This window comes from Streptomyces sp. RB17 (genome assembly GCF_009604455.1).
In the GTDB taxonomy this organism is placed as follows: Bacteria; Actinomycetota; Actinomycetes; order Streptomycetales; family Streptomycetaceae; genus Streptomyces.
Genome location: NZ_WEGL01000004.1, coordinates 1 through 57,671, shown reverse-complemented (window position 1 = coordinate 57,671; position 57,671 = coordinate 1). Strand labels below are relative to the sequence as shown.

47 protein-coding genes, 2 tRNA genes, 1 pseudogene and 1 riboswitch (1 of these 51 running past the window's edge) are annotated in these 57,671 nt (G+C 71.8%); of the genes and pseudogenes, 33 read left to right on the top strand and 17 right to left on the bottom strand.

Translation table 11 applies throughout. From position 1 onward, the window contains the following. From SRB17_RS18140 to SRB17_RS18090, 11 genes are all read left to right on the top strand, one after another. On the top strand, positions 1–563 hold the 3' portion of the coding sequence (locus SRB17_RS18140; RefSeq protein WP_153540049.1) for an AGE family epimerase/isomerase. It extends 1,276 nt beyond the left edge of the window; the window shows 563 of its 1,839 coding nt (coding positions 1,277–1,839); its start codon lies off the left edge, out of view; its stop codon occupies positions 561–563. Further along, positions 560–901, top strand: coding sequence for an STAS domain-containing protein (locus tag SRB17_RS18135; RefSeq protein WP_153540047.1), 342 nt, complete (start codon positions 560–562; stop codon positions 899–901). Before SRB17_RS18140 ends, SRB17_RS18135 begins: the two co-directional genes overlap by 4 nt. Further along, positions 898–3,042 (top strand): glycogen debranching protein GlgX, encoded by a 2,145-nt coding sequence (gene glgX, locus SRB17_RS18130; protein ID WP_153540045.1) that lies wholly within the window; start codon positions 898–900, stop codon positions 3,040–3,042. Before SRB17_RS18135 ends, glgX begins: the two co-directional genes overlap by 4 nt. Before the next feature lie 52 nt (positions 3,043–3,094). Next, complete coding sequence (locus tag SRB17_RS18125; protein WP_153540043.1) at positions 3,095–3,406, top strand: STAS domain-containing protein; 312 nt, start codon at positions 3,095–3,097, stop codon at positions 3,404–3,406. Between the two features lie 12 nt (positions 3,407–3,418). After that, a complete protein-coding gene (locus SRB17_RS18120) occupies positions 3,419–3,928 on the top strand; it encodes an ATP-binding protein (RefSeq protein ID WP_153540041.1) in 510 nt (169 codons plus the stop codon). 10 nt (positions 3,929–3,938) lie between these two features. Then, the gene (locus SRB17_RS18115) at positions 3,939–5,174 is read left to right on the top strand and encodes a PP2C family protein-serine/threonine phosphatase (RefSeq protein WP_153540039.1); all 1,236 of its coding nucleotides are present in this window, start codon (positions 3,939–3,941) and stop codon (positions 5,172–5,174) included. Positions 5,175–5,192: 18 nt separating this feature from the next. Next, complete coding sequence (locus tag SRB17_RS18110; RefSeq protein WP_153540037.1) at positions 5,193–5,987, top strand: MinD/ParA family ATP-binding protein; 795 nt, start codon at positions 5,193–5,195, stop codon at positions 5,985–5,987. An 82-nt stretch (positions 5,988–6,069) separates the two neighbouring features. Then, positions 6,070–8,112 carry an alpha-1,4-glucan--maltose-1-phosphate maltosyltransferase gene (locus SRB17_RS46380; protein WP_228396159.1) on the top strand — a complete coding sequence of 681 codons (2,043 nt, stop codon included), beginning with the start codon at positions 6,070–6,072 and terminating at the stop codon, positions 8,110–8,112. After that, positions 8,109–10,343 carry a 1,4-alpha-glucan branching protein GlgB gene (gene glgB, locus SRB17_RS18100; RefSeq protein ID WP_323375844.1) on the top strand — a complete coding sequence of 745 codons (2,235 nt, stop codon included), beginning with the start codon at positions 8,109–8,111 and terminating at the stop codon, positions 10,341–10,343. Before SRB17_RS46380 ends, glgB begins: the two co-directional genes overlap by 4 nt. Further along, positions 10,340–10,774, top strand: a complete 435-nt coding sequence (locus SRB17_RS18095; RefSeq protein ID WP_153540030.1) for a CoA-binding protein — start codon at positions 10,340–10,342, stop codon at positions 10,772–10,774. The genes glgB and SRB17_RS18095 overlap by 4 nt, the downstream gene beginning before the upstream one ends. 35 nt (positions 10,775–10,809) lie before the next feature. After that, entirely contained in the window at positions 10,810–11,727 is a 918-nt protein-coding gene (locus SRB17_RS18090) for an NAD(P)/FAD-dependent oxidoreductase (RefSeq protein WP_153540028.1), read from the top strand. A 12-nt stretch (positions 11,728–11,739) separates the two neighbouring features. On the opposite strand, the gene SRB17_RS18085 is transcribed toward SRB17_RS18090, so the two are convergent. The 5 genes from SRB17_RS18085 to SRB17_RS18065 all read right to left on the bottom strand — a co-directional run bounded on the left by SRB17_RS18085 (position 11,740) and on the right by SRB17_RS18065 (position 17,654). Further along, the gene (locus tag SRB17_RS18085) at positions 11,740–12,708 is read right to left on the bottom strand and encodes an aldo/keto reductase (RefSeq protein ID WP_153540026.1); all 969 of its coding nucleotides are present in this window, start codon (positions 12,706–12,708) and stop codon (positions 11,740–11,742) included. Then, positions 12,708–14,318 carry an MFS transporter gene (locus tag SRB17_RS18080; protein WP_153540024.1) on the bottom strand — a complete coding sequence of 537 codons (1,611 nt, stop codon included), beginning with the start codon at positions 14,316–14,318 and terminating at the stop codon, positions 12,708–12,710. The genes SRB17_RS18085 and SRB17_RS18080 overlap by 1 nt, the downstream gene beginning before the upstream one ends. Then, complete coding sequence (locus tag SRB17_RS18075; RefSeq protein WP_153540022.1) at positions 14,315–14,998, bottom strand: type 1 glutamine amidotransferase domain-containing protein; 684 nt, start codon at positions 14,996–14,998, stop codon at positions 14,315–14,317. The genes SRB17_RS18080 and SRB17_RS18075 overlap by 4 nt, the downstream gene beginning before the upstream one ends. Positions 14,999–15,020: 22 nt before the next feature. Beyond that, entirely contained in the window at positions 15,021–16,184 is a 1,164-nt protein-coding gene (locus SRB17_RS18070; RefSeq protein WP_153540020.1) for a ferritin-like domain-containing protein, read from the bottom strand. A gap of 72 nt (positions 16,185–16,256) precedes the next feature. After that, positions 16,257–17,654 carry an MFS transporter gene (locus tag SRB17_RS18065; protein ID WP_153540018.1) on the bottom strand — a complete coding sequence of 466 codons (1,398 nt, stop codon included), beginning with the start codon at positions 17,652–17,654 and terminating at the stop codon, positions 16,257–16,259. A 176-nt stretch (positions 17,655–17,830) separates the two neighbouring features. Between SRB17_RS18065 and SRB17_RS18060 the strand changes: the two genes are divergently transcribed. The 8 genes from SRB17_RS18060 (at position 17,831) to SRB17_RS18025 (ending at position 24,319) form a co-directional block, all read left to right on the top strand. Beyond that, positions 17,831–18,571, top strand: a complete 741-nt coding sequence (locus SRB17_RS18060) for a DJ-1/PfpI family protein (RefSeq protein ID WP_153540016.1) — start codon at positions 17,831–17,833, stop codon at positions 18,569–18,571. Beyond that, complete coding sequence (locus SRB17_RS18055; RefSeq protein ID WP_153540014.1) at positions 18,568–19,347, top strand: antibiotic biosynthesis monooxygenase; 780 nt, start codon at positions 18,568–18,570, stop codon at positions 19,345–19,347. The genes SRB17_RS18060 and SRB17_RS18055 overlap by 4 nt, the downstream gene beginning before the upstream one ends. 67 nt (positions 19,348–19,414) lie before the next feature. Beyond that, positions 19,415–20,923 (top strand): mycofactocin system GMC family oxidoreductase MftG, encoded by a 1,509-nt coding sequence (gene mftG / locus SRB17_RS18050; RefSeq protein ID WP_153540012.1) that lies wholly within the window; start codon positions 19,415–19,417, stop codon positions 20,921–20,923. Positions 20,924–21,030: 107 nt separating this feature from the next. Next, positions 21,031–21,456 carry an ester cyclase gene (locus SRB17_RS18045; RefSeq protein ID WP_194294052.1) on the top strand — a complete coding sequence of 142 codons (426 nt, stop codon included), beginning with the start codon at positions 21,031–21,033 and terminating at the stop codon, positions 21,454–21,456. A gap of 4 nt (positions 21,457–21,460) precedes the next feature. Then, entirely contained in the window at positions 21,461–22,066 is a 606-nt protein-coding gene (locus SRB17_RS18040) for a DJ-1/PfpI family protein (protein WP_323375843.1), read from the top strand. A 40-nt stretch (positions 22,067–22,106) separates the two neighbouring features. After that, positions 22,107–22,493, top strand: a complete 387-nt coding sequence (locus SRB17_RS18035) for a nuclear transport factor 2 family protein (RefSeq protein WP_153540008.1) — start codon at positions 22,107–22,109, stop codon at positions 22,491–22,493. A gap of 38 nt (positions 22,494–22,531) precedes the next feature. After that, on the top strand, positions 22,532–23,737 hold the full coding sequence (locus SRB17_RS18030; protein ID WP_153540006.1) for a low temperature requirement protein A: 1,206 nt from the start codon (positions 22,532–22,534) through the stop codon (positions 23,735–23,737). 159 nt (positions 23,738–23,896) lie between these two features. Further along, a complete protein-coding gene (locus tag SRB17_RS18025; RefSeq protein ID WP_153540004.1) occupies positions 23,897–24,319 on the top strand; it encodes a hypothetical protein in 423 nt (140 codons plus the stop codon). Positions 24,320–24,792: 473 nt separating this feature from the next. Here the strand turns inward: SRB17_RS18025 and glgA are convergent, their stop codons facing one another. Next, positions 24,793–25,971, bottom strand: a complete 1,179-nt coding sequence (gene glgA, locus SRB17_RS18020; RefSeq protein ID WP_323376036.1) for a glycogen synthase — start codon at positions 25,969–25,971, stop codon at positions 24,793–24,795. Positions 25,972–26,222: 251 nt separating this feature from the next. Here glgA and SRB17_RS18015 point away from each other — a divergent pair, with 251 nt between their 5' ends. From SRB17_RS18015 to SRB17_RS46375, 3 genes and pseudogenes are all read left to right on the top strand, one after another. Further along, a complete protein-coding gene (locus tag SRB17_RS18015; RefSeq protein ID WP_153540000.1) occupies positions 26,223–27,758 on the top strand; it encodes an amino acid permease in 1,536 nt (511 codons plus the stop codon). Positions 27,759–27,857: 99 nt separating this feature from the next. Next, positions 27,858–27,930: transfer RNA gene (locus SRB17_RS18010), tRNA-Lys, on the top strand. A 101-nt stretch (positions 27,931–28,031) separates the two neighbouring features. After that, positions 28,032–28,273, top strand: a pseudogene (locus SRB17_RS46375) (hypothetical protein); the annotation flags it as partial. Between the two features lie 96 nt (positions 28,274–28,369). Here the strand turns inward: SRB17_RS46375 and arsM are convergent. Beyond that, on the bottom strand, positions 28,370–29,128 hold the full coding sequence (gene arsM / locus SRB17_RS18000) for an arsenite methyltransferase (RefSeq protein WP_153539998.1): 759 nt from the start codon (positions 29,126–29,128) through the stop codon (positions 28,370–28,372). A 106-nt stretch (positions 29,129–29,234) separates the two neighbouring features. Here arsM and SRB17_RS17995 point away from each other — a divergent pair, with 106 nt between their 5' ends. The 3 genes from SRB17_RS17995 to SRB17_RS17985 are packed head-to-tail and all read left to right on the top strand — an operon-like array spanning position 29,235 to position 30,816. Continuing rightward, the gene (locus SRB17_RS17995; protein ID WP_153539996.1) at positions 29,235–29,612 is read left to right on the top strand and encodes an ArsR/SmtB family transcription factor; all 378 of its coding nucleotides are present in this window, start codon (positions 29,235–29,237) and stop codon (positions 29,610–29,612) included. Continuing rightward, positions 29,609–30,343 (top strand): MIP/aquaporin family protein, encoded by a 735-nt coding sequence (locus SRB17_RS17990; protein ID WP_323375842.1) that lies wholly within the window; start codon positions 29,609–29,611, stop codon positions 30,341–30,343. Before SRB17_RS17995 ends, SRB17_RS17990 begins: the two co-directional genes overlap by 4 nt. Before the next feature lie 29 nt (positions 30,344–30,372). Then, positions 30,373–30,816 (top strand): arsenate reductase ArsC, encoded by a 444-nt coding sequence (locus SRB17_RS17985; RefSeq protein ID WP_153539992.1) that lies wholly within the window; start codon positions 30,373–30,375, stop codon positions 30,814–30,816. 527 nt (positions 30,817–31,343) lie between these two features. Here the strand turns inward: SRB17_RS17985 and SRB17_RS17980 are convergent. Next, on the bottom strand, positions 31,344–31,976 hold the full coding sequence (locus SRB17_RS17980) for a GTP cyclohydrolase II (RefSeq protein ID WP_153539990.1): 633 nt from the start codon (positions 31,974–31,976) through the stop codon (positions 31,344–31,346). Between the two features lie 121 nt (positions 31,977–32,097). After that, positions 32,098–32,601, bottom strand: coding sequence for a MarR family winged helix-turn-helix transcriptional regulator (locus tag SRB17_RS17975; protein ID WP_153539988.1), 504 nt, complete (start codon positions 32,599–32,601; stop codon positions 32,098–32,100). Positions 32,602–32,672: 71 nt separating this feature from the next. On the opposite strand from SRB17_RS17975, the gene SRB17_RS17970 reads away from it, so the two are divergent. After that, positions 32,673–33,806, top strand: a complete 1,134-nt coding sequence (locus tag SRB17_RS17970; protein ID WP_153539986.1) for a dihydrofolate reductase family protein — start codon at positions 32,673–32,675, stop codon at positions 33,804–33,806. 81 nt (positions 33,807–33,887) lie between these two features. Here the strand turns inward: SRB17_RS17970 and SRB17_RS17965 are convergent. Continuing rightward, positions 33,888–33,961: transfer RNA gene (locus SRB17_RS17965), tRNA-Met, on the bottom strand. 299 nt (positions 33,962–34,260) lie between these two features. Then, positions 34,261–34,429: riboswitch (cyclic di-AMP (ydaO/yuaA leader) on the top strand. Between the two features lie 7 nt (positions 34,430–34,436). On the opposite strand from SRB17_RS17965, the gene SRB17_RS17960 reads away from it, so the two are divergent. Beyond that, on the top strand, positions 34,437–35,465 hold the full coding sequence (locus SRB17_RS17960) for a M23 family metallopeptidase (RefSeq protein WP_323375841.1): 1,029 nt from the start codon (positions 34,437–34,439) through the stop codon (positions 35,463–35,465). A 70-nt stretch (positions 35,466–35,535) separates the two neighbouring features. Then, positions 35,536–36,480: an aldo/keto reductase gene (locus tag SRB17_RS17955; protein WP_153539982.1), complete on the top strand. Its 945-nt coding sequence runs from the start codon at positions 35,536–35,538 to the stop codon at positions 36,478–36,480. A gap of 108 nt (positions 36,481–36,588) precedes the next feature. On the opposite strand, the gene SRB17_RS17950 is transcribed toward SRB17_RS17955, so the two are convergent. The 4 genes from SRB17_RS17950 to SRB17_RS17935 form a co-directional block, all read right to left on the bottom strand. Beyond that, on the bottom strand, positions 36,589–37,953 hold the full coding sequence (locus tag SRB17_RS17950) for a PrsW family intramembrane metalloprotease (protein WP_323375839.1): 1,365 nt from the start codon (positions 37,951–37,953) through the stop codon (positions 36,589–36,591). Positions 37,954–37,995: 42 nt separating this feature from the next. Continuing rightward, complete coding sequence (trmB, locus tag SRB17_RS17945) at positions 37,996–38,820, bottom strand: tRNA (guanosine(46)-N7)-methyltransferase TrmB (RefSeq protein ID WP_323375837.1); 825 nt, start codon at positions 38,818–38,820, stop codon at positions 37,996–37,998. A 56-nt stretch (positions 38,821–38,876) separates the two neighbouring features. Next, positions 38,877–40,094 (bottom strand): L-2-hydroxyglutarate oxidase, encoded by a 1,218-nt coding sequence (gene lhgO, locus SRB17_RS17940; RefSeq protein ID WP_323375836.1) that lies wholly within the window; start codon positions 40,092–40,094, stop codon positions 38,877–38,879. 73 nt (positions 40,095–40,167) lie between these two features. Next, the gene (locus tag SRB17_RS17935; RefSeq protein WP_153539980.1) at positions 40,168–41,592 is read right to left on the bottom strand and encodes an MFS transporter; all 1,425 of its coding nucleotides are present in this window, start codon (positions 41,590–41,592) and stop codon (positions 40,168–40,170) included. A gap of 667 nt (positions 41,593–42,259) precedes the next feature. On the opposite strand from SRB17_RS17935, the gene SRB17_RS17930 reads away from it, so the two are divergent. Then, entirely contained in the window at positions 42,260–44,335 is a 2,076-nt protein-coding gene (locus SRB17_RS17930; protein WP_153539978.1) for an asparagine synthase-related protein, read from the top strand. Between the two features lie 330 nt (positions 44,336–44,665). Next, positions 44,666–48,568 carry a BTAD domain-containing putative transcriptional regulator gene (locus SRB17_RS46370; protein ID WP_323375835.1) on the top strand — a complete coding sequence of 1,301 codons (3,903 nt, stop codon included), beginning with the start codon at positions 44,666–44,668 and terminating at the stop codon, positions 48,566–48,568. 52 nt (positions 48,569–48,620) lie between these two features. On the opposite strand, the gene SRB17_RS17915 is transcribed toward SRB17_RS46370, so the two are convergent. Both SRB17_RS17915 and SRB17_RS17910 read right to left on the bottom strand, forming a co-directional pair. Beyond that, positions 48,621–50,498 carry a sigma-70 family RNA polymerase sigma factor gene (locus SRB17_RS17915; protein ID WP_153539976.1) on the bottom strand — a complete coding sequence of 626 codons (1,878 nt, stop codon included), beginning with the start codon at positions 50,496–50,498 and terminating at the stop codon, positions 48,621–48,623. A gap of 261 nt (positions 50,499–50,759) precedes the next feature. Further along, a complete protein-coding gene (locus SRB17_RS17910) occupies positions 50,760–51,530 on the bottom strand; it encodes a TetR/AcrR family transcriptional regulator (RefSeq protein WP_153539974.1) in 771 nt (256 codons plus the stop codon). Between the two features lie 376 nt (positions 51,531–51,906). On the opposite strand from SRB17_RS17910, the gene SRB17_RS17905 reads away from it, so the two are divergent. Beyond that, on the top strand, positions 51,907–53,286 hold the full coding sequence (locus SRB17_RS17905; RefSeq protein WP_153539972.1) for an NAD(P)/FAD-dependent oxidoreductase: 1,380 nt from the start codon (positions 51,907–51,909) through the stop codon (positions 53,284–53,286). Between the two features lie 131 nt (positions 53,287–53,417). Beyond that, positions 53,418–55,064, top strand: a complete 1,647-nt coding sequence (locus tag SRB17_RS17900; protein ID WP_323375834.1) for an ATP-binding SpoIIE family protein phosphatase — start codon at positions 53,418–53,420, stop codon at positions 55,062–55,064. 129 nt (positions 55,065–55,193) lie between these two features. Here the strand turns inward: SRB17_RS17900 and SRB17_RS17895 are convergent, their stop codons facing one another. Beyond that, positions 55,194–56,477: an MFS transporter gene (locus SRB17_RS17895; RefSeq protein WP_323375832.1), complete on the bottom strand. Its 1,284-nt coding sequence runs from the start codon at positions 56,475–56,477 to the stop codon at positions 55,194–55,196. Positions 56,478–56,587: 110 nt separating this feature from the next. Here SRB17_RS17895 and SRB17_RS17890 point away from each other — a divergent pair, with 110 nt between their 5' ends. Continuing rightward, a complete protein-coding gene (locus SRB17_RS17890) occupies positions 56,588–57,139 on the top strand; it encodes a MarR family winged helix-turn-helix transcriptional regulator (protein WP_153539970.1) in 552 nt (183 codons plus the stop codon). The last annotated feature ends 532 nt before the right edge of the window (positions 57,140–57,671 follow it).

Here is a 57,671-nt window from a genome sequence, read left to right as displayed (position 1 = left end):
GGGTGGACGGCGAGGAGAGGCACCGGTTCACCTGGCACGACCGCAAGGCGTGGTGGCAGCAGGAGCAGGCGATCCTCGCCTACCTCATCCTGCACGGCATCACGGGCCGGGCGGACTTCCAGGGCGAGGCCCGGGACGCCCAGGCCTTCTACAACGCCTTCTTCCTCGACCACGACGAGGGCGCCGTCTACTTCAACGTGCTCGCGAACGGGCTGCCGTACCTGCTCGGGGTCGAGCGGCTCAAGGGCAGCCACTCGATGTCGATGTACCACTCGGCCGAGCTGTGCTACCTGGCGGCCGTCTACAACAACCTGCTGCTGGGGGGCAGCGCCATGGACTTCTGGTTCAAGCCGGACCCCGCCCTGGTCGAGGGCCGGGTGCTGCGCGTGGCGCCGGACCTGCTGCCGCGCGGATCCGTGCGCATCGAGTCCGTCGAGATCGATGGCGAGCCGCACACCGCCTTCGACGCCGAGGACCTGCTCGTGCACCTGCCCGAGACGTCCGGCCGGGTCAAGGTCAAGGTCCGGCTGGCCCCCGTGGCCCGTACGGAGGTGGCGGCATGACCGTCAAGCTCAGTTCCCGCACCGAGGGCGACACCGCGGTGGTCGTCCTCGAAGGAGAGATCAACTCCACCACGTCCGGCGGGCTCCAGGCCCAGCTGCTGCCGTTCGTCGGACAGGGCAGCCGGCTGCTGATCGACCTCAGCGGGGTCAGCTACGTCTCCAGCGCGGGTCTGCGCACCCTGCTGATCGTGCATCGCAGGGCCCAGCAGCTGCAGACCGCGGTGACCCTGGTCGGCCTGTCGGAGGAGGTCCGGTTCGTGATGTCCGCCACCGGGTTCCTGGACTTCTTCCAGATCGAGGAAGACCTGGACGCGGCACGGGAACGCACGAGCCGATGACCGTCCAGGAGACACGTGAGCGCGTCGACGCGTTCCCCACCCGCCGGATCGGCGGCTACCGGGTCCGGGCCGGACGGCCCTTCCCGTACGGCGCCCATCCGGTCCCGGGGGGAATCAACTTCTCCGTCTACTCCGACCGGGCCACCTCCATGCGGCTGGTCCTCTTCGAGGAGGGCGCCCGCCGCCCCACCGCCGAACTGGAGTTCCCACCGGAGTTCCGCATCGGCAGCGTGTACGCGATGACGGTCTTCGACCTCGACGCGGAGAACCTGGAGTACGGATTCCGCGCCGACGGCCCCTTCGACCCGGAGGCCGGCGACCGGTTCGACGCCGGCGCCGTGCTCAGCGACCCCTACGCCCGGCTGATCTCCGGCCGGGACGTATGGGGGCGCGAGCCGGACTGGGACGACGTCTACCCCTACCGGGCCAAGGTCCTCGACGAGGACTTCGACTGGGGCGACGACACCCCGCTCGGCATCCCCACCGCGGACCTGGTGATCTACGAGACCCACGTCCGCGGCTTCACCCGCCATCCCTCGTCCGGGGTGAGCGCCCCGGGCACCTACGCGGGCCTGCGGGAGAAGATCCCCTACCTGAAGGACCTCGGCGTCAACTGCGTCGAGCTGCTGCCGGTGTTCGAGTTCGACGAGCTGGACAACCCGCGTACCGATCCGGCCACCGGCGAACGGCTCCACAACTACTGGGGCTACAACACCGTCTCGTTCTTCGCGCCCAAGGCCGGCTACGCGGCCACGGGCCGGTTCGGGATGCAGGCCGACGAGTTCAAGACCCTCGTGAGGGAGCTGCACCGGGCCGGCATCGAGGTCGTGCTCGACGTGGTGTTCAACCACACCGCCGAGGGCAACGAGCACGGCCCGACCATCTCGTTCCGGGGCCTGGACAACGCCACCTACTACATGCTCACGCCCCGGGGCGAGTACTACAACTTCAGCGGGACCGGCAACACCGTCAACTGCAACCACCCGGTGGTCCGCGACTTCGTGCTGTCCTGTCTGCGCTACTGGGTGTCCGAGTACCACATCGACGGCTTCCGCTTCGATCTCGCGGCCATCCTCGACCGGGCGCCCGACGGCACCCCGCTGCCCAACCCGCCGCTGCTGGAACAGCTGGCCCACGACCCGATCCTGCGCCACACCAAGCTGATCGCCGAGGCCTGGGACGCGGCCGGCCTCTACCAGGTGGGCGCGTTCCCGAACTACGGCCGCTGGTCGGAGTGGAACGGCAAGTACCGGGACACGGTGCGCCGGTTCGTCAAGGGCGAGCCGGGCCTGGTCGGCGACCTGGCCACCCGCCTGGCCGGCTCCCCCGACCTGTACCGGGGCCGTACCGCCTCGGCGTCGGTCAACTTCATCACCGCACACGACGGATTCACCCTCAACGACCTGGTGTCGTACAACGACAAGCACAACGAGGCCAACGGCGAGGACAACCGCGACGGCGCCAACGACAACCACAGCTGGAACTGCGGCGAGGAGGGGCCGAGCGCCTCCGCGCACGTCCGCGGCCTCAGGATGCGGCAGATGAAGAACCTGCTGGGCATCCTGCTCACCAGCCAGGGCGTTCCGATGATCCTGGCCGGCGACGAGGTCGGGCGCACCCAGCTCGGCAACAACAACGGCTACTGCCAGGACAACGAGCTCTCCTGGTTCGACTGGGGGCTCGTCGAGGCCAACGCCGAACTGCTGGAGTTCAGCCGGCGCCTGATCGCCTTCCGGCACGCCCACCCGGTGCTGCGCTCGGCCGACCACCCCGTCGGCTCCGACCGGGTCGGCAGCGGCTATCCCGACATCAGCTGGCACGGCGTGCGGGCCTGGGAGCCGGACTGGTCGGCGCACAGCCGGGTGCTCGGCCTGATGCGGTGCGGACGGCACGCCAAGGGCGGCACGGTCGTCGACGACCACGTCTACGTCGCCGTCAACGCCCACTGGGAGCCGCACGACCTGGAGCTGCCCGGTCTGCCCCAGGGACAGGCCTGGCACCTGTTCGCCGACACCTCGCTCGCCGCGCCCGACGGCCTGGCCGAGGTGGGCGGCGAGAGCGAGCTGCACCATCCGGGCCGGTACCACCTCGGCCCGCACGCGCTGGTGATCCTCGTCGGCCGCGGCCGGCGCACCGGCTGATCCGCCGCCCGCACGCCGCACCACGCAAGGCCTCACAGAAGGAGAGCTGTTCATGTCGTTCGACGGAATCCTCAGCGTGACCGAGGGCATCGCGACCATCGAGATCAAGGGCGAACTCGACGCGTCCACCGCGCCCCGCTTCCACGACCTGGTCGACCAGGCCGCCGAGGAGGGCGCGGTGCGCCTGGAGATAGACGCGCGCGCCCTCGACTACCTGTCCAGCGCGGGACTGCGCTCGCTGGTCTTCGCCCGCCAGAAGATGGGCGACGAGGTGCGCATCGCCGTGATCGGGGCCACGGAGCCGGTGAGCCGGACCATCCGGCTGGCCGGCTTCGACCACAGCATCGAGCTGATCGACGCCTGAGAGGGGCGGAAGATGGCGATCGACTCCGGGGCCGCGTCGGCCAAACACACTGCCGGGCACGACTGGTGCGAGGCAGGCTGTGCCGGAACGCCGCTCGCCGCCCCCGTCGGGGGGCTGCGGATCCCGGCCGACCTCGCATCCCTGGACCTGGTCGCCGGGTTCGTCCTGGAGCTGGGGCGGTCGGGCCGGCTGAGCGGCAGCGAGACCTACCGGCTGCGGCTGGCGGCCGACGAACTGGCGACCAACATCGTCATGCACGGCTACCGCGGGGCGCCGGGCGACATCTGGGTGGACGGCGGGGTCACCCCGGACCGGGTGTGGGTGCGCTTCGCCGACGACGCCCCGGCCTTCGACCCGCGCGGCGGAATGAAGCCGCCCGACCTGGAGGTGCCGCTGGCCCGGCGCGCCGTCGGCGGACTCGGGGTCTTCCTGGCGCTGACGGCGGTGGACCGCTTCGACTACGAGCTGGTGGCGGGGCGCAACGTCAGCGTGCTGACGATCCACCGCAACCACCACGAATAGATGAGACGAGATGTCACACACGAAGGTGCTGCTCCTTGACGAACACCGCCGTGCTCCGGCCGAGTTGCTGGCCGCGCTGGAGACGCTGCGGTTCGAGGTCCGCCGCCGTACCCCGGGCGAGGCGCTCGCACTGGCGCCGGGCCAGCTCGGCGAGACCGAGGTGCTGCTCGTCTCCGCCCGGCTGGCACCGGCCACGGTGAAGGCCGTCGTACGGCGGCTCGACGACGAGGGACAGCAGCCGACCGTCGTGGCGTTCGCCGACCACGATCTGCACCTGCTCGGCGGACACGTCCAGGCGGGCACCGACTATCTCGTGCCCCCGTTCCACCCGGAGCTGGTCCGTGCCCGGCTGCGCACCTGCCACGAGCACGCCGAGTTCAGCCGGACCCTGGAGGACGTGGCCGCCCACGCCGAACTCCTCAGCTACGAACGGGAGCTGGAGATCGGCCGGGAGATCCAGCTGGGCTTCCTGCCGGACACGCTGCCCAGCCCCGACCACTGGGAGATCGACGTCCGCTTCCGGCCGGCCCGCACCGTCGCCGGGGACTTCTACGACGTCTTCGAACTGGTCAACCGGCGCCGGCTGGCCCTGGTCGTGGCCGACGTCTGCGACAAGGGGGTGGGCGCCGCCCTGTTCATGGCGCTGATCCGCAGCCTGCTGCGGCACACCGCTGAGCAGAGCGGGCTGCAGAACCTGATCGCCGCCGATGTGCTGAACGAGGCCACCGTGTGGGAGGAGCAGACCCGCGCGATCCCCGTCGTCGGGGCGACCCCGCTGCTCAACGCGGTGGTCGGCACCAACAACTACCTGACCCGCAACCACATCAGGCAGGGCTACTTCGCCACCCTCTTCTTCGGCGTGCTCGACCCGCTCACCGGCAACCTCGTCTACATCAACGGCGGCCACAACCCGCCGGTCCTGGTCAGCGCCGACGGGGCCGAACCGGTGCTCCTCGAACCGACCGGGCCGGCCGTCGGCGTCATCCCCGATGTCACCTTCTCGCTCGGCTACACGCAGATCAGCCCCGGCGACACCCTCTTCATCTACACCGACGGCGTGACCGAGGCGCGCTCGGAGACGGGACGGTTCTTCGGCAACGACCTGATGATCAAGCAGCTGACCGAGGCGGCGATGCGCGGCGAGGAACTCCTCGACCACATGGACGGCGTACTGGGCGCGTTCGTCGGCCCCGCCGAGCAGTCGGACGACATCACCATGATGGCCGTGCACCGGCGCGCCTCCTGACGGAACCGGGGGCAGACCATGTCGCAGATCATCACCGTGCACTCGTACCGGGGCGGCACGGGCAAGTCCAGCACGGCCGCCAACCTGGCGGTGCTGCTGGCCTCCTCCGGACACCGGGTCGCCCTGGTGGACACCGACATCCAGACGCCCGCTCTGGACGTCCTGTTCGGGGACGCGCTCGGCACCGTCCGGCGCTCCCTGACCGACTACCTGATCGGGCGGTGCGAGATCGAGGACGCCGCCTACGCCGCGGAGGCGGACGCCGGTCACGACGGCTTCTTCGTGGTGCCGGCCCGCAGCCGGGCCACGGGCATCAACGAGATCATGGGGCGCGGCTACGACGTCGGGCTGCTCAGGGAGGGATTCGACCGGCTGATCGACTCGCTCGCCCTCGACGTGCTGCTCCTCGACACCCACGCCGGCTTCAACAACGAGACGGTGACCTCGATGGCCAGCTCGGACGCCCTGGTGGTGGTCACCCGGGCGGACCGGCTGGACATGGCGGGCGCCGCCGAGACGATGTCGCTCGCCGACCGTCTCGGCTGCGGGCGGCTGAGCGTGGCGGTGAACCTGGTGCCGGCCGGAACGGCGCCGGAGCCGCTGCGCGCGAAGGTGGAAAGCGCCTTCGGCACCCGGATCAGCGTGGTGCTGCCCTACGCCCCCGAGATGGCCTCGCTGGCCGGGGAGCGGCTGTTCAGCACGGCTTATCCGCACCACCCGCTGGTGGCGGGCTACCGCAGCATCATCGCCGCCGTGAGCAACGGGACCACGGCGCTGCGCCGGCCTGCGCCGCATCCCCGTTCCCTGCCCTGACCCCGGTGCCCGCCAGAGCCGGGTCCACGACCTCAGAGCCGATGTGACGCAGGCTCTTACTTCGGTGCCAGGAGGCATGACCATGCAAGGCAAGCCCGACGTCCGTCGGCCGGCCCCCACCGTCGGCCGGATACCCGTGCGGGACGTCCGACCCCAGGTGGACGCGGGCCGCCGGCCCGCCCGCGCCGTGCCGGGCGAGCTGTTCGAGGTGTCCGCCACGGTCTTCCGGGAGGGGCACGACGCGGTCGCCGCGAACGTCGTCCTGACCGGCCCGGACGGTGTGCCCGGACCCTTCACGCCCATGCGGCTCATCGCCCCGGGCACCGACCGGTACGCCGCGCAGGTCTCGGCCGACCGGGAGGGCGAATGGACGTACCGGGTCGAGGCCTGGACCGATCCCCTGGCCACCTGGCGGCACACCGCGCGGATCAAGGTCCCGGCCCGGATCGACGTGGAGCTGGTGCTGGCGGAGGGCGCGCTGCTGCTGGAGCGGGCGCTGCACAAGCTGCCGGCCGACGGTCCGCAGCGCGCCCGGGAGGTGCTCGAGACGGCGCGCGACCGGCTCCTGGACGGCACGCTCGCCCCCGACGACCGGCTCGCCGCCGCCCTCGGCACCGAGGTGACCGGCACCCTGGCCGCCCATCCGCTGCGCGAGCTGGTGACCTGCTCCGAGGAGCTGCCGCTGCGCGTCGACCGGGAGCGGGCGCTGTTCGGGGCCTGGTACGAGCTCTTCCCGCGCTCCGAGGGGGCCGTGCCCGCCTCGGTGAACGCGGACGGCGTCCTGGAGCCGCCCCGCTCGGGGACCCTGCGGACCGCGGCCGAGCGCCTCGAAGCGGTTGCCGCGATGGGTTTCGACGTGGTGTACCTGCCGCCGATCCATCCCATCGGCACCACCCACCGCAAGGGCCGCGGCAACACCCTGGCCGCAGGCCCGCACGACCCGGGGTCGCCCTGGGCGATCGGCTCCCCGGCCGGCGGCCACGACGCCGTCCACCCGGACCTCGGCACCCTCGACGACTTCGACCACTTCGTCGCCCGGGCCGGCGAGCTCGGCCTGGAGGTGGCGCTGGACTTCGCGCTGCAGTGCTCCCCGGACCACCCCTGGGTCACCGAGCACCCCGAATGGTTCCGGCACCGGCTGGACGGGTCGATCGCCTACGCGGAGAACCCGCCGAAGAAGTACCAGGACATCTACCCCCTGGACTTCGACGCCGAGCCCGAGGGGCTGTACGCGGAGTGCCTGCGCCTGCTGCGGCACTGGATGGCGCACGGGGTGCGGATCTTCCGCGTGGACAACCCGCACACCAAGCCGGTCTGGTTCTGGGAGCGGCTCATCGAGGAGGTGCACTCCACCGATCCCGACGTCCTCTTCCTCGCCGAGGCGTTCACCCGTCCCGCGATGATGCACAGCCTGGCGCGGGTCGGCTTCCACCAGTCCTACACCTACTTCACCTGGCGCAACTCCAAGGAGGAGGTCGAGTCCTACCTCTCCGAACTCGCCGGGCTCGGCGGCGAGGAGAGCGCGGCCTACCTGCGGCCGAACCTGTTCGTGAACACCCCGGACATCCTCAACGCCTTCCTGCAGTACGGCGGCCGCGCGGCCTTCGCGGTCCGTGCCGTGCTCGCCGCCACGGCCGCACCCACCTGGGGTGTCTACGCGGGCTACGAGCTGTACGAGAACGTGCCCGCCGGACCCGGCAGCGAGGAGTACCTCGACTCGGAGAAGTACCAGTACCGGCCCCGGGACTGGAAGGCGGCCGACGCCTCCGGTGACACCCTCGCCCCGCTGATCACCACGCTCAACCGGCTCCGCCGGGACCACCCCGCCCTGCGGCAGCTCCGCAACCTGCGCTTCCACCGGGCGGACAACGACGCGGTGGTCTGCTTCTCCAAGCGGGTCGGGGACGACTGGGTGCTGGTGGTCCTCAACCTCGATCCGCACAGCGTCCGGGAGGCGACGGTCCACCTCGACCTGCCGGCCCTCGGCCTCGACCGCGCCGACACCTTCGACGCGCACGACGCGCTGACCGGCGAGACGTACCGCTGGGGCCGCGAGAACTACGTACGTCTCGATCCACAGCACCAGGTCGCCCACATCATCACGGACAGGACGCACCTCTCGTGAACCCGCCGGTTTCCCCCCGCCTCGACCGGACGGCCCCCGCTCGGCTGCCGGCCACCGATCTCAGGCGTCTGACCACCGGCGAGGCCGGCGACCCCCACGCGCTGCTCGGCCCGCACCCGGGGCCGGACGGCGTGGTGCTGCGCGTCCTCAAACCGCTCGCCGAGACGGTGTGGGCGATCGACACGGCCGGGAACGTCCTGGCCGAGCTGGCTCACGAGGGCGGCGGCGTCTTCTCCGGGCTGCTGCCGGACGGCACCTCGGACTACCGGCTGCGGGCGCGCTACGCCGAGTGCGCGTGCGAGACGGACGACCCGTACCGCTTCCCGCCCGTGCCGGGGGAGCTGGACCTGTACCTGATCGCCGAGGGCCGGCACGAGCGGCTGTGGACCGTGCTGGGCGCACAGGTGCGCGAGCACCGGTCCGTCACCGGCACCGCGTTCGCGGTGTGGGCGCCGAACGCCCGTGGCGTGCGCGTGGTCGGGGACTTCAACCACTGGAACGGCGCCGGGCACCCCATGCGGTCGCTGGGCGCCTCGGGCGTCTGGGAGCTGTTCGTGCCGGACGTCGGCGACGGCTGCCGGTACAAGTTCGAGATCCTCGGGCCCGACGGAACCTGGCGGCAGAAGGCGGACCCGCTCGCCCGCTCGGCCGAGGCCGCGCCCGGCACCGCCTCCGTCGTCTTCACCTCCCGCCACCGCTGGACGGACGACGAGTGGATGGCGGCACGCGGCCGGCGGCGCGCCGAACGGGCACCGATGAGCGTGTACGAGCTGCACCTCGGCTCCTGGCGGTCGGGCCTGACCTACCGCCGGCTGGCCACCGAACTGCCCGGCTACGTCAAGGCGCTGGGCTTCACCCACGTGGAGTTCCTGCCCGTCGCCGAGCATCCGTTCCGCGGCTCCTGGGGCTACCAGGTGACCTCGTACTACGCGCCCATGGCCGCGCTCGGCACCCCCGACGACTTCCGCCACCTGGTCGACGCGCTGCACCGGGCGGGCATCGGCGTGCTCCTCGACTGGGTGCCGGCGCACTTCCCGAAGGACGACTGGGCGCTGGCCCGGTTCGACGGCGCCCCCCTGTACGAGCACCCGGACCCGCGCCGCGGGGAGCACCCCGACTGGGGCACCCTCGTCTTCGACTACGGGCGAGACCAGGTACGCAACTTCCTGGTCGCCAACGCCCTGTACTGGTGCACGGAGTTCCACGTCGACGGCCTCAGGGTGGACGCCGTCGCCTCGATGCTCTACCTCGACTACTCGCGGCCCGAGGGCGGCTGGCTGCCCAACGCGTACGGCGGCCGGGAGCACCTGGAGGCGGTGGAGTTCCTCCAGGAGATGAACGCCGCCGTCTACCGCAACTGCCCCGGCGTGGTCACCATCGCCGAGGAGTCCACCGCCTGGGAGGGCGTGACCCGGCGCACCGACCACGGCGGGCTCGGCTTCGGCTTCAAGTGGAACATGGGCTGGATGCACGACTCGCTGGTCTACATGGGCAAGGACCCGGTGCACCGGCAGTACCACCACCACGCGCTGACCTTCCCCATGGTGTACGCGTACGCCGAGAACCACCTGCTGCCGATCAGCCACGACGAAGTGGTCCACGGCAAGGGCTCGTTGCTCGGGAAGATGCCCGGCGACACCTGGCAGAGGTTCGCCAACGTGCGGGCGTACCTGGCCCTCATGTGGGGCTTCCCCGGCAAGCATCTGCTCTTCATGGGCCAGGAGTTCGCCCAGGAGAGCGAGTGGTCGCACGACGCGGGCCTCGACTGGCGGGCCCTCGCGCACGCCCCGCACGCCGGCGTGCGCGACCTGGTCCGCGACCTCAACGCGCACTACCTGCGGCTTCCCGCCCTGTGGGACCTGGACGCCGACCCCGAGGGCTTTCGCTGGCTGGACGCGGACGCGGCGGAGGACAACGTGTACGCCTTCGTCCGCCACGACGCCGACGGCACGCCCCTGGTCTGTGTGCACCACTTCCAGCCGACCGTGCGCCACGGCTACCGCATCGGCCTGCCCAGCGACGGCGAGTGGACCGAGATCCTCAACACCGACGCGGACCGCTACGGCGGCTCGGGCGTGGTCAACTCCGCGCCGCTGCACGCCACTCCGGTCCCCTGGCAGGGCCAGGAGTGGAGCACCGAGGTCACCCTGCCGCCCCTCGGCGTCATCTGGCTGCGGCCGCGGCACCGGGCCGGGGACGGCGAACGACACGACGAGGGGACGTACGCATGACCGAGTACCTGTGGGACGAATACCGCCGCATCCTCGGCGGGGCGCGCACCATCGCGGTGGTGGGCGCCTCGGCGGAGCCGGGCAAGTCCGCGCACGAGATCCCGGCCTACCTCCAGCGCAAGGGCTTCACCGTCATCCCGGTCAACCCGCACCACCGCGAGGTACTGGGCCGGCCGGCCTTCGCCTCGCTGCTCGACATCGGCGAACCCGTCGACGTCGTCGACGTGTTCCGGCCGGCGCCCGAGACGCCCGCCGTGGCCCGGCAGGCCCTGCAGATCGGGGCGCGGGCGCTGTGGCTCCAGCTCGGCATCGTGTCCGACGAGGCACGGGAGATCGCCGAGGCGGGCGGACTGCGCGTCGTCATGAACCGCTGCCTCGGCGCGGTCCACGCGGAACTGGAGCTGGCCGGGGCACTGAGCCGCACCACGTGAGAGCCGCACCACTCGAGTGAGAAGGGGACGTACGCATGAGGCTCGTCGACACCATCGTCGTGGGGGGCGGCCCGGCCGGTCTCTCCGCGGCGCTCTACCTGGCCCGCTACAACCGTGAGGTCCTGGTCTTCGACACGGGCCACGGGCGCTCGACGCACCACCAGACCAACCACAACTACCTCGGTTTCCCCGAGGGCGTTCCGACCGTCGACCTGCGCAAGCTCGGCCGGGAGCAGCTCTCCCGGTACGCGGGCGTCCAGGTGCTGCACCACCTGATCACGCACGCCGAGGGCGATGCCGAGCGGGGCTTCACGGTCCGCTCCCAGGGGCACTCCTGGCGGGCCCGGGCGCTGGTGCTGGCCACCGGCGTCCTCGACCACTTCCCCCACTTCGAGGGCTGGGAGTCGTACGTCGGCCGGTCGATGTTCTGGTGCATCACCTGCGACGGCTACGAGAACCGGGGGCGGAGCATCCTGGTCGTCGGCCACACCGACGCGGCCGCCGGCGAGGCCATGCAGCTGCACAGCCTGACCGACCGGGTGCGGGTGCTGACCAACAGCGGCAGCGACGAGATCAGCCCGAAGTTCCGCCGCCGTCTGGAGAACGCCGGCATTCCGGTGGTGCACGACCGGATCGGGGAGGTCGAGGGCGCGGACGGCATGCTCTCCGCGGTGCTGACCCGCGAGGGCCGGCGGCTGGAGCTGGACGCTCTCTTCTCCATCCAGGGCGCCACACCCGAGACGACGCTGGCCCGGCAGCTGGGCGTCCGGCTCGCCCCCACCGGATACGTCCAGGTGGATTCCGAGCAGAAGACCAGCGTGCCGGGCGTCTACGCGGCCGGCGACCTCACCGCGCTGCACTCCCATCAGGTGACGGCTGCCGTCCACGAGGGGGCGCAGGCGGCGTCGGCCGCCAACTACTTCCTGCATCCGCCGGAGCTGAAGGCGGACTGAGCCGGGCGAGGGTCAGCGGCGGGCGCCCTGGATCTGGGCGGCCGCCTCGGCCAGGCGGGACAGGTCGTCCGCGGTCAGGGTGATGTCCGCGGCGGCCGTGTTCTGCTCCAGGTAGCTGATCCGCTTGGTGCCCGGGATGGGGACGAGGTCGGTGCCCTGGGCGTGCACCCAGGCCAGCGCGATCTGGCCGGGCAGCACGTCGTGGGCGGCGGCGATCTCCCGGATCACGTCGACGACCTTCTGGTTGGCGTCCAGGTTGTCCTGCGAGAACCGCGGCATGTTGCGGCGCATGTCGTTCGAGTCGAAGGTGTCCCGGCTGGTGACCGCACCGGTCAGGAAGCCCCGGCCGAGCGGCGAGAACGGGACCACGCCGATGCCCAGCCGGCGGGCCGTGGGCAGGACCTCCGCCTCGATGTCGCGGGTCCACAGCGAGTACTCGCTCTGCACGGCCGTGATCGGATGCACGGCGTGCGCGCGCTCGAGTTCGTCGGCGGACACCTCGGAGACCCCGATGTAGCGGACCTTGCCGGCCTGCACCAGCTCCGCCATCGTGCCGATGGACTCCTCGATGGGCGTCTTCGGGTCGACCCGGTGCAGGTAGTACAGGTCGACGTACTCGATGCCCAGGCGCTGGAGCGACTCGTCGATGCAGCGGCGGATGTAGTCCGGGTCGGCCTGCAGCACCATGCCCGTCCCGGGCCGCACGTCGACGATGCCGCACTTGGTGGCGAGGACCACGTCGTCCCGGCGCTCGCGCAGCGCGTAGCCGACCAGCTTCTCGTTGGCGCCGACGCCGTACAGGCCGGTCGCCCCGTACACGTTGGCCGTGTCGATCAGGGTCACGCCCAGATCGAGGGCCCGGTGGATGGTCCGGATCGACTCCTCGTCGTTGCCGACTCCGTACGACTGGCTCATGCCCATGCAGCCGAGTCCCTGTGCGGAGACCTGCAGACCCTGGCTGCCCAGAGCGACCTGACGCATCAGTGTTTCCCTTCGTGGTGGTGGAACCAGTGGCTGAGCCGGCGGCCCACGGCGTGGCCGCCCGTCAGCAGGTAGAACGCGTGCGCGAGCCCGGTCCGCCGGCCGTGCCGTACCCACAGGAAGTGGTGGTGGGGCCGGCTGTCGTGCGGGTTCGGAAGTGCATAGACCAGGACGAACGACACCAGCGTAAGCGCCGCCATGAGCAACAGGGCTGATTGATAGGCGACTTGGTAACGGCTTGACGCTGTGGCCGCGCCCGGGCGGGCGCCGAGGACGGCGAAGACCGTACCGATTCCGGCCACCCCGAGGGCCTGGCCGATCTGGAACGCGGTGGTCAGCGCGCCCGAGGCGGAGCCCTTGTCGGAGGGGCGGATGCCGGTCAGCACGACACCGATCAGCGGGGACATCGTCAGGCCCTGGGCCGTGCCGATCAGCAGCAGCGGCAGGGCCAGCTCACCCGCCGACATACCGGAGCCGGCACCGCGCACGGTGGCCCACGCGGCGATCAGGCCGCCGAGCAGCAGGACGTGCCCGAGCACCAGCACGGACCGGCCGAGCCGCGGCACGAGCCGGGGCACCAGCAGGGAGGAGACGAAGAACGCGACGCCGACGGGGGCGAACGCGAGGCCCGCCTGCAGCGGGTCGAGGCCGAGTCCGACCTGGAAGGTCAGCGAGGTGTACACGGCGAGGCCGACGATGGTGATGAAGTACAGGACGCCGATCGCGATGCCCACGCTGAACGCCCGCTGCCGGAACAGGGAGGGGCGCAGCAGAGGGGTGCGGCCGGTGCGGTCCAGGTGCTGCTCGTAGCGGACGAAGAGGGTGAACGCGGGGAGGGCTGCGGCGAACATCGCCCAGGTCCACCAGGCCCAGCCCGCGCCCGGGCCGACGAGCAGCGGCAGGACGAGCAGGAGCAGGGCGCCGCCGAGCAGACCGGTGCCGGCGAGGTCGATGTGCGGGCGGCCGGCGGGCCGGTCCGGTGCCATGACCCGGCGGCCGGTGAGCAGCGCGGCGGCGCCGAGCGGGACCAGCACCAGGAAGGCCGGGCGCCAGGCCAGCCCGGCCAGGTCCAGCTGGATCAGCGCGCCGCCGACGAGCTGGCCGACGACGATGGCGACACCGATGGTGGCGCCGAACAGGCCGAGCGCGAAGTTGCGTTCGGCGCCCTCGAAGGTGTCCTGGATGATCGACAGGATCTGCGGGTAGATCAGCGCGGCGCCGAAGCCCTGCACCAGGCGGGCGCCGATCAGCACGGGTGCGTTCGGCGCGAGGCCGCTGACCAGCACGGCGGCGGTGAACAGGACGAGCCCGCCGAGCAGCACCCGGCGGCGGCCCAGCACATCCCCGAGCCGCCCTCCTGTGATCAGGAAGACGGCGTACACCAGCCCGTATCCGGCGACGACGAACTGCACGGCGCCGAAGCCGACGTGCAGGGTCTGCTGCAGGGACGGCATCGCGAGGTTGGCGATGGAGACTCCGCCGACGACCAGGAAGGTGCAGGTGAGTCCGACGGCGAGGACGAACCAGCGGGCGCGGCCTGCGGGTGCGGTGACAGGCGGCGCGTACGGATCGGCCGCCCCGACCGTCTCCCCGGTCGTCGGTGCCGTCATGACGACGCCAGGGCCAGGACCGTCGCCATGGCTGTGTCCGTGGCCGAGGCCGGGTTCTGCCCCGTGACCAGGCGGCCGTCGGTCACCGCGTGGGCGGCGAACGGGGCGGCGCTCTCGTGCTTGCCGCCCAGCTCCTCCAGGGCGGTCTGGAGCGCGAAGGGCACGACGTCGGTGAGGCCCACCGCGGCCTCCTCGGCGTTGCTGAACCCGGTCAGCCGCTTGCCCTCGACCAGCGGGCGGCCGTCGGAGAGCCGCACCCCGACCAGCGCCGCAGGGCCGTGGCACAGGGCCGCGACCACGCCGCCCGCCTCGTAGACGTCCCGGGCGAGCGCGGCCAGGGTCCCGTTGCCGGGGAAGTCCCACATGGTGCCGTGGCCGCCGGCGAAGAAGACCGCCTCGTATGCGGCCGGGTCCACGTCCTCGGGGCGGAGCGTGTCCGCCAGCTTCGCGCTCATCTCCGGGTCCTCGAGGAAGGCCTTCTGGACGCTGTCGTTCAGGTCGACGCCGGAGGCCGGGGGCCGGCCGCCGCGCACCGAGGCGAGGTCGACGCGGTGGCCGGCATCGGTGAACACCTTCCAGGGGTGGGCGACTTCGGGCAGGTAGTAGCCGGTGGCGCGGCCGGTGTCGCCCAGCTCCGCGTGGCTGGTGAGGACGATGAGGACCGTTTTCGTACGGGACATGGTCAGTCTCCTGCGGGGGGCTTCAGGCCTGGGCGGCGGCGAGGTTGCGGAAGCGGGGGCCGTAGAAGACGGGCCGGTTCAGGTCGGTGTAGGTGTTCAGGAAGCCGAACTCGGCCGGGTACAGGCGCGGCAGGTCGTCGATGACGGACTGCGGGATCTGCCGGCGCATGAAGGTGAAGCAGGAGAAGACCCGGAACTTCACCATGTGGTGGACGGCCTCGCCGAAGGTCGGCCACTGGGTGGCCGTCGGCCCGTTCCACAGCTCGTCGAGGTGGACCATCATGCCCGTGTACGTCTCGTCGAACTGGAGGAGTTCCTTCTCGGCCTCGGCCCCGTCGGGGTCGGCCGCGAGGATCTTGGCGTAGCCGTCGGACGGCACGGCGAGCGTGTTGACCACGTCCGGCCAGTCGATCCTGCTGCCCTGGAAGTGCACGGCCTCGGTCTCCGGGCTCAGCTCCAGCGCCGGCTCGGGCGTGCGGTACTCCCGCCCGTACCAGAGTTCCGCGAACTTCCCGTAGTGCGACTCCTCGTGCTGGAAGGCCGCGCCTGCCTGGATGGTGCCGCCGGTCGCGCCCTCGCCCTGCTCCAGGATCTCGGTGATCCCCTCCAGGAGCTGGTCGACCGGGTCGACGCCCGGGGTCGGCACGATGGTCTTGAAGCCGATGTTGTCGCCGACCTGGTTGGCGATGCCGCCGCCCTTGACCGCCGCGCGCAGCTCCTCGGCGTTGTCGGTGATCGCGTCCTTGATCTGCGTGTAGAGCTTGCCGATGGTCGGGAAGCTCTCGTGGCTGTACTCCTCCGGCAACAGGAACAGCGGCGACTCCAGGCGCATGAAGTTCCGCAGCTGGGGCTTGGACAGCGAGGCCAGGCCGATGTGCAGGTCGGGCTCGACCCCGCCGGGCAGGCCGTGGGAGGGGAAGCGCGGGTCCAGGTCCTTGATCCGCGGGCGGCCGCCGATCGAGGCGAGCATGTTGGCGGCGATGGCCATGTGGACCATCTCCTCCATCAGCACGCTGCGGATGGTGTTGTAGCTGGTGTAGTTCTGCACTTCGAGGGAGAGCATGGCCGAGGTGTAGATCGGCAGGGTGGAGTGCTCCAGCGCGATCGCGGTCTGGAGCGCCTCGCGGATCCAGCCGACGGATCGCCGGACCGGAGCCTGTGCGGTCTCCTGCTGGGCGGTGGTCATCGCGGTGTTCCTTTCGGTTGCGGGAGGTACGTCGGCGGGATCCGCCCGGGTCAGGGACATCCCCGAAGGGGGTCAGCTCTCGGCCTCCTGGCCGCGGGCGCGGCCGAGCAGGGCGAGGACGATCACGAGCGCCGCAGCCGCGAACACGACGACGCCGAGGCCGATGCGGTGCATGGAGACCAAGGTGCCGAGCACGGCGACACCGAGCGCGGAGCCGGCCTGCCGGGACGCGTTGAGCGCGCCCTGGGCGGTCGCGGCGTACTCGACGGGCGCGGCCATCGCCATGTCGGCGGTGGAGGCGGGGATCGCGGTGGTGGAGCCGAGCGCCAGCATCAGCTGGGCGGCGATGAGCAGCACGAACGGGGTGTGGGTGCCGGAGAAGGCGAGGATCACTCCGGAGAGCACCCCGCAGGCCAGGCCGAACAGGATCAGCGGGCGGGTGCCGATGCGGGCCACCAGTCGGCCCGTGAACAGCGGGAGCACCGCCAGCGGCACGGTCATGGGCAGGAAGGCGAGGCCGGTCTGCAGCGCGCTGAGAGAGCGCTCGTTCACCATCCACTGGGTCATCGCGTACAGCAGACCGTAGAAGACGAAGGAGGCGGCCGAGCCGGCGATCATGTCGGCCTGCACCCGGGCCCGGACCAGGAGCGCGGGCGGCAGCGCCGGGTACGGCGCCTTCCGCTCGACGAGGGCGAGGGCGAGGAAGGCGACGGCGGCGACGATCACGGCGATCACCGGCCCGGGCTCGCCCCAGCCGGAGGTGCCGCCCTCGACCAGACCGAAGGTGAGCGCGCCGAGCCCGGCGATGGACAGCACGAGACCGGCCGCGTCGATCGGCCGGTGCGGGCGCTCGCCGTCGGCGGCGAAGCCGCGTGCCGCCAGCCAGGTGACCAGCGCGATGGGCGGGTTGACCAGGAAGACCAGCTGCCAGCCGCCGAGCGCGACCAGGCCGCCGCCGAGCACCGGCCCGGAGACCAGGCCGAGCGAGCTGACCGCGGCCCAGGCGCCGACGGCACGCGAGCGCTTGGCCGGGTCGGGGTAGAGCCCGGACAGCAGCGCGAGCGAGGCCGGCACCAGGCCCGCGGCGGCGACGCCGAGCAGGGCACGGCCGGCGATGAGCAGTCCGGCCGAGCCGGCCAGGGCGCACAGGAGGGACACGACGCCGAACGCGAGCAGCGAGCCGCGGTAGACCCGGCGCGGGCCGAGGCGGTCCGCGAACGAGCCGGACGCCAGCATCAGACCGGCGAAGACGACCGTGTAGGCGTCGACGGTCCAGGCCAGGGCGCCGGTGGAGGCGTGCAGGCTGTGCTGGAGGTCGGGCAGGGCGACGTTCAGAATGGACGCGTCCATCAGGACGAGGAAGTTGCCCACCGCGATACCGAGGAACCGGCCGGCGGTGCGCGACTTCGCCGCTTGCTTCGCGTTCCCGGCGCCAGCAGCGGAACTGACGTCGACGCTCTCGGTAGTCATACCCGGCAGGGTTGTGCACGGGCGTGTGCGCGCCCAACTCTTTCCCCGAGACTTCCTGACCTCGGCGACTTCTTGAAGTGATGCGAAGTTCAGAAAGTCGTACCGCTTGATGCGGGACGGCGATTTCCCCGCTGTTAGCTTCCCGGTACTCGCCGAAATTCCAGGAGGCTTCAGAAATGGCCGAGATCAAAACCGTGGCCGTTCTCGGTTACGAGAGCTGCAGCGAGCAGGACACCATCACCCCGCTCGAGATCTTCAAGGGCACCGCGATGGTGCTCGCCCACCAGATCGCGCCCTGGCCGCTGGCCGAGGAGCCCCGCGAACTCGACGTGAAGTTCGTGTCGGTCGACGAGGGCAACGTCGTCATGCAGATGGGCACCCAGGTCGTGCCGGACGCGGTCCTGGAGGACGGGCAGCTCTTCGACATCCTCTACGTCCCCGGCGGCGTCGGCTCCGGAAAGATGACCCAGGACGGACGCGTCCTCGACGCGATCCGCCACCACCACGTCAACGGCAGGATCGTCGCGGGCAACTGCTCCGGCATCGGCATCCTCTCCCGCTCCGGCATCCTCGGCGACACCCCGGTGACCCTGGTCGCCGCGATCGCCCGCGGCCTGCGCGCGGAGGGCACCAACGTCCCCTCGCCGCGCCGGATGTGGCTGCACGACGCCGACAAGAAGATCTGGACCACCACCGGTTCGTACGGGGTCAACGGCTCCACCGTCGCGCTGGTCGCCCACTACTTCGGCAAGGAGGTCGGCACCATCGTCTCGATGATGTTCGACACCTACGGCGGCATCGGCGAGCAGATCTTCGAGCAGGCGGGCCCAGAGTTCTACCAGCACCCCGAACTCGAGGACAAGTTCACGGACTTCTTCGAGCCCATGCTGCTGCCGGGCCGGGGCGGTCAGGCATGATCACGGTGACCGCCCGCCAGGTCGTCAAGGCGGGAAAGGAGGCAGAGGTCGAGGTTCTGATGGCCGGCCTCACCGCCAAGATCCGCGCGAACGAGCCGGGCTGTGTGGGCTTCGACTACCTGAAGCCGGAAGAGGGCGGCAACAGCCGTCTCGTGGTCGAGCGTTACCGCGACGACGCGGCGCTGGAATTCCACAGGTCGACGGACTATCTCCGGGACTTCATTCCGAACCTGCTGGAATGCCTGGAGGAATTCCCCGAGGTGCACGTCTACCGTGACGTCACCCCGGGCCCGGACCTGCCCGACTCCTTCTTCCACGTCGGCATCGTGGTGCCCGACCTGGAAGCCGCCATCGCCCGCTACTCCGAGGTGTTCGGCATCGAGTTCACCGAGCCCGCCACCTTCAAGGTGCCGCGCCTGGAGGACCCCGACCCGCACCCCTTCGAGCTGGTGTGCGCGTTCTCCAAGACGGGGGCGCCGTACTACGAGCTGATCCAGGCCGACGGCGACGGCATCGTCTCGGCGAAGAACGCCGGCCAGATCCTCTACTACGGGGTCTGGGAGGACGACATGGCGGGCCGGCTCGAACTGCTGAAGAAGCAGGGCGTCGGCATCGACGCGGCCTTCCGCAAGGACGCCGGCTCCACCCCGTTCGCAGTGATCACGGCGCCCGACCTGATGGGCGCGCGCATCGAGTACGTGGACACCGGCGACCGCGGCCCCATCGACGAATGGGTGCGCACCGGCATCTACCCCGGCGGCCTGGAATCCGAGTAGCCCGCCGCGAAGCCCCGGGACGCGACCCGGGCGCAACTCATCAGTGGACCCGGAAGGGAACTGTTCCATGCGTTACGACCACATAGTCGTCGGTGCCGGATCCTCCGGTGCCGTCCTCGCGGGCAGGCTCACGGAGAACCCGGCCGTGAACGTGCTGCTCCTGGAGGCCGGGCCCGACTGGGCCGACAACTCCGACATCCCCGCGGACCTGACCAACGCGCGGACCGTGTCCGTGGAGGAGCACGACTGGGGCTACTCGGCCGAGGCCGTGCCGGGACGTTCGCTGACGTACGCCCGGGGCAAGGTGGCCGGCGGCTGCTCGGCCGTCAACGGCGCCATCGCGCTGCGCGGCATCCCGGCGGACTACGACGAGTGGGCCCAGCTGGGCAACGACTCGTGGTCGTGGCGCGAACTCCTTCCGTACTTCCGCCGGATCGAGGACGACCAGGACTTCGACGGCCCGTTCCACGGCAAGGGCGGCCCCACCCCGATCGTCCGGCACACCCGGGACCAGCTGGTCCCGTTCCAGGCGGCCTACCTGGAGGCCTGCCTCGACATGGGCTTCGGCTACGTCGAGGACCACAACGACCCGGAGTCCACCGGTGTCGGCATGATCCCCATGAACCGCCGCGGCGACCTGCGGATCTCCACCGCGATCGCCTACCTCACCGAGGCCCGCGGGCGGAAGAACCTCACCATCCGCTCGGGCGCCACCGTGCACCGGGTCCTCTTCGAGGGCACCAGGGCGGTCGGCGTCGAGGTGGAGACCGGTGGCCGGCTGGAGAAGGTCTACGCCGACCACGTCACCCTCTCCGCGGGCGCCCTCAACTCGCCCGCGATCCTGCTGCGTTCGGGCGTCGGTCCGAAGGAGCAGCTGCGCGCCCTCGGCATCGAGGTGGTCCTCGACCAGCCGTACGTGGGCGAGAACCTGATCGAGCACCAGCAGATCACGGTGGGCCTGCTGCCCAAGGAGGGCGTCACCGACCCGGACGACCCCGACGTCCAGGTCCTGGTCCGGTACACCAATCCGGGCTCGCAGAACTTCAACGACATGCAGATGTACTTCGTCAGCCGCTACGTCGAGGTCACGCACCGCCCGATCAGCGTGATGAGCGTGCTGCAGAAGCCGGAGTGCCGCGGCCGGGTCTCGCTCTCCAGCGCCGACCCCACCGTCCAGCCGGACATCTTCCTCAACTCCTACGGCACCGACGCCGACCGGCGGATCGCCCTCGACGGCGTCCGGCAGGCCTGGGACATCGCCAACTCCAAGCAGATCCGCGACCTCTCCAGCGGCCTGTCCGAGAAGCTGACGCAGCGCCAGGTGAACGACGACGCCCTGCTGCTGCAGTACATCCGGGAGAACTCCGCCACCCTGTGGCACCCGGTCGGCACCGTGAAGATGGGCCCGAGCAGCGACGAGAGCGCGGTCGTGGACCAGCGGCTGCGGGTGCACGGCATCGAGAACCTGAGTGTGGTCGACGCCTCCGTGATGCCCACGCACGTCAGCGCCAACCCCAACCTGACCTGTTACGTCATCGGCGAGCGTGCCGCCGAGTGGTTCCTCGCGGACGCCTGAGCGGACGTCTGGGAGCACACCTGAGCCACCCGGCCCGGGGGTCCGGACCGCCGGCACAGTCCCGAGCGGTCCGGACCCGCTGACCCATGAAGCCAAAGGAGTTGACCATGGCCGAACTTTCCGACGAGGGCTCCAAGCTCGTCCGGACGTACTACGAGCAGTTCCTGACCGCTCCCGGCGATCTGAGGATCGCGGACGAGATCCTCGCCCCCGACGTGGTGTTCGACAACCCGATCTCCCCGGACGGCATCCACGGCCTGCCGGCGTACAAGGAGTTCGCGCTGCGCTGGTACGGCGGATTCCCGGACCGCGTCTTCACCATCGACGAGCTGCTGGAACAGGAGGACAAGGTCGCCGCGTCCTTCACCATCACCGGCACCCACCGCGGTGTGTTCATGGGCGCCGCCCCCACCGGTGAGCGCATCACGGTCCGCGGCATGAACATCTTCCGGATCGAGGAGGGGCGCATCAAGGAGGTCCACGCCTTCTTCGACCCGCGTCAGCTGCTCGGCCCGCTCGGCCTGGGAGCGTGAACCGGTGCCGGAGCCCAAGGGCCGGATCGCGGTCCTGATCGAGGAGCACTTCGACCCGTCGGAGTTCCGCGACTTCAACGCGTACTTTCCCACGCAGGGCTACGCCGTCGACTACGTCTCCCACCTGTGGGGCCAGCCCTCGCTGACCTTCGGCAGCAACCCCGACCACGGGTACGTCGAGGAGCACGTCACCGTCACCATCGAGGTGGGCTCGCTGGACCTGGCCGACTACGCGGGCGTGGTCCTGATCGGCGCGTACGCCATGGACCGGCTGCGCTACCAGGTCGAGGTGGCGGGCCCCGGCAGCCGCAACAAGGCGCCCGCCGTGGAGTTCCTGCGCGCCGCGATGGCCGCGCCGGGCTTCAAGGTGGGCACCATCTGCCACTCGCTGTGGCTGCTGTGCGCCGACCGCGCCCTGCTGCAGGGCCGCAGGGTGACCTGCGCCCACAACATCGTCTGCGACGTGGAGAACGCCGGCGCCGAGATCGTCTACGCGGGCAACGGCACCGCGGACCTGGTGATCGACGGCGACCTGATCACGGCCAAGCACCCACAGGTGACCCGGGAGTTCATGGCCGCCTTCGTCCGCGAGATCGAGGCGGCCGCCTGACCCCGGGCACACCACCCATCCCTACGTACGGAGAAGTGTCATGCCACAGCAGCAGCAGATCCGCGCCGCCGTCGAGGGGTACGCGGAGAGTTTCGCGAAGCAGGACCGGGAGCGGTTCGCCGCCCTGCTCGCCGAGGAGGTGGTCCAGTACGAGCCGGTCGGCGGGCCCGTCAACCGGGGCCGGGCCGCAGTGACCGCGTTCTTCGACGGCGTCTTCGAGGTGATCGACCGCGTGGAGTTCCGCGTCACCGACCTCGTGATCAGCGGGGACGAGGCCGCGTTCTCCTTCCACATCACCGCCCACAAGAAGGACGGCGGGGTCGTGGAGGACCGCGGCATCGACACCTTCCGGGTCCGCGACGACGGCCTGATCACCGAGATCAAGGGGTACCACGACGACGCCCACACCCAGGTCGCCGAGGGCTGATCGGCGTGCGGGGGGCACTGGGTGCACCGGAGGCGGGCATGGCGCGCGGCACGTACACCGGCAAGGTGCGCCTGCACCGGGGGCGGGTGCGGCTCAGGGTGCCCGAGGAGGGGCACCACCGGGCCGCCTCGCCCCTGGAGCTGTTCTTCGACCTGGTCTTCGTGGTGGCCGTCGCGGAGCTGACCCAGGTTCTGCTGCACGCCCCGACCTGGGCGGGTGTGCTGCGCTTCGGGGCGCTGTTCGTCCCGATGTGGTGGACCTGGGTCTGCTACACCTTCTACGCCGACCGCTTCGACAACGACGACCGGATCTACCGGCTCATCATGATCATCGCGATGATGTCGGTTCTCTCGGTGTCGGTGGCCGTGCCGCAGGCCTTCTCGGGCACCGCCGGGGCGAAACGCTTCGCCCTCGGCTACTTCGTCGTACGCCTGATCCTGCTCGGCCTGTACCTGCGGGCCCACTACCACGTGCCCCGCGCCCGGACCCTGACTCGGCGCTACCTCCAGGGGTACGGGCTCGGTGCCGCCGTGTGGGGAGCGTCGGCCCTGCTGCCGGCGCCCTCCTGCTACGCGCTGTGGACCGTGGGCCTGCTGGCCGAGCTGCTGACTCCGATCCTGTCCGCCTCGGCGGTCGCGCGGGTGCCGTTCAACGCCTCGCACATCCCGGAGCGGTTCGGCCTGTTCACCATCATCGTGCTCGGAGAGGTCGTCGCCCTCAACGCGATCGGCATCGCCGCCAGCGGGCTGCGGCCCGAGACGCTGGCCGTGGTGGCGGGCTCCTTCCTGATCGCCGCCTGCCAGTGGTGGCTGGTCTTCGACCACGTCGACGCCTCACCGCTGCGCAAGTGGCGGCTGACCGGCCAGGCGTACGTCTACGGCCACCTGTTCGTGCACGGCGGCATCACCGTGACCGGCGTCGGCGGGCTGCTCGCCGCACAGGCGGCCAACGCCACCGGGCACGGCCACGGCCACGTGGCCCTGGCCGGCGGTCCGGTGCTGTGCTTCGGCATGGCCGCGTTCCTGCTCGGGGTGGGCGGCATCCACCTGCTCAACGTGGGCCTGCGGGGGGACCTGCGGGCCTGGTCACGGCTCGGCCTGGCGGCGACGTTCGCGCTCCTCGGCGTGGCAGGCGACGATCTGCCCGTACTGCTCCTGGAGGGCGCGCTGGTGGTCGGTCTGTCCTGCCAGATCCTGATCGAGACCCGGGCCCCTGAGGTCCCCCACACCCTGCACAGCACCTGAGACCGGGCGGGTTCGGCGGCCTGAGCACTCCGGTGAGTCCGGTGACACCCAGGACCCCCGGCTCGCCCCCGGACCGCCGAGACCCCCGCCCCCGGACGTGCCGGCCGGCGCCACCAGGGTGAGGGCGAGCAGTACGGCGCGGTCGACCGGGCCGGCCTGGTGGCCCCGGAGAGAGCCACCAGCGCACGGGAGTTCATCGGCACCGCGATGCGCGGCCCCTCCGTGGCGCTCTGGTCCCCGCGCCGCGTCCACGGCGCCACGGCGCCCGCTTTCACGCGGCACGCCCCGGCCACCACGGCGGCACCGACCACGAGCGCCGCCCCGCTCCAGCGGGGCGAGCAGCGCGGTGCGGTCGACCGGGCCGGCCTGGTGGCCCCGGAGAGCGTCACCAGCTCGGTCGGCCCACGGGAGTGCATCGGCGCCGCGATGCGCGGCCCTTCCGTGGCGCTCTGGTCCCCGCGCCGCGTCCACGGCGCCACGGCGCCCGCTTTCACGCGGCACGCCCCGACCACCACGGCGGCACCGACCACGAGCGCCGCCCGACTCCAGCCGAACACGCCCAGCACGAGCCGCTGCCCGTAGGCGCGGCCGGCCCCTGGTCGAGACCCCGCCGACCTGCACCCCGCCGGCCGTCAGGAGGGCGAGCCCGGCCGGCGACGACGGCAAGGCCGCAGCCCACGGGCAGCAGCCGGGTGGCCCGTACGGCACTGGGGGCCACCAGAGGGCGTACCCGAAGGGACTGCCGTGCGCCCCGGCGAACTGGCGCGCGGGCCCCGGGGCGAGCAGCGCCCCGTCCACCATGGGCACCCCGAACGACACCACCCCGACGGCGGCGACGGTCTCGCCCACACGCCCCTCCCCGCTGAACCGGCCCCCGTCCGCGCCGAGCAGGGACGGCCCGGCGAGGATGCCGACGGCCGTCTCGACAGGACCGGGGGCCTCCCCGCGCACGCGCCGGCCGGGCCGCGCCGTACGTCGGGAACAGCGGCCCGGAGAGCCGGGCGGGAAGGACGCGGCCGGATCCGGAGAGCCGGTGAAGGCTGCGGCACCGCTCGCTAGGCCAGGACCTCGCGGTAGACGTCCAGCACCCGCTCGGCCGCCGCCCGCCAGGAGAAGCGGTCCCGGGCCCGCGCCAGCCCGGCCTCGCCCATCGCACGGGCCCGTTCCGGCTGGGTGAGCAACTGGTTCACGGCCGCGGCGAAGTCGGAGGCGAAGCGCTGGGGATCCAGCGGGGTGCCCGTGCCGTCCTGCTCCTGCTCCACCGGCACCAGCAGTCCGGTCACCCCGTCGTCCACCACCTCGGGGATCCCCCCGGTGGCGGTGGCCACCACGGCCGTACCGCAGGCCATCGCCTCCAGGTTGACGATGCCCATCGGCTCGTACAGCGAAGGGCAGACGAACACCGTGGCATGGGTGAGCAGTTGACGCAGCGTGGCCACGTCCAGCATGCCGTCGATGCGGACGACACCCGCCCGGTTCCGGTGCAGTTCGTCGACCAGCGCGGCCGTCTCCGCCGCGATCTCGGGGGTGTCCGGCCGGCCGCAGCACAGCACCAGCTGCGCCGCCGGATCCAGCTCGAAGGCGGCCCGCAGCAGATGGGGCAGCCCCTTCTGCCGGGTCACCCGCCCCACGAACAGCACGATCGGCCGGTCCGGATCGATGCCGTACCGCTCCAGCGCTGCCGTGCCCGCATCGGGCCGGTGCACCTCGGTGTCGATGCCGTTGTGCACGACGTGCACCCGCTCCGGATCGACGTCCGGATAGACGCGCAGCACGTCCTCGCGCATGCCGTGCGACACGGCGATCACCGCGTCCGCCGTGGTGACGGCGGTGCGTTCCACCAGCGAGGAGAGCCGGTAGCCGCCGCCCAGCTGCTCCGCCTTCCAGGGCCGCAGGGGCTCCAGGCTGTGCGTGGTCACCACGTGCGGGATGCCGTACAGCGTCCGGGCCAGCTGGCCCGCGGAGTTGGCGTACCAGGTGTGGCTGTGCACCAGGTCCGCGCCCTCGCATCCGGCTCCCATCTCGACGTTCGTGGCGAGGGTGCGCAGCGCGGGATTGGCGCCGTCCGTCAGACGCGGCTCCCGGTACGCGGACACCCCCGGCTCCGGGCGCGGTTCGCCGAAGCAGTGCACCCGCAGGTCCACCAGGGTGCGCAGGTGCCGGGCCAGTTCTGTCACGTGCACGCCGGCGCCGCCGTAGACGGCGGGCGGGAATTCCTTGGTGAGCAGATCCACGCGTGTGTTCATCCGTACTTCCTGACGTCTACGGCCGCGAGCGGCGGTTTTCGTGCATGCCGAGGTCCGGCCCCGGTGCGGGAGGCGGGGGGCGGGGTGCGCTGAGCGGCATGTCTGTGCCCGGTCTGACCAGGGAGTCCGCGACCCCGCGGCGGCGGGACGGGAGAGCGGGAACCGCGGACCCCGAATCCACGCTAGGACGCGAGGCTTGTGACGCATATCACCGGGCATGGGAGGGAATTGCTGGGTCCATGACAGATGAAGCAAGAGCGGGCAGCGGAACGAACCGTCTGCCGGACGGCGGCCTGCCGTCCGACGAGGAGCGGCTGGCCCAACTCGGCTACACCCAGGTCCTGGCCCGCAGGATGTCGGCGTTCTCGAACTACGCCGTCTCCTTCACGATCATCTCGGTGCTGTCCGGCTGCCTGACCCTCTACCTCTTCGGCATGACCACCGGCGGGCCCGCGGTGATCACCTGGGGCTGGGTGGCGGTGGGCCTGATGACACTGTTCGTCGGCCTGTCCATGGCCGAGATCTGCTCGGCGTACCCCACCTCGGCGGGCCTGTACTTCTGGGCGCACCGCCTGGCACCCGCGCGCTCGGCGGCGGCCTGGGCCTGGTTCACGGGCTGGTTCAACGTGCTCGGCCAGGTCGCGGTGACCGCGGGCATCGACTTCGGCGCGGCCGCCTTCCTCGGCGCGTACCTGAACCTCCAGTTCGACTTCGTGGTGACCCCGGGCCGCACGGTCCTCCTGTTCGCGGCGATCCTGATCCTCCACGGCCTGCTGAACACCTTCGGCGTGCGGATCGTCGCGTTCCTGAACGACGTGAGCGTGTGGTGGCACGTGCTGGGCGTGGCGGTGATCGTCGGCACGCTCGCCCTCGTCCCCGACCACCACCAGTCGGCTACGTTCGTGTTCACGAAGTTCGTCAACGAGACGGGCTGGGGCAGCGGTACGTACGTCGTCCTCCTGGGCCTCCTCATGGCCCAGTACACCTTCACCGGCTACGACGCCTCCGCCCACATGACCGAGGAGACCCACGACGCCTCCACGGCCGGCCCGAAGGGCATCGTCCGCTCGATCTGGACCTCCTGGATCGCCGGCTTCGTGCTCCTGCTCGGCTTCACGTTCGCGATCCAGTCGTACGACAGGGAACTGACGTCGCCGACGGGCGCGCCCCCGGCCCAGATCCTCCTGGACGCGCTGGGAGCGACGACGGGCAAGCTGCTGCTCCTGGTCGTGATCGGTGCCCAGCTCTTCTGCGGCATGGCGTCGGTCACCGCCAACAGCCGTATGATCTACGCCTTTTCACGCGACGGCGCGCTGCCCTTCTCCCACGTCTGGCACACGGTCAGCCCGCGCACCCGCACCCCCGTGGCCGCGGTCTGGCTGGCCGCGCTGGCCGCCCTGGCCCTCGGCCTGCCCTACCTGATCAACTCGACGGCGTACGCGGCGGTGACCTCGATCGCCGTCATCGGCCTCTACATCGCGTACGTCGTCCCGACCTACCTGCGGGTCCGCAGGGGCGCCGCCTTCGAACGCGGCCCCTGGCACCTGGGCCGCTGGTCCGTCCCGATCGGCGTCGTCTCCGTGACCTGGGTGGTCGTGATCACGATCCTCTTCATGCTCCCGCAGGTCTCCCCGGTCACCTGGAAGACCTTCAACTACGCCCCCGTCGCCGTACTGGTCGTCCTCGGCTTCGCCGCGACCTGGTGGCTGGCCTCGGCCCGCCACTGGTTCCTCAGCACGGACCGCACCCCGGCCCCGAACCCGGTCGAAAAGTGACCATCCGGTTCCTTGCTCCCCTCCCGACGCGGCCGGGTCACCGATACCCGATCGGAGACACGGCCTCGTCCGGCTATGCTCGGACAGGCAACATCGCCCGGGCCCTTAGCTCAATTGGCAGAGCAGTGGACTTTTAATCCATTGGTTGTGGGTTCGAGTCCCACAGGGCCTACGGTGCGCAGGCGGGCTACATGCCCTCTGACCTGCTGCGAAGCGCCCCGACCGACTCTGACTGGTCGGGGCGCTCCGTCTCCTTGGTCGCGTGCGTGAGCGATGCGTGAGCGGACGGGCCGGGGACGCCCCACGTGTGTCCAGGGTGCCAACCGGATCGTCCTCCTTCAGCGCAGCCGGAACGCCAAGTTCGCCCGCTTCCTTACCGTCGTCTTCGCCGCCCATGAATGGACAGGCGAGCCCGAGAACCGCGAACCGCGGAGGCACGCCCGGATGCTGACGCCATCCCGGGGGAGTTCGTGGACACCACCGGCAGTGCCCTGCACCGGTCCGCGCCGAACGGTCCGTCTTCGCGGTGCCGGCGTACCTCAACCGCCGAGCGGCCCGTGCCGCACCGTCGGCTCATCCGGACCGTCCCTCACGCTCGCCCGAGCGATGCGTCAGCGGGTCTGCCGTGGCTTGGTGGCCCGGACGATCGCCGAGTGCATGCCGTCCGCGACCGCGTGCGTCGGGGTGATCTCGATGCCGGTGAAGCCGGCGGCTTCCAGGCCGGCGCGGTACTCGGCGAAGGACAGCGCCCCGGCGATGCAACCGACGTAGTCACCGCGCTCGGCACGCTGTTCAGGTGCGAGCGTGTCGTCGGCGACGACGTCCGAGACGCCGATACGGCCGCCGGGCCTGAGGACGCGGTAGGTCTCGGCGAAGACGGCGGGCTTGTCGACGGACAGGTTGATCACGCAGTTGGAGATGACCACGTCGATGGTGTTCGCGGGCAGCGGGATGGACTCGATGGTGCCCTTGAGGAACTCGACGTTCGTCGCGCCCGCCTTCTCGGCGTTGGCGAGGGCCAGGGCGAGCATCTCCTCGGTCATGTCCAGTCCGTACGCCTTGCCGGTCGGGCCGACACGGCGAGCGGAGAGCAGGACGTCGATGCCGCCGCCGGAGCCGAGGTCGAGGACGCGTTCGCCCTCGTGGAGTTCGGCGACGGCGGTGGGGTTGCCGCAGCCGAGGGAGGCGGCGACGGCCTCGGCGGGAAGGGCGTCGCGCTCGTCGGCGGCGTAGAGGGTGGAACCGAAGTTCTCGTCGACCTCGACGGGCTGGGGGCCACAGCAGGCGGTGCCGCCTGCGGTGACCTGCACGGCTGCGGCGGCGTAGCGCCGGCGGACGGTTTCGCGAAGGTCGGTGTACTGCTCGCTCATGACTTCACTCCTGGGTGACGGGGCATGGCGGTGCCCCGGAACGGCTTGTATTGACGTTCGTTGATGCAACCTTGCGCCGTGAATCGAAAAACGTCAACATAGAGGCATGTCGAAACAAGAGCTTGAGGTGATCGGCCAGGACCCGGCCGGCGCCTGCTGCGAGGGACTCGCGTCCGCGCCGCTGGAGGATGAGAGGGCGGCGGAGCTGGCGAAGGTGTTCAAGGCCCTCGGGGACCCGGTCCGACTGCGGCTGCTGTCGATGATCGCCTCACGGGAGGGCGGCGAGGTGTGCGTGTGCGAGATGACACCGGCCTTCGACCTGTCCCAGCCGACGATCTCCCACCACCTCAAGCTCCTGCGCCAGGCCGGTCTCATCGACTGCGAGCGGCGCGGGACATGGGTCTACTACTGGGTGCTGCCCGGCGTCCTCGACCAGCTCGCCGCATTCCTCACCACGCCCAGGACCGCCGGAGCCACCGCGTGACCGCGTCCCTGGGCCGACGGCTCGCCGCCGAAGCCCTCGGAACCGGGCTGCTGGTCGCGGTCGTCGTCGGCTCCGGCATCCAGGCCACCGAGCTGTCGCACGACGTGGGCGTGCAGCTCCTCGCCAACTCCCTCGCCACGGTTCTCGGCCTCGGCGTCCTGATCCTGCTCTTCGGGCCGGTCTCCGGCGGGCACTTCAACCCCGTCGTCACCCTCACCGCCTGGTTCACCGGCCGCCGTGACGCCGACGGCCTCACCCTGGGGGAGGTGGCCGCGTACCTGCCCGCCCAGATCGTCGGGGGGATCGGCGGGGCCGTCCTCGCCGACGCCATGTTCGGCAGGCCGTTGGCCGAGTGGTCCACGCACGACCGGTCCACCCCGCACCTGTGGCTCGGTGAGGTGGTCGCCACGGCCGGACTGATCCTGCTGATCTTCGGCCTCGGCCGCATCGGCCGCACATCCCTGGCGCCGGTGGCCGTGGCCTCGTACATCGGGTCCGCCTACTGGTTCACCTCCTCCACCTCGTTCGCGAACCCGGCAGTGACCATCGGCCGGGCCTTCACCGACACCTTCGCCGGAATCGCCCCCGCCTCCGTCGTGCCGTTCATCGCCGCACAGCTGGCCGGAGCCGCGCTCGGCCTGGGCGCCGTCGTCGCCGTGTACGGCCGTCCTGCCCCTGCCAGTGGCGAGGTCGTCGTCCCCCACGGCGAACCCGAGCCCGCCTCCTCCTGACCGTCTCTCCGCCCGCAAGGACACCCGCCATGAGCTCCGCCGCCCCGCGCCCCTCCGTGCTGTTCGTCTGCGTGCACAACGCCGGCCGCTCCCAGATGGGCGCCGCCTTCCTCACCCGCCTCGGCGGCGACCGGGTCGAGGTCCGCTCGGCCGGTTCCGCCCCCGCCGACGCGGTCAACCCCGCCGTCGTCGAGGCCATGGCGGAGGTGGGCGTCGACATCTCCGCCGAGACACCGAAGGTCCTGACCACCGAGGCGGTGCGGTCCTCGGACGTGGTCATCACGATGGGCTGCGGTGACGCCTGCCCGGTCTTCCCCGGCAAGCGTTACCTGGACTGGCAGCTGGACGACCCCGCCGGGCAGGGGGTCGAGGCGGTCCGCCCGATCCGGGACGCCGTCGAACACCGGGTACGCGCCCTGCTCACGGACCTCGGCATCCCGCCGCACCCCCTGACGGCCGGAACCCGTCCGTAGCGCCGCTCGCCGCGAAGAACACCGCGCCGAGCATCACCGCCCGGCTGAGCGCGTCGGGTCGGTACGGCCGCGCGGTGGGTGGTGCTGGGCGCGTCGGGCCCGTACCCGCCCGGCTTCCGCACCACGTACGCCGTGGCGGCGCCCCCCTGGCCCCGCGCCCCCCTTGCCCCGCGGCCGTACCGGCCCCTTGGCCCCGCGGCTGTACCGGCCCCTTGGCCCCGCGGCTGTATCGGCCCCCTGGCTTCGCGGCCGTACCGGCCCCCTGGCTTCGCGGCTGTACCGGCCCCCTGGCTTCGCGGCCGTACCGGCCCCTGGCCCCGCCAGTCGTACCGCCGCCCCCTGGCCCCGCCAGTCGTATCGGCCCCCCGGCCCCCGCGGTCATACCGGCCCTCCCGCTCCCGGGCCGTCGGCACGTGCGGTGATCGGCGGATTCGTTTCACGTGGCGCACGCGAACCCGCAGCTCAGGCGGACCGAGGAAGCCGGAAGGGTGGAACGGGTCTGCCGATCACCCGGCTGTCCACCGGGCTCAGCCCACGTTCAGTTCGGCCAGGGACAGGGTGTGGCGGGTGTGGACGACCTTCGCACGCAGGTAGCGGACGTTGTGGGCCGTGGTGAAGACACCGGTCGGCACCCGGTCCCGGACCACGACGCCCAGGGCGCGCAGCTGCTCGGCCTTGTCGGGGTTGTTGGACAGCAGGTCCAGCTCCCCGATGCCGAGGGCGGCGAGCATCTGCGCGGCGGCCGTGTAGTCGCGGGCGTCCTCCGGCAGGCCGAGCGCGGCGTTCGCCTCGTAGGTGTCGAGGCCCTGGTCCTGGAGGGCGTACGCGTCCAGCTTGTTGTAGAGACCGATGCCGCGGCCCTCCTGGCGGAGGTAGAGCAGGACGCCCCCGGTGGCGGCGATGCGCTCGACCGCCTCGCGCAGCTGGGGTCCGCAGTCGCAGCGTGCCGAACCGAAGACGTCGCCGGTCAGGCACTCGGAGTGCAGACGCACCAGCGGGACGGTGCCGGGGGCCGGGTCGCCGAGGACGACGGCGACGTGCTCCTGACCGTCGGCGAGGCCGTGGAAGGTGACGAGGTCGGCGTCGACGCTGTAGCCGTCGTGGAAGCGCAGCGGTACCCGGACGCGGGCGCGCGGCGTGGCGGCGGGGGTGTCGGGCATGCGGATCCCTCCGGAGGCTGTTGCTTCATATTTGAAGCAGCGGTACACAGGGAAGGACCCTACCTCGTGCTTCAAAGTTAAAGCAATCAGATTCAAGGCGATCAGATTTCCCGGCTCGCGATCACGAACAGGACGACCGGCGCCGCCAGGGCACGTCCTCCGCCCCGGCCTCGTCGCCCTGCAGCCCGCGCGCGATCCCCGTGCAGATCTCCGCCAGCTGCCCCACCTGCTCCGGCGTGAGCCGGTCGAACAGGGTGGCGCGCACGGTCTCGACATGCCCGGGCGCCGTACGCTCCAGCACGGCCATCCCCTCGTCCGTCAGCACGGCGATGCTGCTCCGCTTGTCCCAGCGGCACTCCTCCCGGCGCACCAGCCCGTCCCGCTCGAGCCGGGTCACCGCGTACGTCAGCCTGCTGCGCGTGATCTTCAGCGTCTCGGCGAGGTCGGTCATCCGCAGTCGCCGGTCGGGCGCCTCGGAGAGGTTGGCCAGCACGGAGTAGAACAGGTGTGGCATGCCGGCGTCCTGCTGGAGCTGTCGGTCGATCGCGTCCTCCAGGAGGTGCGTCGCGGCGAGATACGCGCGCCAGGCGCGCTGCTCCTCGGGGCTGAGCCAGCGGGTCGTCATGCCGCCAGTGTAAGTTTGATTCAAACTTGAACCAAGCCTCGCTCCGCAGACCTCGCAGGGAGACCGCGCCGATGTCGTACCCGTACGTGCTGCTGTCCGCCGCCGTCTCCCTCGACGGCTACCTGGACGACACCGGCCCCGACCGGCTCCTGCTGTCCAGCCCGGCCGACTTCGACCGGGTCGACGCGGTACGGGCCTCCGTCGACGCCATCCTGATCGGCGCCGGCACGATCCGCGCCGACAACCCGCGGCTGCTGGTCAACTCCGCCGAGCGGCGCGCGGCCCGGGTCCGGGCGGGCCGGCCGGAGTACCCGCTGAAGGTGACCGTCACCGCCACCGGCGACCTCGACCCCGACGCCAACTTCTGGCACACCGGTGGCGACAGGCTCGTCTACACGACCGACGAGGGCGCCGAGCGGGCGGTCCGGCGCGTCGGTGACGCCGCCGACATCGTCCCGATGGGTCCCGACCTCGACTGGCGCGCCCTGCTGTCCCACCTGCACGACGTGCGCGGGGTCGAGCGGCTGATGGTCGAGGGCGGCGGCACGGTCCACACCCAGCTGCTGCAACTGGGCCTCGCCGATGAACTCCAGCTGGTCCTCGCGCCGCTGTTCGTGGGCGACCCGGCCGCGCCGCGCCTGTTCGGGCCGGGCGGCTACCAGGGCGGCCGGCTGCGGCTGACCGAGACCCGCCGTATCGAGGACGTGGTCCTCATGCGCTACGAACCCACCGCCCCCGGCGCGGGTGCGGTCGCCACCGCCGCGGACCGTCACTGGCTGCGCACCGCCTGTGAACTCGCCGCGCTGTGTCCGCCCTCGGAGACGGCGTTCAGTGTCGGGGCGGTGGTGGTCGCCGCCGACGGTACGGAGCTGGCCCGGGGGCATTCGCGGGAGGGCGACGATCCCGTGGTCCACGCGGAGGAGGCCGCGCTCGCCAAGGTCGACCCGGCGGACCCCCGGCTGGCCGGCGCCACGGTGTACAGCAGCCTGGAGCCCTGCGCCCGGCGCGCATCGCGGCCGGCGCCCTGTGCCGAGCTGATCCTTCGGGCAGGGGTGCGCAGGGTGGTCACCGCATGGCAGGAGCCGGACACGTTCGTGGCCGGGGCCGACGGGACGGGGGTTCTGGTCAAGGGGGGCGCCGAGGTGGCCGTCCTGCCCGAGCTGGAGGGACCCGCCAAGGCGCCGAACGCCCACTTGCTGGGCTGAGCCCGCCTGCCCGTCCGCCACTCGGCTTCCCAAAACACTCAGGGCCTGGAATCCATTGGATTCCAGGCCCTGAGCCTTCAGTAGCGGGGACAGGATTTGAACCTGCGACCTCTGGGTTATGAGCCCAGCGAGCTACCGAGCTGCTCCACCCCGCGTCGTTGTGACTCCAGAGTACCCCATGCTCAGGGCTGCATGCACACGGCTTCCCCGGGGTGCCTGATCACTTTCACCCACAGTGACCGGACGACCGCCCTCCGCATAACATCTGAGGCACCATCAAAAACACCGACACTACTGAACGGCGGCCAACTCGCCCGGTTTGCCGTACTCATGACTGGTAAGTCCGGGCCGGAAAAGGTTAATGATCAAGCCGAACGGCTTGGAAAGTGACTCCCAGGTCTATTAACGTTCGATAACGCAGCGCGGTCGTCCCAGCCGTCACAAGAGGCGGCTCCGTGCGCACGCGCCGAATCCCGCAAGGGAACCGGGGAACCACCACCTTGGGGTGAATCACGCGGATGCTGTCGTGAACTCGCAGAGTCCACGTCCCGTATACGCGCGTAGGAGACCTTCCTGCTCCGAACCCGTCAGCTAACCCGGTAGGCGGAGGAAGGAAAGGAGTACGCCCGAGTGGCGTCCAACCGGCCCGCCCCAGAAGCCCCGTTCATGCCCGCGCAAGCCCAGCCGGAGACCTTCGGCTACGGCGCCTACCGCGCCGAGGAGGGGCCCTGGGAGGAGTGGAACCCCACCGAGGACTCCGTCGCTCCCAACCGTGGCCGGCACCGCGTCGCCAAACAGCGCGGCGGCTTCGCGCGCAGCTCCACCGTCCTCGGCGTCGGCGTGATCGCCGCGGTCGGCGCGGGCGGCATGGCCAGCGCCAACACCGGCAAGCCGCCGGTCTCCATATCCCTGCCGGACCTGGACTCCGTCGAGCACATCTTCGGCGGCGGCTCCCCCGCCACGCACCAGGCCACCGCCGGCGGGCTCAGCAAGGTCGGCGCGACCACCGAAAGCGCCGACAGCGGCAACGCCGGCGAGGCCCTGCGCAACCGGATCATGGCCCAGGCCGAGCAGCAGAAGGGCCAGGCGAGCAGCAAGGCCACCGCCGCCGCGATCGCCGCGGCCGACCAGCAGACCGCCGACGCGGCCGCCAAGGCGGAGAAGGAGGCCGCCGCCAAGGCCGCCGCCGCCAAGGAGAAGGCGGAGGCCGACGCCAAGAAGGCCGCCGAGGCCAAGCGGCTGGCCGAGCTGGCCAAGGAATACACGCTGCCGGTCGCGTCGTACACGATCACCGGCACCTTCGGGCAGCCCGGCGCGATGTGGTCCTCCGGCTACCACACCGGCCTCGACTTCGCCGCCCCCACCGGCACCCTCATCAAGGCCGTCCACAGCGGCACGGTCACCCAGGCCGGCTGGGCCGGCGCCTACGGCTACCGCACCGTCATCACCCTGGACGACGGCACCGAGCTGTGGTTCTGCCACCAGTCCTCGATCAACGTCTCCGTCGGCCAGAAGGTCTCCACCGGCCAGGTCATCGGCCGGGTCGGCGCCACCGGCAACGTCACCGGCCCGCACCTGCACCTGGAGGTCCACCCGAACGGCCAGGCCACCGCCGTCGACCCGGCGCCGTGGCTGCGCGAGAAGGGCCTCAACCCCTGACGCCTCCGTTCGGGCGACATTGACGTCGGCGGTGGAATGCGATCATCCACCGCCGGCGTTGTCGTTGAGCATGACTTCTCTGCGCAGACTCGGTTCCTCCGACCTCGAGGTCTTCCCGCTCTGCCTCGGCGGCAACGTCTTCGGCTGGACCGCCGACGAGGAGACCTCCTTCGCCGTCCTGGACGCCTACACGGCCGCCGGCGGCAACTTCATCGACACCGCCGACTCCTACACGGCGTGGATCGAGGGCCACAAGGGCGGCGAGTCCGAGACGGTCATCGGCAAGTGGGTCAAGGCCCGCGGCAACCGTGACCGCGTCGTCATCGCCACCAAGGTCAGCCAGCACCCCGAGTTCCAGGGCCTGTCCGCCGCCAACATCAAGGCCGCCGCCGACGCCTCCCTGCGCCGCCTGGACACCGACTACATCGATCTCTACTACACCCACTTCGACAAGCCCGAGGTCCCGGTCGAGGAGATCATCGGCGCGCTGGACGAGCTGGTGCAGGCGGGCAAGGTCCGGCACATCGCCGCCTCCAACATCAGCCCCGAGCGCCTGAAGGCCTCGCTCGACTTCTCCGACCGCGAGGGCCTGGCCCGCTATGTCGCCCTCCAGCCCCACTACAACCTCGTCTCCCGTGACACCTACGAGGGTCCCCTGCAGGAGCTGACCGCCAAGGAGGGCCTCGCCGCGGTCCCGTACTTCTCCCTCGCCGCGGGCTTCCTGACCGGCAAGTACCGCCCCGGCACCACGGTCGACAGTGCCCGCGCGGGCCGGGCCCAGGGATACGCGGAGTCCGAGCGCGGCCAGAAGGTCCTGACGGCCCTGGACGAGATCGCCGCCGCGCACGACGCCCCCGTCGCCACGGTCGCCCTCGCCTGGCTCGCGGCGCAGCCGACGATCACGGCCCCGATCGCCTCGGCCCGCACGGTGGAACAGCTGCCGGCCCTGCTGGGTGTGGCGGACCTGAGCCTGACGGAGGCGGAGGCGGCGAAGCTGACGGCGGCGTCCGCGTAGCCTTTCCTGCCGCGTGGCTCTGACTGCCGCAGAATTCCTTTCCGCCGCGACGGCGGTCAGCCACAACGGCGCAATCCGGCGGTGCCGAACTCGCCGCAACCCGGCCGGCTACGACCGATACGGGTTGTACGCGGAATACGGCACCGCCGGATACCCGTACGCCGGCCCGGACGCCGTAGGCATCTGCGTCGCCGGATAGCCGTAACCCGGCCAGTACGCCGCAGGCACCGGCGCCGCGTACACCGGCCGAACCGGCGGAGCCACTCGCGCCGCGTACTCCAACGCCGGCCGGGCCAGTTCCCTCCGCTGCCACAGCTCGTCCAGCAGCTCCCGCTCCCGTACGACGAAGTCGGCCCCGGCCTTCCCGCTGCGCCCCCGGTGCCGCAGAAAGGCGAGCGAGGTCGCGGACGCCTCGTACTGCGCCACCGCCCGCGCCGCCGGCCGGCCACCGTGGTGCCGGGCGTAGTCACGGGCCGTCCGCCGCGCCCGCATCGATCCGAGCGCGAGCGGCTCGGCCGGCCCCAGCCACCCGGCCAGCACATACGCCGGCAGCTCCTCCCGCACGGTCCGCAGCTCCCGTTGCCGCGTCCAGATGGCGAGCCAGGTCAGCAGCCCGAACACGGGCATCATGAATCCGCCGTACACGGCGAAGAAGCCGAACTCGCCGAAGGTGGAGGAGCCGTTCCAGAAGGCGTGCATGCTCATCGCGAGCAGCAGACCGCAGACCGGCAGCAGCATCCGCCGGCCACGCTGCCGCGGGGCGGACAGCGCGGCGATGCCGAAGCCGAGGCCGGTCAGGGTGGTGAACAGAGGGTGCGCGAACGGGGACATCACGATGCGCACGAAGAAGGTCGCGGCGGTGACGGAGGCGATGCCGCGACCGCCGCTGAGCTGGTCGGTCCCGAAGGCCGTACCCAGGTAGAGGATGTTCTCGGTGAACGCGAACCCGGTGGCGGTGATGCCCGCGATCACCACCCCGTCGACGATCCCGGTGAAGTCACGTCTGCGGAAGAGAAAGACGAGCAGGACGGCGGCGGCCTTGGCGGACTCCTCCACGATGGGCGCTATCACGGTGGCGCCCAGAGTGTCGGCACTGGCCGGATCCGCGGTGGCGGTGGCTATCCACTTGGTCGCGAAGCTGTTGGCGACGATGGCTATCAGCGCCGCCGCGCACGCTCCCCAGGCGAAGGCGAAGACCAGGTTCCGCCAGGGGCCCGGCGCCACCCGGTCCAGCCACCGGAAGGCGGCTATCAGCCACGGCACGGGCAGCACGGCGAGGCCGAGCCCGACGAGGAACCCCTCGTTACCGGTCTGTCTGCGCACCAGCGCGAGGATGACGAGACCGGACAGCGCGAGCAGGGTGATCAGTGCTCCGTACCGCACCCACCTGCGCTGCCACCAGTGCGGATGGCGGAGCAGCACGGGGCCGTGCGGGCCCGGCGGATACGTCGGAAACGGAGGACTGGTGGCCACGGCATCGACCCTAACGGTGACGGGACGAGGGGCTGGAGCGTTTTACCGGCCCTGATGCGGTACGCGCCGGAAGAGCAGATCGTTCACCACATGTCCCTTGTCCAGTCCCTGCCCCTCGAAACGGGTCAGCGGCCGGAAGTCGGGGCGCGTGGCGAAACCGCCGTCCGTCTGCGTGTTCTCGAAGTCGGGATGAGCGGTGAGCACCTCGAGCATCTGCTCGGCGTACGGCTCCCAGTCGGTCGCGCAGTGCACGAGCGCACCGGGCCTCAGCCGGGTCGCGGCGAGCGTCAGGAACTCGGGCTGGATGAGCCGCCGCTTGTGGTGCCGCTTCTTGGGCCAGGGGTCCGGGAAGTACACCCGCAGCCCGTCGAGCGAGTCGGGGCGGAGCATCTCCCGGAGCAGGATGATCGCGTCCCCGTTGCCCACCCGGACGTTGGACAGCCCGCTGCGGTCGGCGAGAGCCAGCAGATTGCCCTGTCCGGGGGTATGCACGTCGACGGCGAGGATGTTGGTGTCCGGGTCGGCGGCGGCCATCTGCGCGGTGGCCTCGCCCATCCCGAAGCCGATCTCCAGGACCACGGGCCTGTCGTTCCCGAACAGCTCGCCGAGGTCGATGACCCGCTGCCCGTCGATGTCCAGTCCCCACGTGGGCCACAGCCGCTGCAGCGCGTCCGCCTGCCCGGCGGTCACCCGGCTGCGCCGCGGCTGAAAACTCCGGATCCGCCGCTCGAAGTGCGAACCGGCCGGATCGGCCTTGGGCCCGTCCGGAAACCGCGGCTCCCCCTTGGCCCGGGTGTGCCGGACGGACTCGCCGGGGCTGTGGGGGGTCGGCGAGGGGGCTTCGGGGGCGTTGAGGAAATCAGACACAGTGCTTCCGATTTTACGGTGCCCCACGAGGGTGCCCTCTTGGCCGACCGAGACGACTACAGGGACCCGAGCATGGACAACACCCGCCGCCCGACTTCCCGCCCGATCGGCAGCGAAGCGGTAGCCGCGGGCGAGGGTGCGTTCAGCACATGCACAGCCCGCGCCCCCTCCCTGATCAGGAAGTCGTCCACGAGCGTCCCGTCCCGCAACACCGCCTGCGCCCGCACCCCGGCAGGGGCCGGCACCAGGTCGTCCGCCTCCACCCCGGGCAACAACCTCCGCACCGCCTGCAGGAACGCCCCCTTCGACAGCGAGCGGTGCAGCTCCCCCGCGCCGTATCTCCAATGCCGCCGGGCGATCGCCCACGACCCCGGCCATGTCACGGTCCCGGCCAGCTCCCGGGGTCGTACGACTCCCCAGCCGTACCCCTCACGGGCCAGGGCCGGCACCGCGTTGGGGCCGATGTGCACGCCTCCGTCGATGCCCCGGGTCAGATGGATCCCGAGGAAGGGGAAGGCCGGGTCCGGCACCGGATACACCAGCCCACGCACCAGCTCGGGGCGCGCCAGCTCGTAGTACTCCCCGCGGAACGGCACGATCCGCACCTCGGGCTCGTCCCCGGTCAGTCGCGCGATCTCGTCGCAGTACAGCCCGGCGCAGTTCACCAGCACGCGCGCGCGTACGACGTCCCCGCCCGAGGTGAGGACGGCCACGCCCCGCTCGGGGCGCCGGTCGACCCGTACGACCCGGGCGCCGTACCGGATCTCGGCCCCGGAGGCCTGTGCCAGCTGCCGGGCGACGCCGACGAAGTCGCACACCCCCGTCGTACCGACGTGTATCGCCGCCAGTCCCCGCACCTCGGGTTCGTACTCACCGATCTGCGCGGTTCCCAGCTCCCGCACCGGAATGCCGTTCTCGCGCCCCCTCTGCACCAGCGCGTGCAGCCGGGGCAGCTCCTCCCGCTCTGTGGCGACGATCAGCTTGCCGGTGACGGCGTGCGCGATGCCGTACTCGGCGCAGAATTTGACCATCTCGGCAGCGCCCCGCACCGCGTACCGCGCCTTGAGCGAGCCCGGCCGGTAGTAGATCCCGCTGTGGATGACCCCGCTGTTGCGCCCCGTCTGGTGCCGGGCCGGACCCGGCTCCTTCTCCAGCACGGTGACCGCCGTACCCGGCGCGGACCGGGTGATCGCATACGCCGTGGACAGCCCGACGATCCCCCCACCGACCACGAGCACATCACAGTCGTACGCCCCGACCGGCACCTGCACCACCTCCCACCTCGATAGTGCACTGCGCCACTGACAACGCCTTCAAACGCGGGTGTGACGGTTCTCGGGCCGGCGCTCAGGCGGGAGCCATCAGCAGCGGGCGGGCCCGCTCCCGCAGCTCCACCACCCTCGGCTCGTCGCCGTACGGCTCCAGCCGGTGCAGCAGATCCCGCACGTACTCGGTCGTGCGCGCCGACGAGATCCGCCCGGCCACCTCCACGGCCCGCACGCCCTGCTCGCAGGCGGCGTCGAGGTTCCCGGACTCCAGCTCGGCGACGGCCGAGACGACCAGCCGCAGCCCGTGCGACCGTACGAACTCCTCCGTCGGCTTGGACAAGGCCTGTTCCGTGAACCTCCGCACCTGTCGCGGGGCCTTCAGATCGCGGTAGCACTCGGCCGCATCCGCAGCGAAACGGTCATATCCATAGAAACCAAGCCATGAAGGATCGTTGTCGCCCTCCCGGGACCGCTCCAGCCATCCCTCGGCCGCCTTCAGTGCCGCACCCGCCGCCTGCGCATCCCCCGCACGCGCGTGTGCCCGCGCCTCCACCAGCCGGAAGAAACTCATCGTGCGCGCGGTCGCCAGCCCGCGGTTGCGCTCCAGCGCGGCCTGCGCCAGATCGACCCCCTCGTCGCCGAAGCCGCGGTAGGTCGCCTGCAGCGACATGGAGGCCAGGACGTAGCCCCCCAGCGGGACGTCCGCAGCCGCGCGCGCGAGGCGCAGCGCCTGGATGTAGTACCGCTGTGCCGCCTCCTGCTGGCCGGTGTCAAAGGCCATCCACCCGGCGAGCCGGGTGAGTTCGGCGGACGCCCCGAAGAGCGCGCGGCCCACTTCGTCGGAGTAGGCGCCGAGCAGCAGCGGCGCCGCCTCCACCCGCAGGCATTCCGGCACCATCGACGAACGCCAGTCCCCGCCCCCGTACTTGGAGTCCCACCGCCGGGCGTCCTCGGCGGCCTCCCGCAGCTTCTGCACATCGCTGTGGCCGACTTTGATCGGTGCGCCTGAGCCGTCGGCGGAGCCGGCCTCCCGTGCGACCGAGCTGTCGGCGGGGGTTATCAGCCAGCGCGAGGCGGGCGTTGCGTATGCGCTCACTGCGAACGAGCCGGCGAGCGACTGCCAGATGCCGCCGGAGCCGGCCCGGCGCCCGGCGAGGTCGAGACGGTACAGCTCCGTCGCCGACTTCACCGCCTGTCCGACGTCTCTGGGGAAGGCGAGGCCCACTTCGGGCGCGGGATCTGCGTCCGCCAGGCCGATCTCGTGGAGCGGTACCGGGCGGCCGAGCTTCTGGGCGATGGCGGCCGCGATGAGGTGCGGTGCCGCGCCCTGCGGCACCATCCCCTTCGACACCCAGCGCGCCACCGAGGTCTTGTCGTAGCGAAGAGTCAACCCGCGCTGCGCACCAAGATCGTTGACGCGCCGGGCGAGTCCTGCGTTGCTGATTCCCGCGAGGGCGAGAACGGCGCCGAGCTTTTCGTTCGGCCCGCGTTGCTCCCTGGACATGCGCCACCCCTCGACACAGACGGCTGCCGCGCTGGCATAACCACGCGGCATTCGTAAACCCAGCGTAGTTCGCCGCATCCCAAGCGTTAAGGGGCATTGTTCCGGATGGCGGGATTGTGGTCCGTACGGAAGTACGGTCCAGTACGCACCGTGCACGGCCTGTCGCCGCGTGCCCCCGCGCGTGTGGCCGTGCGCCCGTCCGTGCGCTCTTCTCCGGCCACCGGGGGAGCGGTTCCATGGCTCTTGCGTGGGTCGGCCCGCTGTACTGGATCCAGTGGGCTGGGGGACACCGCCACCTTCATCCCCGCGGGTGGCGGACCGGTCCGGGAGGCGATGCCCGCCTCCCGGACTGTGCGCGTGTCCGCGCCGCCGCGCGCTCCGCAGGCCTGTACGGAGCGTGCTCATCTCCCGTTCCGTTCAGCATATTTGGCTGAAAATCGCTCCCGCCTGTCGCGCTTGAGATGTGCTCCGACCATGCAACTTGAGGGCGCGAAGGGCGTTTTGAGGGAGCGTACTGGGGGCGCATTCGAGTCGCACCGCCCGCATGCCCGCCGGGCATTCCCTCGATCGAAGGCGGTGCCGCCGACCTTCGACAACGCGCCTCTCATGGCAGCATGGGGATCCGGTTCGTACGGTGCACTGTTGTCCACAGCCTGTGGAGGCGTCGATGCGGTGGTTGGTGGGTTGGAGCAGCACCGCCGCGGGCATCGCCGGTATCGGCTCCGCGGGCGCCACCGGCTACGACGGCGAGACCCTGCACCCGGTCGGCTCCCAGCTCCTGTGGGGCGACCCTGATCCGCTGTGGGCCGTCGGCGACTGGCGCCCGGACGAGGTGCGCGTGGTGAAGGCCGACGCGGACAACCGCATCGCCGTCCTCGGTATCTGCGGCGCCTCCGACGAGGAGCTGCGGCGCGGCCTGTTCACCGCGCGCGGGGGCGCACTGCGCCATCTGACGGCCTGGCCGGGCAGCTACACGGCCGTCGTGAAGGTCGGCCGCCGCATCACCGTCTGCGGCGACCTCGCGGGCGCCCGCCCGGTGTTCCACACCCCCTGGGCCGGCGGCACCGCCTACGCCACCGCCGCGCTGCCCCTCGCCGACCTCATCGAGGCCAACCTCGACTTCGGCCACCTGGCCGCCCTGCTCGCCGCCCCGGACGTACCGGCCGCGCTGCGCGACACCACCCCGTACGAGGGGGTACGGCGCATCCCGCCGGGGCACGCGCTCGTGCTGCGCGCGGGAGCGCGCGAGATCGCCGGGTACGAGCCGGTCGCCTCCCTCGCCGTGGCCGCGGCCCCGGCCGACCCCGACCGGGCCGTGGACGCCGTACGGGACGCGCTGGTGGAGGCGGTACGCGCGCGTCTGTCGGCGCCGCGGCACGTGCCCGACCTCGACCCCGGGCCGGTGCCCGGCATGGGACCCGCCGAGCGGCGGGCCCGGCGCGGGATGCCCGTGCCCGGCATCGGCGCCGACCTCTCCGGCGGCCCCGCCTCCGGCACCCTCGCGCTGCTGGCCGCCGGGCTGCCCGGCAGACCCGGCACGCTCCTCGGCCACGGCACGGGCGCGGGCGAGCGGCTCCTCGCCGTCACCTTCAACGACCTGGCCGTGGGCGGCCGCGAGGCCGAACTGGAACGCGCCGGCACCCTGGCAGCCAACCCGCGCCTGCACCACGTCGTCGTCACCGGCGCCGAGGAGACCCTGCCGTACGCCGATCTGGACGGCCCGCTGACCGACGAGCCGGGCCCCTCCCTGGTACTGGCCGCCCGGCACCGCGCCCGGCTGGGCGCCGGCAGCGCCGACCACTTCACCGGCCACGGCGCCCGCCAGGTCCTGGACGCCCACCCCGCCCGCCTCGCCGACCTCCTGATGGACCGCAAACGGCGCCATCTGGTGCGCCCGGTCGCCGCGCTCGCCAAGGCCGACGGCTCGGTGATGGTCCCCGCGCGCGTGTACGGCGCCGCCCGCCGGCTCGCCCGCACGCCCTACCGGGCCGGCCTGGAGGTGCTGGCCGAGCGGCTGATGCGGCGCCACTTCGACGAGCCCGGGGGAGCGGTCGGCGCGTCCCTCGCTGCGCTGACCTGGGCAAGACCCGGGCCGGCGGCGCGCTGGCTGACGGGGGAGGCCCTGGCCGAAGTATCGGTTCTGCTGCAGGCGGAGGCGGACCGCTCGGCAACCGGCGTGCAGCGTCCCGGCGAGTACCGCGCGCGTGCCGCCCTCGCCCGCCACGCCGCCGACCTGCGCGTCCTGGAACAGGCCGCCGAGATCCGCTCCCAGCGCCTGCACACGCCGTTCCTCGACAACCAGGTCGTGCGCGCCTGCCGCGCCCTGCCGGAGGCGCTCCGCGTCCAGCCGGGCGCCCGTTCCTCGATCCTCCGTACGGTCCTGGAGGGCGCCGGCGTCACCGACCTCCCGCCCGGCTGGGGCGCCCCGTCCCACGCCTCCTCGGCGGCGGCCGCACGCGCGGGCCTGCGCGTGGCGGCAGACCCCCTCCAGGACCTCTTCGCCAGCCCCCTCCTGGCCGACGCCGGCCTGGTGGAGGCCCGCGTCGTCCGCAAGGCGCTCCGCGCGGGGGCCGCCGGGGAATCCCTGCCCCTGGACGGCCTGGCCGACCTGATCTCCCTGGAACTCTGGCTCCGCCGCCTGTTGTCCCGCCGGGGGACGTGCTGGACGGGGACACCGGCACGGGCGCGTGCGGTGCCCTCCGGGATTCAGCCGCGCCGGGACGCTTTGGCTTCCGGTGCGTGAAGGGTGGGGGTGCTGTCCCTGCCCTGCTGGGGGCTGCCGCCCCCAGGCCCCCGCTGGGGTGGTTCCCGCCGTGCGCCGCTGCGGCTGCGTCGTGGCCGCTCGCGCGGTTTCCCGCCCCCTTACGGGGCGCTCATCGCCGTCGTCGCCTGCGAGCCGTCGTCCTGCCGTCGTCGCTGCGGGCAGTCGTGCCGCTGGGTCGGCACGGGTGGGCGCAGCGGCACTTCTCAGCCAGCAGCGCCCGGTCTTGCCCAGCCGCAGCACCGGGTGCTGAGGGAGCCTCGCCGGTGAAACCCCGTCGCCCCCGCCCCGCGCCCCCGCGACAATGACCAGGTGCGGTACAGAATCCTGGGCGTAGCCCAAGCAGCGGACGACCAGGGCGCCCCCGTACCCATCGGTGGTCGGCGCCTCCGCGCACTCCTCACCGCCCTGGCCCGCCGCCCGGGCCGCACCGCCACCCCCGAAACCCTCATCGACGAGATATGGGCCGACGACCACCCGAGCGACGCCCCCGCCGCCCTCCAGGCCCTCGTCGGCCGCCTCCGCCGCACCCTCGGCCACCACACCATCGCCTCCGCCCCGGGCGGATACCGCCTGGAGGCGACCGAGGACGACGTGGACCTGTACGTCTTCGAACGCCTCGTCGACACCGGCACCAAGGCCCTCACCACCGGCGACCCGGCCACCGCCCACCGCGCCCTCACCGAGGCCCTCGCCCTCTGGCACGGCCCCGCCGTCGCCGACCTCCCCGACCGCACCGCCGCCACCCGCCCGGAGGCCCGGCGCCTGGAGGCCTCCCGCGCCCGTGCCGCCGCCGCCCTCGACCTCGGCCGCGCCCCGGACGTCGTACCGGAGCTGACCGAACTCACCACGGCGCACCCGCTGGACGAGGCCCTGCACACCCTGCTCATCCGCGCCCTGCGCGACACCGGCCGCCCCGCCGACGCCCTCGCCGCGTACGAGTCCGCCCGCCGCACCCTCGCCGACACCCTCGGCACCGACCCGGGCCCGGAACTCAGAGCCCTGCACGTGTCGTTGCTCAGGCAGCGGGAACCGGAGCCGCCGAGGGTTTCCGAGCCGTCCCCGACCCCGGTCCAGCCTCCAGAACGCACCGGAAATCTCCGCCCCCGCCTGACGTCCTTCGTCGGGCGGGAACCAGAACTCGAAGCCATTCGTTCCGACTTGCACAGGGCCCGCCTGGTCACGCTTACCGGACCGGGCGGCTCGGGGAAGACCCGCCTCGCCGAGGAAGCCGCCGCAGGACTGCCGCAGGCATGGCTGGTCGAGCTGGCCCCGCTCGACCATCCGGAGGCGGTGCCCGGCGCGGTGGTCAGCGCGCTCGGTCTGCGCGAGACCGTGCTGCTGACCAACGAGCTGGCGACCCCGCAGGCCGGCCCCGTCGCCCTGCTGATCGAGTACTGCGCCCCGCGCAGCCAACTCCTGATCCTTGACAACTGCGAACATGTCATCGGCGCGGCCGCCGTCCTCGCCGAGACCCTCCTCACCCACTGCCCGGGGCTCACGATCCTCGCGACCAGCCGTGAACCCCTCGGCGTCCCCGGTGAGTCGGTGCGGCCGGTCGAGCCCCTCGTCCCGGAGCAGGCGCACCGCCTGTTCGCCGAGCGCGCGAAGGCCGTCCGTCCCGACGCCGACGCGGTGCTCGCCGACACCGGGGCCGTGGCCGAGATCTGCCGCCGGCTGGACGGGCTGCCGCTCGCCATCGAGCTCGCCGCGGCCCGGCTCAGGCTCCTGACCGCGCGGCAGATCGCCGACCGGCTCGACGACCGCTTCCGCCTGCTCACCTCCGGAAGCCGTACGGTCCTGCCCCGCCAGCAGACCCTGCGCGCGGTCGTCGACTGGTCCTGGGACCTGCTGGACGAGCGCGAGCGCACGGTGCTGTGCGAGGTGTCGGTGTTCGCCGGCGGCTGGGACCTCGCGGCGGCCGAGGCCGTGTGCACCGGCCCGGCGGCCGACCTGGTCGGCGCCCTCGTCGACAAGTCCCTGGTCGTCGCGGCTCCGGACGCCTCCGGCCGTGGCATGCGCTACCGCATGCTGGAGACCATCCACGAGTACGCCACCGAGCGCGCGGCCGAGGTCCCCGGACTGCGCGCCACGGCCGAGCGCCGGCATCGTGCGTGGGTGCGGGCGCTGGTCGAGGAGGCCGAGCCGCGCCTGCGGTCGGCGGACCAACTGCCCTGGATCTTCCGCCTGGAGACCGAGCTGGACAACATCCGTGCGGCCCTGGACCGCTCCGTGCACGCCGGCGACGAGCCGGAGGCGGGCGCGATCGTCCTCGCCATCGGCTGGTTCTGGTGGCTACGCAACCACCGCCAGGAAGCGGTCACCTGGGTCCGCCTGGTCCTACGCCTGGGCGTGGCCCTGGACACCCTGTCGACGTCCGGCCCCCTGGCAACCTCTGGCCTCCTGGCCACCTCCGACACTTCGGCCACCTCCGACACCTCGGCGACCCCCGGCAGTCAGCCGGCCCCGGCGACACCGGAGGGCCCGGCCGCCGCCCCGGATCCCTCGGCGGCCCGGGATTCCTCGGCGGATCCGGATACTTTGACGGCCCCGCATGGGGCCTCGCACGCCTCGGTAACTGCGGATCCCTCGGTGGCCCGGGATCCTTCGGAGGCTCCGGATACCTTGACGGCCCCGCCTGCCCCTGCGGCCCCTCATGCCTCGGCAGCTGCGGATCCCTCGGCAGCTGCGGATCCCTCGGTGGCCCGGGATCCCTTGGCTCCCCCGGCTCCCCAGAGGTCCTCGGCTCCGCCGCCCTCCGCGCCCCCGAATCGCTCGGCATCTTCGGAACCCCAGGTGTCCCCGGCATCCCATGTGCACCCAGCGTCTCAGACACCCTCGACGCCCCAAGCACCCCCGGCATCTCAAGCACACCCGGCATCCCAAGCACCCCCAGCGTCCCCGTCGCTCCAGGCACGCCCGGCGTCATCGGCGCCCCCAGCCTTCCCCCAACCCCCGACGACTCCGCCCGCCTCCGGTGCCGCCGACGAGCTGATGTCGCTGGTGGAGGCGGCCGACCCCGTCGGCGCCTTTGTCGCCGTGCCCGACGGTGAGGCCGGGCATCCGTTGCGGGAGCTGCGGATGGATCTGCGGATGCTCGATCTGTTCCTGACCTCCGAATCGAGCACCGAGCACCTCGCGGCCGACCCGCGCGCCCCGGAGTACATCGCGCGCGTGCGTGCCGCCTATGAGCGTGGTGGTCCCCAGGCCGCCCGGCTCCCGGGCATCGTGTGGCCGCTGACCTCCTACTACCTGGGCGGCCCGGCGGACATCGGCCCGGACATGGCCATGGCCGTGGCCAACTGCCGGGCCTATGGCGGTGACTGGGAGATCGGCGTCTCCCTGATGTTCCGCACCCATGTGATCGTCGACTCCCCGGGCAACCTGCGAGGCGTGGACGAGGACCTGGCCGAGCTGCGGACGCTCAGCCGGCGTGTCGGGGACCGCTGGATTCGGGCCCAGGTGTGCAGCGCGGCCGGCGAGGCGGCCATGGCCCGCGGCAGGTTTCCAGAGGCGCGCGGCGAGTACGAGGAGGCACTGCGCCTCGCGTACGAGGTGGGGGCCTACGCCGAGTCGCCGTTCCTGCTGGCCCGGCTCGCCGAGATCTCCTACCGCTCCGGCGACCCGAAGACCGCGCTGGCCGCCCTGGACGAGGCGGGTGCGGCCGCCGACCGGTACGCGGTGCCGGAGTCGCGTGCCTTCGTGCGGCTGCTGCTCGCCCACATCGCCCTGCACGACGGGCAGACCGCCCGTGCCCGCGAGCTGTACGAGGAGACCCGCGCGGTGGCCCGAGGCGGCACCCCGCCACCGCAGTTCGAGGCGGCCCTGCGCAGCATCGAGGCACTCCTCGCCGCCGACGAGTCGGGCCCCGCCTACGGGCTGCCGATCATCGCCGAGGCCCTGCGCCATGCCGTGGTCCAGCGGTGCGCCGAGTCGATCACGGCGGGGCTGGTGGACGTAGCGGCCGGTCTGCGGGCCCGGTGCGGCGATCTGGGCGGCGCTGTGCGGCTGTTCGCCGCCGCGGACCACTGGCGCGACGGCAACCCGCGTCCCGAGCCGGAATGCAGCGAGGCCGACCGGGTGCAGGCCGACGCCCGCACTGACCTGCCGCCCGAGCGGTACGCGGCCGAGCGCTCCCGGGGCGCGTCCCTCGGCGTGGCCGAGGTGCTGCGGGAACTCGGTGCCGCGGAGACGGCCGTCGAGCACGGCCGGTGACACTGCCGACTCCCCCCGGCCTACCGTCCTCCAGGCGTACCGTCCCTCCGGCCTACCGGCAGGTGAACCGGGACTCCGCCCAGTCCGCGAGCGCCGCCTGGTCGAAGACGTTGCTGTGCGGCCGTACGACGAGCCGTACGGTCCTGCGCCCGGTGAGGTCCACATGGACCGGCACGGCATGGTCGCGTCCCTTGACCATCGCGGACTGCCACAGCCGGACCCCGTCGGCCCAGACGGAGAAGGACACCTTGCCGAGGCCGAGCGTCATGTCGTCCACGCCTGCCAGTGCGTCGTAGGAGCTGCACTGCCGGTTGAGGGCGATGGTGACGGACGATTCGCCGTGCACGGTCACCCCGCGCGCGTACTGCTTGCCGCCGATCGACATGCCGTGGCGCTGCCACACCCAGCTGCTCTCGCCGAGCTGGATCTCGGGCTTGGTGCCGTCGCCGTCGACGTCGTAACTGAGGTCGCTCAGTTCGTAGAGGGTGGGCGCAGGCGGCGGAGTGGGCCTCGGTGTCGGCTTGGGGGTCGGTGTCGGCGCGGGGGTCGGCGTCGGGGTGGGCTGGGGAGTCGGCGTGGGCGTCGGTTTCGGAGTGGTGGGCGTGGGGGTGGGCGTCGGCTCGGGCGCGAGCACCACCGGCTCCGGCGAGGGCTTCTTCCTCGACGGGGTCGGCTTCGGCGCCGGGGGCTGCACGACCGGCGCGGACGGCGACGGCTTGGCGACTTCCCTGGCCGGCGGACGGCTGTCGTTCACGAGGGCCAGAGCCACCGCGGCGGCGGCCACCGCGACCACACCGGCCGCGATCCCCGCCTTCACCGGCGCCCCGAGCCCCTCCGAGGCCGCGGCACTGCCCGTACCGCCGGCCCCGCCCGACGACGACCCGGTGGCCGCCGCGGCGGCACCGGCCGCCCCGGCCCCGGCGCCGCCGGCGATGATGCCGAGCGCCTTGGCGTACCCGGCGGCCCCGAACCAGCCGATGACCGCGACCGGCACGACACCGGGGATACTGCTGGCGACCTCTTCGATCTGCGCGGCCGCCAGCCGGCACTTGGCGCACTCCTCCAGGTGCTTGCGCAGGCCCCGTTCGGCGCGGATGCGCAGTTTGCGGCGGGCGTACGTGCCGAGCTGGTCGGCGTAGCGGGCGCACTCCTCGTCACCGACGAGGGAGGCGCTGACGTGGGCCTGGAGGTAGGCCTGCTTCAGCCCCTCGCGGGCGCGGCTCGCCAGCACCCGGGTGCCGTTGGCGTCCAGCCCGAACAGCACGGCCACTTCGCTCGGGGACTCGTCCTCCACCTCGGTGTGCCACAGCACGGCCTGCCAGCGCTCGGGCAGCGAGCGGAAGGCCTGCATGGCCATGGACTGCTCGGCCTCGTGCAGCGCGCGCACATCGGCGCCGAGGTCCAGTGTGTCGTCATCGGATGCCTCGGAGGCGCGCGAGACCTGCTGGGCGAAGACGGCGAAGTCGTCCACGAGCTGCTCGCGCCGGGCGGACTTGGTCCAGTGCGCGGCGACACGCCGCACGGAGGTCAGCAGATAGGCCCGTACGGCGTGCTCGGGCCCCGATCCGCCGCGCACCGCCTGCAGCATCCGGGCGAAGACCTCGGCCGTCAGGTCGTCGGCGGTGTGCCCGTCCCGGCAGCAGGAGCGCGCATACCGCCGTACGGAGTCCGCGTGCCGCCGATAGAGCTCCTCGTACGCGGAGTCGTCCCCGCCGCGCATCCGCTGGATCAGCTCGCCGTCGTCGAGCGGCGTCGCCCGGGGCGGCGGCAGCACGCTGCCCTCACGCTGGGCCGGCACGCTCTTCTCGCTCCGCCCGCCGGCGGACTCCGGACGCCCACCCTGGTGCGGCACCTGGGGCGGGGTCCGGCCGGCGGCAGCCTCCGCGCCCGCGTCGTCACCGCGAGACTCGTCCCACCCGTCAACGCCCATCGCGGAAAGCCCCCGACACCGCCCCAGCCCAACCCGTCACCGGCTCAGGGTGCCACATTGCCTTTTGGCCAAGGCCCCCATGTTCACGGCATCCACTCATCCGAGGGCCGCTGTCGGTACAGAGGTACGGCCATCACCCGAACGAGTGAGCCGCACTCTCCCAGGGGCGCGGGGCTGTGTCAGACATGGGGCTCCGCCGCGTGGCCACGACAAGCCACGACGGACCCGCAGCCCGACGACTACGGGTCCACCCATCCCCGCCTACGCGGGACGCGACCGCAGCCCCTCCAGCAGAATGTCCAGCAACCGCGCCGACGCCGCCGCCTGCTGCGCAGCATCCGGCAGGGACGGTGCCGCCGTGGCGATCACCAGCAGTACGTCCCCCACGGACACGTCCGCCCTCAGCTCACCGGCCGTCCGAGCCCGCTCCACCAGCTGCCCGACCACATCGAGCAGCGCCCCGACCCCGCTGTCCTCCGAGGCCGCGGACTCCCCGGGCACCAGCCGAAGCTCCCCGCTCGCCGGCTGCACCCGCTGCTGCGGCACCCGAGCCTCTTCGGCCGAGCCCACGGAACCACCCGACTCGGCCGAACCGGCGGAGCCGACGCGCAGGACCTGCGGCGGCAGCAGCCGCCCCGCCCCCGACGCCACGGACGTCCGCAGGAACCGGGACAGCGCCGACCACGGCTCGTCCTCCTGCCCGAGCGCGGCCCGCGCCTGCTCGGTCAGCCGTGCGGTCTCCTCCTCGGCTATCCGCCGGACCAGCACGTCCTTGCTGGGAAAGCGCCGGTACACCGTGCCGACACCCACCCGGGCCCGCCGGGCCACGTCCTCCATCGGCGCGCCGTACCCCAGCTCGCCGAAGACCTCACGCGCCGCACGCAGCACGTGCTCCAGGTTGCGCTGTGCGTCCACCCGCAGCGGGGCCGTACGCGCTGCGTCCGCGCGTCCGTTGCCCATCGCCGCGCTCATCGTCCCGCCACCCGGTGCGACGGCGGCTGCAGATGACCAATGCGTGTCCTGAACATGCATGTGTTTCCCCCGGTAATGACGTCTCCCCCCGGAGACTCCCCGCCTGTGATCCGAAGTGCGTGGAACTGATGCCGTTCTCGACCGGTTCCGCCTGTCGCGGCACTGGTTCGACCACATTCCCTACACCCCGTTGACACACGAACATAGTTGAGAGGGAGTCAATTCAGAAGGGGCAGGTTCCGCACAGTGCGCCCCCCGATCGGAGTACGGGTCTCGTACGTCCCGTTTCCTCACTTTCACGGCCCCTGGCCCGACCGCGCTGACCTGCCCCCTTTCGTCCCGCCCCGACACCGTGCCCGGTCCCGCTCACACCCGGCCGCCGGTCACACAAATTGCCGGGGCTGTGGACAAACACCAGCGCCGGGTGCGTCATGGGATGGTGAAGGAACGTGCGCGCATTCTGGTTGTCGGCGGCGGCTACGTCGGGATGTACACGGCACTGCGTCTGCAGCGGAAGCTGAAGGGCGAGCTCAGGCGGGGTGACGTCGACATCACCGTCGTCACTCCGGACCCCTATATGACGTACCAGCCGTTCCTTCCCGAAGCGGCCGCCGGTTCGATCTCGCCCCGCCATGTCGTCGTACCGCTGCGCCGGGTCCTGGACCACTGCCATGTCGTCGTCGGCGAGGTCACCTCCATCGACCACGCGGTGCGCACCGCCGCGGTCCGCACGCTCGCCACCGCCGAGGAGGGAAAACCGGCCGAACTCCTCGATTACGACGAGCTCGTGCTGGCCCCCGGCTCCATCTCCCGCACGCTGCCCATCCCCGGCCTCGCCGAGTACGGCATCGGCTTCAAGACCGTCGAAGAGGCCATCGGACTGCGCAACCACGTCATCGAGCAGATGGACATCGCCTCCTCCACCCGCGACCCCGCGATCCGCGACGCCGCCCTCACCTTCGTCTTCGTCGGCGGCGGCTACGCGGGCGTGGAGGCGCTCGCCGAGCTGGAGGACATGGCCCGCTACGCAGCGCGCTACTACCACAACGTCCGCCCCGAGGACATGCGGTGGATCCTCGTGGAGGCCTCCGACCGCATCCTCCCCGAGGTCGGCGAGGAAATGGGCCGCTACACCGTCACCCAGCTGCGCCGCCGCAACATCCAGGTGCTCCTCGAAACCCGCCTGGACTCCTGCGCCGACCGCGTCGCCGTCCTCAGCGACGGCCAGCGCTTCCCGACCCGTACGGTCGTGTGGACGGCCGGCGTCAAGCCGAGCCCCCTGCTCGCCGCCACCGACCTGCCGCTCACCGGGCGCGGCCGGCTGAAATGCACCGCCCAGCTCACCGTCGACGGCACGGAACACGCCTGGGCGGCCGGAGACGCGGCAGCCGTACCCGACGTCACCGCCGCCGAACCCGGCACCGAGACCGCCCCCAACGCCCAGCACGCCGTCCGCCAGGCCAGGACCCTCGGCGACAACATCGCCCACGCACTGCGCGGCGAGCCCCTGGAGACGTACGCCCACAGGTACGCCGGCTCGGTCGCCTCCCTCGGCCTGCACAAGGGCGTCGCCCAGGTCTACGGGCGCAAGCTGAAGGGCTACCCTGCCTGGTTCATGCACCGCGTCTACCACCTCAGCAGGGTGCCCACCTTCAACCGAAAAGCCCGTGTCCTGGCGGAATGGACCCTCGCCGGGCTCTTCAAGAGGGAGATCGTCTCGCTCGGTTCGCTCGAACATCCGCGAGCGGAGTTCGAACTCGCTGCCGGTGGAAAGCCTCCTCACAGCCCCTCGGGCGACCCGAAGGGGTCGTCCTGACCGGACCCAGGAACTCCCCGGCCCGCCCAGGCGTCTGACGGATGTCGCCGCGGCTCGCCCCTGCCAGACTGCCCCATGTCCTCGGACGGGCCACCCGCCCGCCCTTAAGCACCCACGAGGCTTCTTCCCAAGTGAACTTCACGCGCTGGAGCGCCCGGCTCCCCGGAACGCAGCGCCGCGCCGCCGCGCGGACCGAGACCCCGGTCTCCCCGGACCGGCGGGGGGAAGGCTGCGTGCCCGCGGCCCGCGCCGGACAGCCGGCCGACGGCACAGCCCCGGTGCCCGCCGTCGACGAACTGCCCGCGCGCGACGTCCTCGATCGCGTCCCGGCCCTGGTCGCCCTGGTGCACGGCCCCGACCACCGCATCGCCTACGTCAACGACGCCTACGCGGCGGCCTTCGGCGTACGACCGGCGGGCGCGCCCGCGCGCGAAGCGCTCCCGGAACTGGCCGAACTGGGCCTGCTCCCGCTCCTCGACCAGGTGCTGCGCAGCGGCAAGCCCCGCACCCTGAAGTCCCGCAAGGCCGTGGACGGCCGCTCGTACACCTTCACCTGCACCCCGGTCGACGAGGACGGCGACCGCGACGGCGGCGTGCTCGTCTTCGCCACCGACGTCACCGACCACGCCGAGGCGGCGGAACGGCTGCGCGCCAGCGAGCGCCGCCAGCGCGAGACGGCGGTGACCCTCCAGCGCTCCCTGCTCCCGCAGGAACTGGAACAGCCCGACGACCTGCGCATCGCCGCCACCTACCAGCCCGGCGGCACGGAGGCCGCGGTCGGCGGCGACTGGTACGACGTGATCACCCTCGGCGGCGGCCGCACGGCCCTGGTGATCGGCGACGTCATGGGCCGGGGCGTGCGAGCGGCGGCGGTCATGGGCCAACTGCGTACGGCCGTCCGCGCCTACGCCCGCCTGGACCTCCCCCCGCACGAGGTGCTCCAGCTGCTGGACGGCCTGGCCACCGAGATCGACGCCAACCAGATCGCCACCTGCGTCTACGCCGTCCACGACCCGAACGAGGGCAGGCTGGTCTACGCCTCGGCAGGCCACCTTCCGATCCTGGTCCGCGACGAGAACGGCACGGTCTCCCGCGCCGAAGAGCCCACCGGCCCGCCGCTCGGCACCGGTGGCTGGATCCACTCCTCCGGCTCCATCGCCCTCGGCCCGGGCTCCACGGCCGTCCTCTACACGGACGGCCTGGTCGAACGCCGCGACGAGGACCTGGACGAGGGCATCGCGGCCCTCGAGGGCGCCCTCGCCGGCGCCACGGGCAGCCCGCAGGTCGTCTGCGACCGCCTGGTCCGCTCGGCCGGCGTCACCGCCGACCACGACGACGACGTGGCCGTCCTCGTCCTTCAGCACCCCGCCCGTACGGGCCCCGACGGCGACCTCTTCCGCAACGCGGCCCTGGAACTCCTCGGGGGCGTGGAGGCGGCCCCGCGCGCCCGAGCGTTCGCCTCCGGCGTGCTGACGAGCTGGCGCTTCCCGGCCGAGCTGCACGACCTCGGTGTCCTCGCCGCGAGCGAGCTGGTCGCCAACTCCCTCCAGCACGGCACCCCGCCCATGCGCCTGCGGCTCCGCCGCACCGACCGCCGCCTGATCGTCGAGGTGACGGACGGCGACGACCACCTCCCGCGCCGCCGCCGCGCGGAACCAGGGGACGAGTCGGGCCGGGGCATCGCCATCGTGGCGACCATCGCCTCCCACTGGGGCTGCCGCCGCACGCCTGGCGGCGGCAAGGCGGTGTGGTGCGAGTTCGTCCTGCCGAAGAGCTAGGCGCCGCGGGGGCGGCTCGCCGTTGCCGGGTGCGGGTGCGCGGTGGGTTGCTCGCGCAGTTCCCGGCACCCTGCCAGCGCCGGAAAGCGGCCCAACCCCCGGCCAGCACCCGCACCGGGCGCCGCACGACTACGCGGCCAGGGACTCCGCCGGCGCCCCACCGCGGGCGACCACCCGGGTCCCGCGCGCCAGCCAAGGCCGGTCCTGCACTGGGGTGAGCCGCTTACCCAGCCGCAGCGCCAGCACGCTGATCCCCAACGAGAACACCAGGAAGGTCGCGACGTACAGCCCGTGCAACTCGGCACCCAGAGGCCCCCCCACCGCCGGGCCGACGGCCAACGCCAACTGCTTGACCAGCGCGAACGCAGAGTTGTACTGCCCGGCCAGCCCCTCGGGAGCAAGGTCGGCGACCAGCGGAGCAACCGTCGGCGACAGCATCGCCTCGCCCAACCCGAACAGTGCGTACGTCGACACGAACGCGGCCGTCGCCATTTCCCGGCTGCCGTGCCCCAGCCCCGCATACCCGGCGGTCAGCCAGGCCACGGCCCAGATCAGACCGACACCGGCGATGACCCGGGACCGCCGCCGGCGCTCCACGAACTTCAGCACCGCGAACTGGGCGACCACGATCATCAGCGTGTTCGCGGCCAGGGCCGTCCCCAACGCGGAGGTGGATATCCCGGCGGCCTCGACGCCGTACGCGCTCAGCCCGGACTCGAACTGGCCATAACAGGCGAAGAACAGCACGAAGCCCAGCACGCACAGCTGCACCATCGCCCGGTTCCCGAGCAGCCGCTTCCAGCCGGCCTTCGCCGACTGGGCCGGGGCGTCCTCGATCCGTGGCGAGTGCGGCATCCGCACGGTCGCCATCACCGCGACCAGCAGCAGGAACATCGCCGCCTCGATCGCGAACAGCAGGGTGAACGACGACACGCGCGTGGTGTCCACGAGGTGACCGCCGATGAGGCCCCCTGTACCGAGCCCAAGGTTCTGCAGGAAGAACTGCATCGCGAACGCACGCGACCGCGTGTCGGCCGTGGAGCAGTCCACGATCATCGTCGCCAGCGCGGGCTGCATCACGGCCTGCCCGGCACCGAGCGCCGCGGCCGACAGCAGTACGGCGGCGGCACTGCCCGCCAGCCCCAGGCTCAGCGCACCGACAGCGGCCATGACCAGGGCGGCGAGCAGGACCGGCAGCGGGCCGCGCCGCACGATCGCCCTGCCGGCGAACGGCAGCACGATCAGCGCGGCCACGGCGAAGACGGCGAGCACGAGTCCCGCCGTCATGGCTCCCAGGCCCCTCACCTGCGCCACATAGACGTACAGGTACGGGACGGTGAAGCCGAGCCCGAACGCGCTGAGTGCGTTGCCCACGTGGATCCGGCGCATCGCTGCGCCCATCGCCCTGGTCACGTTCACCTCTCTCACTAGTTAGACCTGAAGACTTCAAAGCTAAAGTTCGAAGCTAAAGACTACACATGGAAGGACTTCAACGCAAAGCGCCTGCGTGCGATACTGCGGCCATGGCCGACACCGCCCCCGACGTCACAGAGCCGACGCTCGAAGAGCAGATCGCCGCCTACCAGCGCGAGTTCCAGGACCTGGATCCACAGGTAGAGAAGATCGTGTCGGCGCTGTCCCGGCTCAACCGCCGCATGAACGTCGCCTACGGCCGCCAGACCTCAGGCCTCGGCATCAGCAACGCCGAGTGGGAGGTGCTCAAAGCGCTGGTTCTCTCCGGTGCCCCCTATCGCATGGGCCCCAGCGACCTCGCCAAGCGGCTCGGCCTCACGCCGGCCGCGATGACCCACCGGATCGACCGCATGGTCGCCGAAGGACTCGTCACCCGGGAGCGCGACGAGTCCAACCGAGTCCGGGTGATCGTCGAGCTGACCCCCGAGGGTCGTGAGAAGTGGCTGGAGGCGATGCGCCTGGCGACCGTCTTCGAGGAGGACCTGCTCCAGGACCTCACGCCGACCGAGCGCGCGGTGCTCGGCGAGGTTCTGACCAGGCTCCTGCGCAGGGTGGAGCACGCCCAGCCGGACGCCGGCGGCCGACTCAGCGACTTGGACTGAGGCAGCCGTAAAAGATCTTGACAGGGGAGTGTTGACACGCCCCTGAGCGATCCGTAAAGTTCTCCGGGTTGCCACGGAGCCGTAACGGTTCCTCGGTAGCACCTCAGCCGCTTCGAGCGGCACCCCTCACACCTGCAGCACGATCTCCCGGACGGGTTGTTTTCGGCGTGCCCGAATTCAATTCGAATGGAAGCCCGGCGGCCCGATTGGGAATCGCCGAGCGGATCCGCTAAGGTTTGAGACGTCGGAACGGCCCAACGGCCCGGAAGACAAGCCCCCCTGACTGGGAGTCAGACGCCGAAAGGATCTGATAGAGTCGGAACCGCCGGAAAGGAAACCGCGAGAAACACGCGGAAACCTGGAAAGCACCGAGGAAATCGGATCGAGAGAAGATCTGATAGAGTCGGAAACACCGAAGGGAAGCGCCCGGAGGAAAGCCCGAGAGGGTGAGTACGAAGGAAGCGACCGTTCCTTGAGAACTCAACAGCGTGCCAAAAGTCAACGCCAGATATGTTGATACCCCGTCTTCGGT

Excerpts from the sequence above, each read along its gene's own strand:
- SRB17_RS17890 (WP_153539970.1), top strand. The coding sequence starts at position 56,588 with ATGGCCGACACCGCCCCCGACGTCACAGAGCCGACGCTCGAAGAGCAG.
- SRB17_RS18125 (WP_153540043.1), top strand. The coding sequence starts at position 3,095 with ATGTCGTTCGACGGAATCCTCAGCGTGACCGAGGGCATCGCGACCATC.
- arsM (WP_153539998.1), bottom strand. The coding sequence starts at position 29,128 with ATGAGCGAGCAGTACACCGACCTTCGCGAAACCGTCCGCCGGCGCTAC.
- SRB17_RS18115 (WP_153540039.1), top strand. The coding sequence starts at position 3,939 with ATGTCACACACGAAGGTGCTGCTCCTTGACGAACACCGCCGTGCTCCG.
- SRB17_RS17915 (WP_153539976.1), bottom strand. The coding sequence starts at position 50,498 with ATGGGCGTTGACGGGTGGGACGAGTCTCGCGGTGACGACGCGGGCGCG.
- SRB17_RS17955 (WP_153539982.1), top strand. The coding sequence starts at position 35,536 with ATGACTTCTCTGCGCAGACTCGGTTCCTCCGACCTCGAGGTCTTCCCG.
- SRB17_RS17980 (WP_153539990.1), bottom strand. The coding sequence starts at position 31,976 with ATGCCCGACACCCCCGCCGCCACGCCGCGCGCCCGCGTCCGGGTACCG.
- SRB17_RS18120 (WP_153540041.1), top strand. The coding sequence starts at position 3,419 with ATGGCGATCGACTCCGGGGCCGCGTCGGCCAAACACACTGCCGGGCAC.
- glgX (WP_153540045.1), top strand. The coding sequence starts at position 898 with ATGACCGTCCAGGAGACACGTGAGCGCGTCGACGCGTTCCCCACCCGC.
- SRB17_RS17910 (WP_153539974.1), bottom strand. The coding sequence starts at position 51,530 with ATGCATGTTCAGGACACGCATTGGTCATCTGCAGCCGCCGTCGCACCG.
- SRB17_RS18080 (WP_153540024.1), bottom strand. The coding sequence starts at position 14,318 with ATGACGGCACCGACGACCGGGGAGACGGTCGGGGCGGCCGATCCGTAC.
- SRB17_RS17935 (WP_153539980.1), bottom strand. The coding sequence starts at position 41,592 with ATGTCCAGGGAGCAACGCGGGCCGAACGAAAAGCTCGGCGCCGTTCTC.
- SRB17_RS17905 (WP_153539972.1), top strand. The coding sequence starts at position 51,907 with ATGGTGAAGGAACGTGCGCGCATTCTGGTTGTCGGCGGCGGCTACGTC.
- SRB17_RS18065 (WP_153540018.1), bottom strand. The coding sequence starts at position 17,654 with ATGACTACCGAGAGCGTCGACGTCAGTTCCGCTGCTGGCGCCGGGAAC.
- SRB17_RS18135 (WP_153540047.1), top strand. The coding sequence starts at position 560 with ATGACCGTCAAGCTCAGTTCCCGCACCGAGGGCGACACCGCGGTGGTC.
- SRB17_RS18085 (WP_153540026.1), bottom strand. The coding sequence starts at position 12,708 with ATGCGTCAGGTCGCTCTGGGCAGCCAGGGTCTGCAGGTCTCCGCACAG.
- SRB17_RS18095 (WP_153540030.1), top strand. The coding sequence starts at position 10,340 with ATGACCGAGTACCTGTGGGACGAATACCGCCGCATCCTCGGCGGGGCG.
- SRB17_RS18070 (WP_153540020.1), bottom strand. The coding sequence starts at position 16,184 with ATGACCACCGCCCAGCAGGAGACCGCACAGGCTCCGGTCCGGCGATCC.
- mftG (WP_153540012.1), top strand. The coding sequence starts at position 19,415 with ATGCGTTACGACCACATAGTCGTCGGTGCCGGATCCTCCGGTGCCGTC.
- SRB17_RS18035 (WP_153540008.1), top strand. The coding sequence starts at position 22,107 with ATGCCACAGCAGCAGCAGATCCGCGCCGCCGTCGAGGGGTACGCGGAG.
- SRB17_RS18110 (WP_153540037.1), top strand. The coding sequence starts at position 5,193 with ATGTCGCAGATCATCACCGTGCACTCGTACCGGGGCGGCACGGGCAAG.
- SRB17_RS18055 (WP_153540014.1), top strand. The coding sequence starts at position 18,568 with ATGATCACGGTGACCGCCCGCCAGGTCGTCAAGGCGGGAAAGGAGGCA.
- SRB17_RS18045 (WP_194294052.1), top strand. The coding sequence starts at position 21,031 with ATGGCCGAACTTTCCGACGAGGGCTCCAAGCTCGTCCGGACGTACTAC.
- SRB17_RS17970 (WP_153539986.1), top strand. The coding sequence starts at position 32,673 with ATGTCGTACCCGTACGTGCTGCTGTCCGCCGCCGTCTCCCTCGACGGC.
- SRB17_RS17930 (WP_153539978.1), top strand. The coding sequence starts at position 42,260 with ATGCGGTGGTTGGTGGGTTGGAGCAGCACCGCCGCGGGCATCGCCGGT.
- SRB17_RS46380 (WP_228396159.1), top strand. The coding sequence starts at position 6,070 with ATGCAAGGCAAGCCCGACGTCCGTCGGCCGGCCCCCACCGTCGGCCGG.
- SRB17_RS18060 (WP_153540016.1), top strand. The coding sequence starts at position 17,831 with ATGGCCGAGATCAAAACCGTGGCCGTTCTCGGTTACGAGAGCTGCAGC.
- SRB17_RS18090 (WP_153540028.1), top strand. The coding sequence starts at position 10,810 with ATGAGGCTCGTCGACACCATCGTCGTGGGGGGCGGCCCGGCCGGTCTC.
- SRB17_RS17995 (WP_153539996.1), top strand. The coding sequence starts at position 29,235 with ATGTCGAAACAAGAGCTTGAGGTGATCGGCCAGGACCCGGCCGGCGCC.
- SRB17_RS18075 (WP_153540022.1), bottom strand. The coding sequence starts at position 14,998 with ATGTCCCGTACGAAAACGGTCCTCATCGTCCTCACCAGCCACGCGGAG.
- SRB17_RS17975 (WP_153539988.1), bottom strand. The coding sequence starts at position 32,601 with ATGACGACCCGCTGGCTCAGCCCCGAGGAGCAGCGCGCCTGGCGCGCG.
- SRB17_RS17985 (WP_153539992.1), top strand. The coding sequence starts at position 30,373 with ATGAGCTCCGCCGCCCCGCGCCCCTCCGTGCTGTTCGTCTGCGTGCAC.
- SRB17_RS18015 (WP_153540000.1), top strand. The coding sequence starts at position 26,223 with ATGACAGATGAAGCAAGAGCGGGCAGCGGAACGAACCGTCTGCCGGAC.
- SRB17_RS18030 (WP_153540006.1), top strand. The coding sequence starts at position 22,532 with ATGGCGCGCGGCACGTACACCGGCAAGGTGCGCCTGCACCGGGGGCGG.